Raw genomic sequence first — 57671 nt, 5'->3', positions numbered from 1 at the left:
TATCACCTACGGTTCTGGCCCTGATATCAGCAAGCCAATTCCCTTCATCTCCTGTCCATAAGGTGCCTGGCGATTGTGGTTGCGGAGCCTTTACTACAGGTGCTTCCAGTGGTTCGGGAATGGAAACTACTTCAGGATTAGGATTACTGCAGCCTGAAAGAAAAAGGGCCAACACCGCACACAGCAGGAACAGGTTGGATAATGGGAATGAATAGTTCGTCTTGTGTATATATTTCATCTTAAAACTCCACGGAAACCATTCCCGGGCCTTCGACCCGTGCATAAATAAGCTTGTTTGAGCGCATGTTTTTTACCCGAATGGTGTCACCGATTATCCCGGCTGACCTGGCAACGCCCTTGGTGGAGATTCTGAGATGCCCTTTGCCGGCAATAACTTTTACCATGTCTCCGCTCGCGATCACAGGTGGGGCGGTAATATGATCTTGTTCGACCACTTTACCGGAGCCGATGGTTCTAACTGCCTGCATGCCGATAACATCTTCAGGTCTGTAAACAGGATGGTCTGCGGCAACAATATTTTTACGTTTCATGATTATTTGCTCGGCTTTGATGACCGTTCCCTTCCGTATGGTATCTGCGGCCACGGCAATATCAGTAAGGATCTCAATTCGACCACGTACCGTACAGTTATTGGCTGGTTTGCCGTCGACTTTAAAGAAAATGGAAAAGCTTGAACTGTCAACGATAGTGGGACGTGACGGTGTGACACGCCACGAGAGCTCTCCGTATGGCAGGAAGAATTCAGCAGGAGCACGCATGGAGGTGAAGCGTATATCACCGTTGGGCAATCTTTGTTTGTTGTCAGCCAGGAATTGGGCAATGATTTGGTAGAGTTGATCGGCGGTAATTTTTATTGTCCGGCGCTGCACTACAACTTCTCGTGTGCCAGTCCAGTGAACGTCTGCGGCCTGAGGATTATTGCGGAGCGAGGTGATGACCAAAGGGGTCTGCAGTGTTTTTTTTTGTCCAGGGGCCGGGGAGTTGGCAATTACCAGCCGGCCTAAGGCCTGTCCTGCTTGGTCGGTTGAGGAAATGTGTGCAATATCGCCAAGCAGTATCTTGTCACCGGTTACGGTTGCCTGTTCGGTAAAGGTAACTGTCAGTGTCGCCGACGCCGGTGCAACAAGGAGTAACAAAAGAAAAATGCTATGCGATAACCCGAGAATATACTTCATATGCGCCTTACATGTTGTTAACGGTTTGCATCATTTCATCGGAGGTAGAGACAACATTAGAGTTGATCTCAAATGCCCTCTGGGTTGTAATCATATGGGCCAATTCTTCGACCAGGTTGACGTTGGAGTTTTCGACAAAACCCTGGAGCAGCAGACCATAACCATCACTACCAGGGGTGCCGATGGCTGCAACGCCGGAACTGTCTGTTTCTCGAAAGAGATTACGGCCAATGGCAACCAGGCCGGCGTCATTGACAAAATTTGCCAAGTCAATATTGCCAAGCTCTGTAGATTCGGTATCATCCCCCAAAATGGCACTGACCACGCCTGTCTCTGAGATGGTTACCTCATTGGCATCTTCCGGGATAACGATCTCCGGTTGGATTGGATAACCGTCAGAGGTGGTCATCCGGCCGTCACCGTCAAGCTTAAAGTTACCTGCCCTGGTATAAGCGGTGTTGCCGTTGGGGAGATCGACCTGGAAAAAGCCTGTGCCTTCAATGGCCACGTCGAGTTGGTTGTCGGTCTGAATCAGATCGCCTGTGGTGAAAACTTTTGTTACTGCACCTGTTTTCACCCCCAGGCCGACCTGTATACCTGTTGGTGATTTTGTATCGTCTGAAGTGGGGCTCCCCGGTACTTTCATGATTTGGTAGAGCAGATCCTGGAAATCCGCACGGCTTTTTTTAAATCCTGTTGTCGAAACATTTGCCAGATTGTTGGCAATAACGTCCAGGTTCAGGTTCTGAGCCGACATGCCGGTGGTTGCTGTCCAGAGTGATCGCATAGTATGCCTCTTTGTGCAGTAATATCTGCATAAGTAGTATGTTTTTGCCTGTTAGCTTATAGAACCAAGTTCGTCCTGCTTGTCGCCAAGGGTTGAGTAACTTTCCATTATTTTGAGGTCTGCTTCAAATTTCCGCTGGGTATTTATCATCAGTGCCATTTCTTCCATCATGTTGACATTGGAGGTTTCAAGGCTACCCTGCACCACGCGAAAATTTTCAAGCCCCTGATCCGTTCCCCCCTGTTCAAGCTGGAACAAAGAGTTGCCGACCTGTTTCAACAGGTTTTCATCGTTGACGGAATACAGTTGAACCTGGTTGTCCGTGGCAACACCATTAACCGCTATATTGCCGTTGTCGTCGATGGAGATGATTTTGCCGGCAGCATCCTGAAGCTGCAAAGGCTGGTTGCCTCCGGCAAGGAGGTTGAACCCGTCTTCGGTTTTCACCATACCGTTTTCGTCCAGCATAAAGTGACCAGCCCTGGTGTAGAAAGTATCGTCTCCTTTTCTGATTTTGAAAAATCCCTCACCGGCAATGGCAAGGTCAAGTTCTCTGCCCGTCTCCCGCACCCCTCCCTGATCAAAATCAGTGCCTATTTTTCGAATGCGCGAGTAATTTATGCCTCCGGCGTCAGTGACTTGTTTGGCATCGTTGAGCACCGATTCAAAGCTGATGCGATTTTTCTTAAAGCCGGTGGTGCTTACATTAGCAAGGTTTGCAGCGATATTGCCCATAGCCTGTTCTCTTGCAAGGGCACCACTGAGCGCGCTGTATTTTCCGGAGACCATGATTTTACCTAGTGAATATTGATAGTCATGTAATTATATCGGCATGTAGGGCTGTTTCCTTAAGCGCACATGGCAGCAATTCTTTTCCTGGCAAAGAAAAACAGCACCACGAACGATCAGGTGGAAGAGTTGGGCTTTGTCATAGAATGCAGGTTCATCAGTTGGCTTGCTTCAACTGTTGAGATGCTAAGAACAGATGCAATCTCCTCTTTGCTTAGTCCCTGGGATATCAGTTTTTTAAAGATAGTGTATTTTTCCGGCGGTGGTTGGTGGATTCTTGCCTGATTGAGTAATTTTGGGACCTGAAACTCTGTGGTCAATGAGGCCTTGTCCAGCGATTGTCTAAACGTGGGAGTCGACGCAACTCGGTTGTCGGTCGCCAGTGCCTGGTTGAGCTTTCTTTCGAGGCGTTTGATCTGCTTTTTATCACGGGATGGAGATGCTGTATTTTTTTTCTTTTGTAAAAGAGCAATAACGATAAGACTGAGGCAGAAACCAAGAAGGGTGCTGCAGATAACTAAAGCTATACTATTATTCATGCCGGCTCCTCCGGAAGTAGAGTGCTTGAGTGACCTGAAAAAATAAATTTTTCAAAACGCCCATAGTACTTAATCCATTACGTCGGAATTAAGCAATTTAACCCTCAGTTTCAGCAGTGCCTGGCTATGGAGCTGAGAGACCCTGCCTTCGGAAACACTGATGACTTCGGCAATTTCCTTTTGGGTCAGTTCTTCATAATAATAAAGTGCTATGACCAGACGTTCCTTTTCTGAGAGTTCCTCTAGTATTTCTGCTAAAAGATAGGTTAATTCTTCTTGTTCAATAATATCGGTAGGGGTCGGGCCTCCGATATCTTCCAGGGCATCCAGAAAGTTTCTGCCTTCCTCACTGTGATCCAGGGTTTCGTGGAGGCTGACACATCCCAAATGGCTGACCTGGCTCAATATGGATTGGTATTCGTCCAGCGTTATGTTCATCGCCTGGGCCATTTCTTCCTCATTGGGGGATCGCCCAAGTCGGCGTTCAAGACCGAGCATTGTCTGGGTAAGTTGGTTTTGTTTCTCCCGCATGGTGCGCGAAAACCAGTCAAGCTTTCGCATTTCATCTAAAATGGCCCCACGCATACGGTATTCGGCAAAGGTCTTAAACTTAACGCCCTTGGAACTGTCAAATCTTTTGGCTGCATCTGTCAGGCCGATCATGGCTGCACTGGTCATGTCGTCCTTGGTCATAAACGACGGAACCTGCGAAACCATTCGCTGTACAACCAGTTCAATCAGAGGCAGGTTGTCCCGAATCATTTCGGATCGGTTATCAAGTGGGGGGACCGGTGGATACATATATATCAAATAAATATTTGTTGTTTTATTTGGCGCCAAAGTCCAGCAGTCGCTTCCAGAAAAACTGGATTGAACCTTTGGGTTCCAGGCTTTGTGGTTCCTGCATGATCGTACGTGCTAAGGCTTCAAATGCCATGCTGGTTTTTGATTCGGGGTACAATTCAACCAAAACCTGTTGTTTACGTATAGCGTCAATCATCATTTTGTCACGGGGGATTGAGCCGATATAATCAATGGATATGTCAAGATATCGATTGGCGACCATGGTCAGCTTTCGATACACATCCAGTGCTTCCTCTTCGTTTTTTATAAAATTAACAATCAGGTTAAAGTGCTTTTCGTGATACTGAGTGGAGAGCAGTTTCATCAGAGCATAGGCATCGGTAATTGCTGTTGGTTCAGGGGTGGTGACCACCAGGATTTCATGGGCAGCTGTATTGAAGTAGGTGACATTTTCCGATATGCCGGCTTCGGTGTCGATGAGCACAAAATCAAAGTCATTGTGCATTGCATCCAGTGCTTCTAAAAGCCGCATTTTTTCGTGAGCATCCAGCCTGGTGAAACGTTGCACTCCTGAACCGGCAGGTAGAATTTTAATCCCCTTGGGTCCTTCAACCAGGATTTCATCGAGCTCCTGTTCGCCGGAGAAGAAGTGGTTGAGGTTATGCCCCGGTGCAAGGCCAAAGACAACATCTATATTGGCCAGCCCTAGATCCGCATCAAGTATAAGAACGCGTTTTCCCATTTTCGCCAGCAATACTGCGGTGTTGGCAACCACTGCCGTCTTGCCGACACCGCCTTTGCCACTGGTGACGGCAAATACTCTTGTGGTTTGATGGGGGGGAGGTGTGTCGGAATTTTCCTGTGTATTCATAGCCCGCAGGGTATCAGCCTGGTCTAATGGGCGTATCGGGTGATCAGCCATTATGCAGGGTCCTGTGATCGTTCACGATAAAGTTTGCTATTGTTGCCGGATTGGGAGTGATTATATCTTCCGGTACCCGTTGACCATTGGTTAAAAACGAAAGTGGGGTACTGTTTTGGCTATGGATGTTGGCAATGACACCCAGCTGGTCACATTCATCAATTTTGCTGAAGATAAAAGTTTTGAGAGGGAGAATGCTGAACTTTTCTATGGTCTCTGCCAGTTCACGGTCTCTGGTTCCTGCAGAGAGCAGGAGATGGTTTTCAATGGCATGCCGTGGATCAAGAAAACTTGCCATTTCGGCAAGGTCATGTGTATTTTTAGGACTTCTTCCTGCGGTGTCGATTAAAATGAGATCATAGTCCTGGTATTTTCTTAACGCCTGGCCGACTTCTTGCGGTTTAATGATGACTTCCACCGGAAGTCGCATGATCTCTCCATACACTTTGAGCTGCTCCACAGCCGCAATCCGGTAGGTGTCGATGGTGATGAGTGCAATCTTGCCGCCGAACTTGTTCAGGTAATTGGCAGCCATTTTGGCAATGGTTGTGGTCTTGCCTACCCCTGTGGGACCAACCAGACTGATTCGCAGTTGCCTGTTCAGTTTCTGCTGCAACAGTTTTTCGGTGTTAAACATTTTTGTCATGGCTGCCTTGAGAGCGGATTCCGGGTCAATAGGCTCTCCGGTCACACTGGTACGCAGTATTTCTTTTGCCTGTTCAGCAACCGTTATGGCAGTTGTATGATTGATGCCGCAACAGGTTAATCTTTTATAAAGAAAGTCATTGTCAGGTTGAGTGTTGTTTGTAAATTCCGGTTCAATATAAGGCTTTTGATGAACCGTTGCCGCCTGGATGGTTGTTACCCGCTGGGTCAGCCCGGCAATGGTATTTTTTAAGTTTTCGATTTCATCTTTCAGCTCGCTGGATGCAGGGGCTGCTTCTACAGGGGCTGGAGCAGGATCTTGTCGAGGAGTATCCCACAGGTTTTCGTAGGTGAGATCATCCTCAGGAGGAGAAGGTTCTTTGTGTTGTCGTATTTTGTCGTGCTTTGGATAGGAACTATTCAGTTGAGCATCTTTTTCCGGCCAGTCATTATCAATGGCAGCTGTAATTTCCAGCAACGGCTTAGCCATTATTCCCAGTTTACCGCCACGCCTGATGGTACGAGTGGAGAGAATGAGCGCGTCCGGGCCAAAGGCATCCTTGACCTGCTTCAATCCACTTGTCATGTCTGTCGCTTCAAAGACCTTAACTTGCATCGATGTTTACCGTTCCAACGGATTGAATGTTAATATTTGTTGTAATTTCATTATGCGAGAGGACTGCCAAGCTGGGGAAGTAACGTTCCGTCAGGCGGCGAACATGTGGTCTTATTTGCGGGGTTACCAGGAGCGCTGGTTGCTGGCCCCCAGGGTAGTTGGCAATAAGTGAACCGAGGCTGTCGAGTATTTTCTGTGCAATGGCTGGGTCCAGGGCAAGGTATGAACCGTGCTCGCGGTGCTGAACGGCTGTTTGGATAGTATCTTCTACATTTCTATCCATGGTAAGGATCGACATCGTGCCGTCATCCCGTGTATAGGCAACGGAGATCGAACGTGACAGGGCATGGCGAACATATTCCGTCAAGGTATCCGTATCCTGGGTCATGGGTGTGTAGTCAGCCATGGTTTCAAGAATCGAGCGTAGGTCTCGGATGGATACATTCTCTCGAAGAAGGTTTTGCAGGACGCGCATGATGCTGCCCAGATTAAGGATGTTGGGCACTAATTCTTCAATCAATTTAGGATAAGTCCGAGCGAGATTGTCTATCAGGTTCTGGGTTTCCTGACGACCGAGTAGTTCATGGGCGTGTTGTTTTATAATTTCACTGATATGGGTGGTCATAACCGTGGTGCAGTCAACCACGGTATAACCTGCTATTTGCGCCTGCTCACGTTTATCGTCGGTTATCCAGATGGCCGGCAGCTGGAAAGCGGGTTCCTGGGTGGGGATACCTTTAATGGTTTCGGTTACCATGCCTGGATCCATGGCCATACAATAGCCCGGCATCATCTCCGCGGTGGCTATTTGCACCCCTTTTAAGCTAATCGTGTACTGGTTGGGATTGAGTTGCAGATTATCTTTAATATGCACAGGAGGAACAATAAATCCGCTGGTAATGGCAAATTGTTTACGAATGGATTGGATTCGTTGCAATAATTCCCCATCCTGTGCCGCATCGACAAAAGGGATCAAGCCGTAGCCGACTTCCAGCTCTATCAGGTCTACGTTGAGCATTTGCTCGTAGTCTTCGTCTGGCTGAACAGCCGGTGCAGGTTCTTCTATGAGTGGTTTGGCAGCGATTTCTTCTTTTTCCGCCTTGTCTATTTTGTAGGCAGTATAAGCAAGACCAGAAGCAATGACGAGAAAAGGGAAAAAAGGCATTCCAGGTATCAGGGCAAAGGCAAGCAATATGGCAGAGACAACCCACAGGGCTTTGGAGTATCTGGTAAACTGGGCTTTCATCTCCGCCCCAAAGTCGTCCTTTCCTGCGGAGCGCGTGACCAGCATGCCTGCTGCCGTAGATATAATAAGGGCCGGGACCTGACCGACAAGACCATCACCAATGGTCAGGATGGTGTAATTTTGGGCAGCTTCAGCCATGGGCATGCCTTTCTGGAGAATACCGATAATAAAACCGGCTCCAATATTTATCAAAGTTATGATAATCCCGGCAATGGCATCTCCACGCACAAACTTGGAGGCACCGTCCATGGCACCATGGAAGTTGGCTTCATTGGATATTTCTTCGCGTCGATCACGGGCGGTTTGTTCATCAATAAGGCCTGCATTGAGATCGGCATCGATGGCCATCTGCTTTCCCGGCATTGCATCAAGAGTAAAGCGCGCTGCTACTTCGGCAATACGGCCGGCACCCTTGGTGATGACCACAAAGTTAATGATGACCAAAATAATGAATATCACCAGGCCGACAACATATGAGCCGCCGACTACGAATTGACCAAAGGATTGAATGACCGATCCGGCAGCATCCATGCCTTCGTGTCCGCGGAGCAGAATGAGACGGGTAGAGGCAACGTTTAAAGACAGGCGAAAGAGAGTGGTGGCCAGCAGGACAGATGGAAATATTGAAAATTCTACAGCTTTTTGGGTATAGAGGCTGATTATCAGAATAAGAATTGCAATGGTGATGTTAAAGGATAGACAAAGATCCAGCATGATCGGTGGAACAGGAATGATCATCAGGGTCAAAATGCCCACCAACCCCAGCGAGGCAAGAATGTCGCTGCGTTTCAGTAAATCTTCGATTTTGAAACGGGTGATAATTGACTGGGTATTGACTGTTTCCATTATCTCTTATTGGCTTTTAATGAGTAGACATAAGCAAGGATCTCTGCAACTGTCTTGAACAGGTCTTCCGGTATGACTTGCCCTATGTCTACTTTTGAATGCAATAATCTTGCCACTGGAGGGTTTTCTACCAGGGGGATATCGTGTTCTCTGGCTAGTTCGCGGATCCTGGCCGCTACAAGTTGCTGACCTTTGGCTATTACCTCAGGCGCGTCCATTGTTTCGGCGTTGTATTTTATCGCGACAGCTATCCGAGTCGGGTTGGTAATGACTACATCTGCCTCTGGAACAGCCTCCATCATTCGGCTTCTGGCGAGTTGTTGCTGGATGGCACGTATTTTTGACTTGATATGCGGGTCACCATCACTTTCCTTCATTTCCTCCTTGAGTTCCTGCTTGGTCATCTTCATCTTTTCTTCCATCTCCCAACGGACAAAACCATAGTCAAGAGCAGCAAGAAAAATCATGATGGCAACTACTTTAGCAATAACCAATAACGACGTTTTACCAAGATAATCCAGAGTTGCGCTGACGTCCATCCCGCCGAGAAGGAGTGCTTCTTCAAATTTGCCTTCAACGGTTTTGTAGGCCACCCAGGCAATGAGTAAGACTTTGCTCAACGATTTGATCAGTTCAACCAGGGACTTTTTAGAGATAAAACGACCCATGCCCTTGATGGGATCGAGTTTGCTTAGGTCCGGTGTAAGCGGCTTTGCTGTCAGCAACCAACCGATCTGGAGATAGGTTGAAAAAAAACCGACCAGCAGGGCAACAGCAAAGAGGGGAGCAAGTAACATCCCAAGATGTTTGCCGAGAAAATAGGATAACTGCATAATAGAAGGCGGCGTAATGGCATACTCTCCGCTTTTATTTAAAATCATCATTATCAGGTCTTCAATGCCTCTAAAGAAAAGAGGAGCGTAGAAAAGCCAGAAAAGCAGTAAGATGGTAAAAAGAGCGGCGGTTTGTACTTCCTTACTTTGTGCGACTTGGCCTTTTTTTCTGAAATCTTCCCTACGTTTTGCCGACGGTTCTTCTGTGCGTTCTCCGCTGGGAGTATCTTCTGCCATTATTATAAATGATGGATTGAGTCATAGTTGAGTGTTTACGAGGTAAAATGCTTGCAAATCATGCACCTGAATGAAGCGATCATAGACTTGATAAGGCAGGGGAGCTTTGATTGTATTGATAAGCGGGAGGCAGAACAGTTATTGGAAAATAATGAGCAGCGAGGGAAGGAACTGGACTAGGCCGAATTTCGAGTCCATATTGTGTTTGATTGTTAAATTGAATATAATTGCCACATGTTAAGCAAGGTCACTTGGGTGCAAAAATATATAACGATATTCATTAGCTAAGAGGTATAGGGCACTATCGACGTCTTCGCTGATCTATTTATGAGCCCGCTGATTTACTGCCTTTTCGCCCAATCTCTCGGAGTCTAGCGCTTACATCGTTATATTAAAAAGAATCCTCAGAATATCAACTATATGCCTGCGGTTATTTTTAAGCATGCCTCGGAGTCTTCGCTTACCTGACCTTGAACGAAAATTCTAGTCAATCAACAGACTCATTTATAGCTAAAAAAATTGGATCTGACGTTGACTGAACTGATGAAAAATGCCTCCTAGGGAGTGTTGAAAAGGGTGAAAAATTCCATGATATTGTAGCCGAGAGTGTCAAATTCACGACGCAGTATCAAGAGCGCTGTGTTAAGTGTCAAACCAATGACAAAGAAGGCGATGCCTATGTTCATTGGAAAGGAGAGCATGAACACGTTGAGCTGGGGAAAGACACGGGAAAGGATACCAAGGACCAGATTGGAGATGAGCAACAGGGCCAATACCGGGGCACTGAATTTAACACCGAGGATAAACATCTGGCTCCCGAGGTGAGTCAGCTTCGGTACGACTTCTCCAGAGAAATCGAGATAACCTGGAGGCAGGGTAATGTATGATTCTATGATGGCCTGAAAAAAAAAGTGATGTCCATTGAGAGCGAGAAATACAAGGATGGCGAAAATGTTGATGAACTGGCTCATTAACGAGAGTTGCTGGGTTGTCTGTGGATCAAAAATGTTGGCCGCGGCAAACCCCATTTGATAGCCGATGATAGTGCCGCCAAAGCTGACCCCGGTGAAAATAAGTTGTGCGGTCAAACCAATGAGAGCGCCAAGAATGACTTCATTAATAAAGAGAATGCCGAGTTCGGTTATTGAACTGATATTTTGGGGTGTGTGGGAAGCCATTGATGGAAAAAGGAGCAGAGCGGTGGTAACAGCAAGGCCGATTTTCATTCGAATGGCGATCTGTGAACCTGCAAAGACAGGAATGGCAGCAATCAGGGCGATAACTCTTGCGAGGCAGATGAGAAAATTTTGAAATTGATCGATCGGTATAAGCTGAATATCCATAGTAGTCTGCCATCTAGCCTGGATTTCTCATAAATTGAGTGCGACATGGTTGTTGGAAAATTTTGTCGGTTCGCCCCGACATGAAGGCTCTGCTGCTTACCTGCCAACGGTGGCAATGTCTGCTATAATACCAGTGGTAAAAGTGATAAGCAGGTTCATTATCCAAGGGCCAAATATCAGTAGAGTTATAAAAACAGCGACAATTTTAGGAATAAAGGTCATTGTCTGCTCGTTGATTTGGGTCGCTGCCTGAAAAATACTTATTACCAGGCCCACCACCATTGCAACCAGCAGCATGGGGGCTGAGGTCAGTAAAACTGTTTCCACCGCCTTTCGTCCTATATGGACCACGGTCTCAGGGGTCAGCATTCTCTTTTCCTTGTACGAGTTAAAGTTCGGTGTAGATTGTCGGTTTTCAGCTCTTCGCTGAAAAGGTACAAATATTTAACCAAAGCTTTGCATTAACGATCCCACAACAAGCTGCCAGCCGTCAACCAGGACAAAAAGTAATAATTTAAAAGGCAGGGAGATGACAATAGGGGGCAGCATCATCATACCCATGGACATCAGCACCGAGGCGACCAGCATGTCAATCACCAGGAAAGGAACGTAAATCATAAATCCCATCTGAAAAGCAGTTTTTAACTCAGAGAGCATGAAAGCGGGAATGAGCACCATGGTTGAAATATCTTTTTTCTCTTCAGGTTGCTCCTCTTGCGTAATTTCTATAAATAGCTGCAGCTCACTCTCCTGAACCTGGGAAAACATGAAGTCTCGCATAACGTCAACTGCTTCAGTCATTGCCTGCTGTTGAGTGATCTGTTTGTCCATGTATGGCTGGAGTGCTTTGTTATTAATGGAGTTTATCGCTGGAGCCATCACGAAAAACGTAAGAAACATGGCCATGCCGGTAATAATCTGGTTTGGCGGTGTATTTTGGGTGCCCATTGCCTGGCGAACAAAACCAAGCACAATGACGATCCGGGTAAACGATGTGGTCATCAGCAGAATGCCAGGCGCAACCGAAAGGATAGTGAGCAGAAAGAGTATCTGCAGCCCGGTGGAGACTTCCTCCGGGGTTGCAGCATTGTTTACTCCGATGCTTAATGTAGGCAGATTTACAGCGGCAGCTATTTGTGCAAACAACAGCAACCAAGGAAGAAGGAAAATTACTTTATACCGCATTGCTTTTCCTTGAGTACTTCTTGAAATTGTCGATCCTTTGCAGGTGAGGAGAGGTCGGCGAGTAAATGCATACCGTTACTGCTGATACCGATGAGCAGTTCTTTCCCCTGTACTTCAATCAAGGCAAGCGTGTTTTTAGGTACTATCGGCTTGATTTCAATAACTCTTATGTTGTTTGAGCCTGTGGTGCCATACCCGATTTTTTTCCGAACCAGTGCATACAAAATCAATATTAATCCGATGACGATAAAGAGCGCCCAGAGTGTTTTGCCAAGCATTGAGCCCATGGAATGTATTTCAGCAGCATGGGCAATAACGGGAGTCTGGAGCAGGCCGAAAGGTAAAAGTACGTACTTGCGCGGCATATTTTTAACCAAGCTGCTCCAGTCGATCACTTTGGCTGACAACCTCGGTCAGTTTAATACCGAACTTGTCGCCAACCTTAACGGCTTCTCCACGGGCGATAAGACGAGAATTGACATAAAGATCTAAAGGATCACCGGCCAGTTTATCCAACTCAACCACATAGCCTTCTCCCATCTGGAGCAGGTCTTTTAGAAGGATTTTGGTCCTGCCGACTTCCACTGAGACCTGAAGCGGCACATCAAAAAGAAACTCCAGGTCGCGGGTACTGTTTTTCTTTTTAGCTGCGGGTGGCGCGGTCTGTGGATCCTCCAGCAGTTCTGCCGTTTCTTCCGGTTTAAGTGTGTTGTCCGGTGCGGGAGGGTTGGGGTTTTCAGTCGTTTCCATGCATATCTCCAAGTCTGCTGCTATTGTATCTTTTCGTTATGTGAAAGGCCTTCCTACCGTTTCTTTCACCGGGGATGGCGAAAAATTTTGGCTGGTCCTCTACCACTATATGGAGCGGACGGTCCGGATCATATCCAAGGTCCAGAATATCACCTGGTTTTAACTGTAGAATGTTGCGGATGGTCATTTCCAGTAAGCCTGACCGGGCGATTACCGAACATTTCATCTCTGCAGCTTCACGGGCAAAGGAATTGGTCCAGCCATAAGCCGCCTGCGTGACTGTAACCATTTGTTTAAAGGCTTCTCTGAACGGCTCGACGGTGAGATAGGGGATGATAAAACGCATTTGTCCAGCACTCTCACCGCTTACGCTGACATTGAATGAGGCAACCAGAACTTCGGTATCTGCCTCAACTATGTTTACCAGGCGGAAGTTGTTTTCAATTTTTGTGAGACTGGGGTTGAGCTCTGTTATCGGGTTGAAGGCCTTTTTTAAATCTTTGGTTATTCCCATCATCGTGCTCTTGAGAATGCTTATTTCAATGGGAGTAAGGGTTCTATTGGGAGTGATCGAGTCGCTGTCCACCGACGAACCAAGCATAATCTCAAGCAGGGCAAAGGCCATGGAGATATCAAAATGAAAGAGGCAACCGTATTTTAGGGGATCAGTGCTGAAAATGCCGACTGCGCCTTGATTGTTCAGATCAAGCAGGCTTTGTTGAAAGGTATTGGTGGTTATTTCAGTACGCTCTACCATAAAAGAGCGTTGCAGGGTGTTGGTCAGGCTGGTCCCAAAGTTTCTGGCAAACATGTCTATGATGATGTCAAAATTGGGAATACGGGACTCCCCGTCAGATGTGGCGCGGTGTTGATAGACTTGACAGAGATCCACCTCTTTAGCATGCAAAAAACGCGGAGCCTGATGGGGGGCGCTGTCAACCGAGTCGGTGGTAATGTCGCCGGACTTGATCGCAACGAGCAGGTCAGCAATTTCTTCTTTGCTTAAAATCGGTTCCATGATGCTACTGGACGACGAAGTCCGTCATGTAAATGGACTTTACCTTTCCCGTTTTGAGGAAGGTGTTAATCCTGTTTTTCAGCTCAGCTTTTACTTGTTTTTTTCCCTGCAGGTCTTGTAATTCTTCAAAGGTTTTGTTGCCTATGAGCAACAAAACGGCATCTCGAATCTGCGGCATTCTTTTGGTTGCCTCTTCAAGGACCTTTTCATTGGTCAGCTCAAGGGTAAGAGATGCTTTAACATAATGTGCCGTGTCTTCACTGATGATGTTAACAATAAATTCCTCAATGTTAATCATTGGCCCAATTTCAGCGTCATCGACTTCAGGTTGGATCATTTCCACTTGCTTGTTGGCGTCCTCTTCGGGCAGTGGGTCTTTTTTCAGGAACAGAAAATAGGCCGCTGCTCCCGCCCCCAAGAGAACAACAAGGGCTGCTGCAATGATAATGATAAGCTTTTTTTTGCCGCCACCTTCTTCTTCAGTGGTTTTGGCTTCCTGTTCTGCCATAAGATACGTTCCTTTACCTCAGTGATTAAAAGGGAATTTTACTGGTAGGGCGATTATACTGATCAACCTTACGATTACTATTTAAAATAAACTCCACTCTTCGATTTTTACTTTTGTTTTCATCGGTGGTATTGGGAACCAGTGGGTTTGTGGCGCCATAACCGACAGCAGCCATTCGGTCGATGGAAAAAATTTGTCCCCGGTTGTAAAAACGCATTACAGATACGGCTCTGGCCACAGATATATCCCAGTTGGTGGTTGCAGCCAGGGACGTTGGCGTGTTGTCGGTATGCCCTTCGATGCGCATGGTCATGGGGAGGGGACGAACGATATCGGCTATTTTTCGCAGCAGCGGATACGAAGACGGATTCAGGCTGGTTTTTCCCTTGTCAAAGAGGACAGAGTCATTGATACGGAGAACGATGGAATCGTCATCCCTTTGTACTGCTTCTACCTCGTCCATGAGTTTTGTCAATTCCAGGTCATTTTTGATCTTTTTGAAATAGGTTATTTTGGTTTCTCTGGGAATGGGGGTGAACTTTGATTCAGGTGGTGACTGAATGACAGGGATAGAGAACTTTTTAGGCGCTGCTGTGGTTCTCCAGCCAAAGGAATCTTTTATCGATGATTTGGCCTGGACAAATTTAATCGGATCCATGCTGGCCATGGAGAGCAGAAGTACGAAAAAGGTAAGGAGCAGGGTAACGAGGTCACTGAAGGTCACCATCCACTCTGGAACACCTTGTGGACATTCCTGTTTTTTTGCCATGATTCGTCCCGTATTTTACTGGAAGACAGATTCACGCATTTTGGGGGCAATGTAAGCGTGTAGTTTTTGTTCCATTACCCTTGGATTCTCCCCGGAAAGGATGGATTCCATCCCTTCGACAATAACAGTCTTCTGCAGTAATTCTGTTTTCGATCTGGTTTTAAGTTTACCAGCCATGGGATTGAAAAGAATGTTTGCCAGAACTGCGCCGTAAAAAGTTGTCAAAAGAGCTACTGCCATGGCCGGGCCGATAGAAGATGGATCACTCATGTTCTGCAGCATCTGCACCAGACCAATTAATGTTCCTACCATACCCATGGCAGGGGAAATAGTGCCAAGCGAAGTGAATATTTCCGCACCTCCACTATGCCGCTCCTGGATATAATCAATTTCGGTGTTGAGCATCGCTTTCAGATCGTCTGGTTCCTGTCCGTCAACAGCCATCTGCAGGGCCTTGACCAAGAATTGATCTTCAACGGTATCGATGGATCCCTGTAGAGAAAGGATGCCTTCCTTACGGGCTTTGTTGGCAAATTCCATGAGCTGGGCAATCAGTTCGTTGGTGTTTGCCTCTTTGATTAAAATAGTTTTTTTGGCAACCCCGATGGCGCTGATAACATCTCCCAAGGGAAAGTTAATCAGGGCAACCCCTGCAGTCCCTCCAAAAACGATAAGTATGGAGGCCACATCGATGAACATACCAACGCCGCCACCCTGGAGGATGGCCATCAGCATTAAACCAAATGCAGCTACGATTCCTATTATGGTTGCAATATCCACGTGTTGATTCCTGGTACGTGAGAGTTACTATGGATTGTAATGGGTATAGAAAAGTGTACCTAAAACTATGGTCAAATACAAGTTGCAAAAAGGAAGCCAACAGGAAAGGTTGATAAAAATGGTGGAACAAAAGGAGGTTGCTTTGTGAACGCTTACAAATGCAAGGGGAACTGCACTGTCAAGAGGTGACAGTGCAGTTGTGAGCCAGAAATTTGACAGGGAATTTTATCGTTTAAGATTGATCAATTCGCTGAGCATTTCATCAACAGTGGAGATGATTTTTGAATTAGCCTGAAAGCCACGCTGGGTGGTAATCATTTTAACAAATTCCTGACCCATATCCACAGTGGATTGCTCAAGAGAGTTGGTAAAGATGTTTCCAAGCTCAGCACCGGCCAACCCAATACGAATGGTCCCTACGTCGTCTGTGGCCGAAAGGAGATTTGATCCGGCCAGTTCAAGTCCTCCTGTATTTTGAAATTTAGCCAGGACCAGTTGGGCAACATTTACCTGCTCACCGTTAGAATAGGAGGCAATAACTATTCCATCATTTCCAATTCCCACCTTGGTCAGTTCCCCTGCTCCGTAGCCGTCCTGGTTCTGACCGATTACCACAGAGTCGCTGTCAAACTGGGTGCAATCAAAAACCAGGTCAATTTCCTGGCCTGCTTCTGCACCGTTATCCCAGTCGCCATCAGCGGGAACGGGAATAGCAACGGTCAGCGGGTCGTCTGCCACACCATCAGGGTTGCCGTCCAAGTCGGCATCATATAATCCATTGCCGTCAAAGGTTAATTGATCACCAATGGCTGTGATGTCAGCTCCGTCAACGGTATAGGCCATGTTCCACGTGTTGGTAGCCGTTTCTTCCAGCTGCCAGTAGGCTGTGACAAGGTGCTGTTCTCCGAGGGAGTCATAGACAGTGCTGGATGCGGAGTAGTTGTAGGTGGCATTGTCGTCAGGGTTTATGGCAACACCTACTCCTATTTCATCGGCGTTGGCATCCAGGTTGGTCTCAAAGGTCAGTTCGGTGGTGGCATTGGCTTCAATAAGACCGGTACTTGCGACCTGTATATCGCTTGGATCACCGCCATCGAGAGTGCCGTCGGCAAGGAATTGCTTGCCTTGAACAACATACCCTTCAGGGTTAACCAGGTATCCTTCATCATCAAATCGAAATGCGCCGGCTCTGGTATACAGTTGGGTTTCGACGCCAAGCTCGCTGACCACAAAAAAACCTTCTCCTTCGATTGCCACGTCCGTATCGGAAGAGGTGGTTTCAAAAGTTCCCTGGCTGTATATGTTGTCGACGGTAGAAAGGCCTACACCACGCCCGACCTGGGAACTTCCGCCGGATCCGAACACACTGCTGGATAAAAGATCGGAAAAAACGGTCCGCGAGCCCTTAAATCCGAGAGTATTGGTGTTGGCCAGGTTGTTACCGATAACGGTCATGGCTTGGGAGTTGGTATTGAGACCACTTACTCCGCTGAACATTGCACTTTGAATGCCCATTGCATCCTCCTGCGTGGCTTATAGGTTGGATAATTGTTGTATTTTTACCAGTTGAATGTGCTTTCCATGCTTATACTACTGCGGACACATCCTCAATTATCCCCGAGCCATCCGTTGCTGCAGAGATTGTTTGTTGTTCTTGACTTGGTGGAACATCTGAACTGCTTACCTAGCCATCCGTTGGTTCGGCATTTTCAGGTTGCTGTGTGCTTTGGTCGTAGGCACCGTGTATTTCATCAATGGCGTAGTAACCGGAACTGGTTTCCAGTTTAGGGGTGCCTCCATCCATTTTTACGCCGGTCACTTCAGAGCGAATGAGCGTCGTAACTGCCGCGGCTGATAAATCGTTAGCACCCGTAGCCTGGATATCGATAGTGTAGGTGCCTGAAGAAAAAAAGTCGCCTTCTTCATTTTTTCCATCCCAAGTGATGGTGTGATTCCCTTGGTCAAGATCGGTAAGTTCAATGGTAGCAACAGTTGCGCCGGTGGAATCCTCTATACGGAGCGTTCCCTCGGTAACAGTGTCATCAATCCTGTACCCTATTTCAACCGGCTGCTGATCAAAGCTGAAGGTATCTCCAGAAACCAGCACCTCTTTACCTATAAGAGAGAGCGCTGAAATGCGTTGAGAGTTGTTTTGGGCCAAGGTCATTTCGTCCATGGCCGTGTTCAGGTTAAAGAGCTGCTCTAGTTGACTGTATTGTGCCAATTGGGCGGTAAATTCAGTCGCATCCGTTGGGTTTAGCGGATCCTGGTTTTCTAACTGGGCAACCAACAGTGTCAGGAATTCTTCCTGTCCAAGAGAGTTTTTTTCCGTTGTACTCGTCCCGCTGGTTGCTGAGGATATATTTTGTTGAGTAATGGATCCGATATCGGCCATGGTGGTTCTCCTCTGTCTAGACTGTAACGCTTAAGCTCTGTTGGCTCTCATTAACAAGGCTGGGCTCTTCGTCTGTACTGGCGGCCATGCCTGTGGTTGAAACATTGCCGAGCCGGTAACTTTTGCCCAATTGGTGTCGGGCATTGTTCTGTTGGAAATGGTTTCCATCGTATTGTTCGCCGGCTGCTACGGAAATTTCAACGTTATTGAGGTGCAGCCCTTGTTGTGCCAGTGTTTCGCGGAGTCGCGGCAAGTGGCGTTCCAGTGCTTCTTGAGCCTGAGGGTTTTGTGCGGTTATATGAGCTTTGACATTATCTTGCTTTACCTCTATCTCCATTCGTAGCTCCCCCAGTTCCTGTGGATGCAGTTGGAGACGGATAGAGCCTGACTCAAGCTTTTGGGCACCGGAAAAGTGATTAATGACCTGGTCAACCACCACACTCTGCTGAAAGGTTGCACCTGAAGGCAGTTTCATAAGACCTGTTCCGGGAGAAGTTGTGGGTGAGGTCGGTGCTGACGCTGCGGCAACCACGCTGTCAAGCGTAAACGGTACAGGAGCGGTATCTTTGCTGAGACGAGTTTCTGCCGTAAGTTCGGTGGAGGTGGACATATTCTTGGGATCAGGCTGTTGTTCTCCGCCGCTTTTTGCCTGTTGCTCACCTCCTGCCCCCAGAGCCGTCTTCCCCGAATTGCTGGGCAGGTTGGAATGAATGTAATTACTGTTGGCGTCCTGACGTTGACCACTTTGGTCGACAGTCGATGGGCGGCCGGCCAATGGATTTGTTACGGCCATCTCTTCGTTGTCACTGGATTGATAGATAGTGATGGTCTGCCCGTTTTCAGTTTTTATAACATTTTCACCAACCGGCGTCGCTGATACTGCGGTTGTGTTCTCAGGGTTGGTCGGTTGCGTTTGGATGGGCTTATAGGTTGCACTCCATTGTTCCACCACCACTGATGAAGAAGATTCGTTACCCGGCAAAGAAGGGGTGGCGATTGGCGACAGTGTAGACCGAGGTTGTGTTAATTCCGAAGCAGTATAGATCACTGCCTGCGACATGGATTGAGGGGTGTCGTTATTAGCACTGGTTGCAGCAGGTTGCGCCGGTGTCAATATTTCGGAAAGTGCTGCCAGTTGTTGTTGGAGAGCCGATGCTTTCTGGGGCTGAGCGTTGACACCCTCAGGCTGGCTGGCATTTTTTTGGGGTGCACTGATGGGTGAAGTGGATTGGGCATCACCTGCAAGTGGACCAGTTACACTTTTTTGGGTCGAAAGTTTATCCAGCAAAACCATAAGAGGCGATGCCGCTTTGTTGTTTTCTCCAGATAAAATTTGAGCATCGAGTGGTTGTAGCTCAACCTGAGTATCGAGTAGTAGTGATTGAGCCTGAGTGTTGAGTAACGTTGATTGCTGAGGTTCCAATACCTGGTTGGTTGGATTCACGTTATTCCCGGCCATTAGCAATTGCGCCTCAGTCTCCAGCACTCTCTGATTTAACAGCGGGACATTACCAGCCATTTCTCTTCCCTCTGCAAGAGCAGTTTCAAGCGAGTCAGTTGACTCTCGTGCCGTTTCATTGGCCAAGTGCTGTGAGAAGCTTTCCTCTCCGATAGAGAGCGAACCCGTTGGCTGGTTTCCCAATGGCGTCGGTGCGAGAAATTCGCCTGGGGTTGAAAGGAGGGGCTGCATGATTCTTATGGTGTCTCCAGAGTTGAAAAAGCAGTCGTCAGAGCAGCAGCCTTATCACGATCCATGTTATTGAGGATTTTTGCTGCAGATTTCGTCTTCATTTTAGCTAGTATCGCAACAGCAAGGTCTTGCTCCAGGCTGCCGAAAACACGGGCTGCTTTTTCAGCACCCATTTTTCCGTACATCTTGCTTAATTCCTGGATTCTTTGCAGCTCCTGAGCATCCTTCTCAGCAAGCAGTTTTTCCAGTTCGATGCGTTGTTGCTTCAATTCTTCTAATTTCTTATCGACCTCTTGCTGCAATCTCTTTAGTGTATTTTTTTTCTTTGCGAGTTCTTCTCTTTCATTCTTGAGGTTAATCCGCTCCTCCTCCAAAGCGACAAGCAGTCGTCTTTCCTCAACTGATCTATAGTTGTTTCCGTTATCCACAGATGACGGTTCATCCTGGTCCGCTCCGATGCCGGTTGTGGCAATGCCGGCAAAGAAGAGAGAAAAGAACGCATAAAAAATAATGAGTTGTATCTGCTTCATATCTTTGAGTTCTCCTTACCCGGTTTCATTTTTTGTGAAAAAGGACTGCCAGTTCATCGAGCATGGCGAGTTCTTTTTTATTGAGATGCTCTTGGTAGGCATTGTTTTGTTTTTCTTTCATTTTTTCGATTACTTTCCTGTCTTGACTTGCCTTGAGAAGGGCTTTTCTTTTACTCTCTACTTCTCTTTCGGCTTTTTGTACTCCTTGGTCGGCGGCAGAGACCTGTTCCTTGACAAGAGCTATTCGATTTTCCAGCATGATGAGTCGAGGGGCGGTGGTCCCCTGTTCTTTTTCCTGCTGCAGCCTTAGATACAGGTGATCACGGTCTTGTTGGTGGCGGGTGCGAACAGCCTGCGCTTCGGTCTCTTTTTCAAGTGCTGTAAAAAGATTTTGCCTGGCAGTATCCTCAAGCTGTTTACGAAATTTGATAACGGCATCAAGTTTAAAAGGCTGCATCTTTTGTAACTATTAACAGGGTTGATAACATCTTTGATGTATTTTTGAAGTGCCGGGTATTACTCCGTAACTTTTTTTCTTCTCTCTTTGCCTCTCCGTCCGGGACGCCGTCGTTCTTTTCCCTCACGGTCACTAACCAGGGATCCCATGCTTGCAATGGATGCTTCCAGAGGAGATGATTCGTTAATACCCTGGGTAAGAAATTGATTAATGCCATCAATGCGGGAAATGGCATAGTCAATTTTTGGGTTACTGCCTGCTGCATAGGCACCAATGTTTATCAGGTCCTCAGACTCTCGGTACGTTGCCATCACGTTTCTTGTTTTTCCTGCCAATTCCATGTGTCTGGGACTTACTATGTCACGCATCACACGGCTGGTGGACATCATTATGTCAATCGCCGGGTAATGATTTTTAGCAGCAATGCTGCGTGAAAGGACGATGTGGCCGTCGAGGATGGAGCGAACAGCGTCTGCTACCGGTTCAGTGAGATCGTCACCATCTACAAGTACAGTGTAAAGCCCGGTTATTGAGCCTTGATCTTTAAATTTTCCTGCTCGCTCAAGCAGTTTGGGGAGGGTGGCAAAAACTGAAGGGGTATACCCTTTTGTTGTGGGAGGTTCTCCAATTGATAAGCCGATTTCTCTCATTGCCATGGCAAAACGGGTCACCGAGTCCATCATCAGAAGGACATCTTTTCCTTGCTTACAGAAAAATTCGGCAATGGCAGTAGCAAGATAGGCTCCTCGCATTCGCAGGAGAGGAGAGTGGTCAGAGGTCACGGCAATAATCACAGATCTGCTGAGTCCCTCTTTGCCGAGATCGCGTTCAATGAATTCACGTACTTCCCGGCCCCTCTCGCCAATAAGGGCAATGATGTTGACATCGGCCTTGGCATACTTTGCCATCATGCCGAGGAGGACACTTTTTCCCACACCTGAACCAGCCATGATGCCCATTCGTTGCCCAACTCCACAGGTGAGCATACCATTGATGGCTCGAATACCAAGATCCAACGGTTGATTAATAGTATCACGCATCATGGGGCCGGGGGGAAGAGCGTACAGTGGTTGTTCGTGTGACAGGTGCATGGGCGGGCCATCATCAACCGGATTCTCCATACCGTCAATAACCCGGCCAAGCAGATCGTTCCCGACCCTGACCGTGGCCTGCTCTTTTTTGACCCTGATCAGGCATCCGGGACGTAGCCCTCTGAGTTCTCCCAGCGCCATCAGTTGAGCCTGGTCACTATTGTAACCGACAATTTCTGCAGCTACCGGTGCCCCTCCCTGCATGGGTAAAATTTCGCAAAGAGAGCCGATGGAGGAATGGGGACAGGAGCCTTCTACGACCAGGCCGACGATGCGTTGTACTTTACCGTACACTCTGATTGGTGAAAAGCTGTCAAACAAGGTGTTGTCTGGAAAAAGCATTGCCTGGAATGTCTCCTTTTCAGGGGTAGCCGGCGCTACCCTTCATATACACGGCTACAAGTGTTGAAAATAGAAGGGCAGGGTCAGGGAACTTCTGTTTGCGCAACCGGCGGCGGGTCAGGCATATCACCATTTTCATCAAGAGATAAGGTGTTTTCTTCAAGAAATTCCCGTGCACTTTCAAGTTGGGTTGCAATCGTGGCATCTACAGAACAGGTTTTCGATTCGACAAGACATCCGCCCCGGGACACCTCTTGATCGGTTTGAATGATAATATTTTTCAGGCCACGGATTTTGGTCTTGAGTTCATTTTTGGTATGTTCAACTGCATTCAGGTCATCGGGATGAATGGTGACTATGAACTCATCGCCGGCAATGGCCTGTTGCAATGCGTTTTCCAGCGTCTTGGCAATAACATCTCTGTTGGTTATTAGTTCTTGGCCAATTATTTTTTGGGAGAGACCGATAACGGTATTGATAATATCACTACGGTATCGTTCGAGCAGGGAGTGATGCATGATGCCAATTTTTTGACAAGCCTGGTGAAAAGCACTAACCGCCAATTCCACTTCCTGCTGCAGGCCGGCAGTACAATCCGCTACTCCCTGGTCATAGGCTTCCTGCTTGAGCGCCTGGATATCGATCTCAGGCTTAGGTTGAGGAGGGGGTGGTGAGGACGGTTCAGGTTTCGGCGCAACCTCTGGTTGCGGCACCTTTGCCTGTTCCTCCTCTATGTTTGGCCGGTCTGTTTTGTTTTGGTTTTCAAAAGGTTGCTTTGTATCCCCTGGGCGAGGTGCCGTCTCGGTAATGACTTCCTGAATAAGGGTCTTCGGCACAAAGGATGGATCCTCCTTGAAAATCTTAGACGAGCTCATCTCCGCCTCCTCTACCGAGGACAAGCTTGCCTTCCTCCTCGAGCTTCAACGCTATCTTGACGATAGTCTGCTGCATGGCTTCAACTTCTGAGAGGCGGACAGGGCCAAGCGCTTCGAGGTCGTCTTTAATCATATCTGCCGCGCGTGCTGACATGTTGGAAAAGATTTTCTCCTTGATTTCATCGGAAGCAGTCTTCAGAGCCAGGGTCAGTGAGTCATTGTTGACTTCCCTGAGGATCATTTGCATGGAGCGGCCATCGAGTACACTGAGATCCTCAAAAGTAAACATCAGTTTCCTGATATCTTCCACCATTTCCGGGTCTACTTCTTCCAGATTGTCTAAAATATCGGCATCCATGTTGTCGGTCAGGTTGTCGAGTATTTCCACAACTTTGGGGATGCCTCCAACCTGGCGCTGGTCCTGTTGGCTGACCACAACTCCGATCTCCTTGTTGAGGGCCTCCTCTATCTGGTTGATAACACTTGGTGAAACGCTGTCGAGGGTGGCAATCCGGTAGATCACATCCGCCCGTTTATCCTCGGGCAGGTTGGCAATGATGGCGCTGGAATGTTCAGGGGTCTGCGTTGACAACACCAACGCAACGGTCTGTGGGTGTTCTCTTTCCAGTAGTCCCGCGACCATTGGTGGTTGCATTTTGGAAATGGTTTCAAGCGGTCGCCCCTCGGTGCCGGAGATAAACTGGCGCATAAGATTGGAAACCCTGTCCTGGTCACCGGCACCGGCAATGGTTTTTTTTGCAAATTCCTGACCGCGAACAACGACACCGGCCTGGCTTTCCAAAGCTAATTCAAAATCTTCCAAAACCCGCTGTTTTACCTTTTGCGGTATATGTTCAACCGTGGCCATGTATCTGGAAATTTTAAATATTTCCTCATCGGTGAGCTCACGCATGAGTTTGGCGGCAGTTTCTTCACCAAGGCACATGAGTAAAATTGCTGATTTGCCTACACCGTCAAGTTGTTTATCAGCTGCTGCCATACAATCTCAGGGAGGGGGTTATATTATACATCAAAAAAATATACCTTCAGAAAAGGGATGTAAAGAGGGTCTGGTGAATGCTTTTGAACAGGTTGCAACAACGGATCAGGACCCTTCCATCCAGTTTTTAAGAATATGCGCACTAAAAACAGGGTTGGCATCAATACTTTTACGGATACGCATTACCGGATCTTGCATTATTAATGCTTCTTTTTCTTTTTGTTCAGCTTCTTTCCGACCTATTACTGTTTCCGCTTCCATCTCTTCTACGGTTTTATTGTACTGGGTGACTTCACCTTTCAAGGTTTTAATTATCGGCCGCACCAGCAGAAAGTAAACCAGCAGGCCGCCAATGAGCAGCAACCCATAGCGGACTAAAGGCATGTATTGGTAAATATCAGCAGCAGCAATCGCTTCAGCTTCATCAATTTTAGGTGGATCGGTAAAGGGCATGGATGTTACTTCAATTTTGTCACCTCTTGCCTTATCCAAGCCTAGGGCTGAAGCAATCATTTTTTCCAGGGTCAGCAGCTCTTTTTCCGTTCGCGGCTCCGATTGTTCGGGTTGATCTTGTGTAGCTGGAATAACCCTGTCCGCGACAAGCACCGCCACAGATATCCTTTTTACCGTTCCCACCGGATTGATGGTTTTAGACACAACTTTGCTGATCTCATAGTTGGTGGTTTTTTGAGAACGTGACGATGGAGGCGTTGCCCCTGCAGCCTGGTTGGTGTTGCCTTGCAGGTTTGACTGTACTCCGGGAATGCCGCCAACAATTTCAGAGCCTGATTTTTCTTCGTTAAGCTGTTCGCTTCGAATAACAGGCTCTTCCGGGTCAAAGAGTTCTTCAGTCTTTTCTGTATGGGCGAAATCCAGTGCTGCTGTGACTCTAACCATACCGTTTTTGGCTCCAAGGGCCTTGTCGAGCAGAGCTTGAGCTCTTTCTTCCAGGTGCTGCTCCACCTGAAGTTGAAATTGGAGCATATCCGGTGAAAGATTCCCGACCATATTACGATCGCTGGTTTTGGTCAACACATTGCCGTTTTGGTCGATGACGGTTACGTTGTCCTGGCCAAGGCCTTCGATAGCACTGGAAACAAGGTGGGTAACGCCTTCGACTTGAGATTCCTTTAATCTTCTCCCTGATGCCAGGGTCAAAATTACAGAAGCCGTGGCTGGTTGTTGCTGGTTTTTAAAAAGGCGTTTTTCCGGGAGCACCAAATGGACACGGGCTGTTTCCACTGGACCGAGAGTGGCAATTGTACGAGCAAGTTCCCCTTGTAGCGCCCTTGAGTAATTAACCTTTTGGACGAAATCCGTCAGGGCAAAAGACTGTTTGTCAAAAATTTCAAATCCAACGCCTCCACCTTGAGGGAGGCCGGCTGAGGCAAGGCTCAACCTGGTTTCATGCACATTGGTACTGGGGATGAGGATATTGCGACCGTTGTTACCGAGTTGGTAGGGAATGTTCTGCGCATTCAGCCATTCCACCATGGAAGCAGCGTCCTGTTGGTCCAGGTTGCCGTAAAGCAGTTGATAGTCCGCTGTTCTTGCCTGGATGATTATCATCGCAAACAGGGCCAAGGTCACTGCCCCTGCAGCTACCAGAGCAATTTTTCGTGATAATGGCCAACCCTTAAGGGTGGAGACGAGAGCTCGCCATCCACTTTGAGGGGTTGCCGGACTAGTGCTTTCTTCTGCCATAAAACTTCCTTAACGTTTTCTCAGGTTGGACATAGTGTTGGTGAAAGGTGCTGATCCGTTATCTAATAAATGTGTTGTTTATACCTGGAGTCTCGATATTTCCTGGTACGCTTCAAGAGCCTTGTTTCTCACCTGTACCATGTATCGCAGGGCAATGTCAGCCTGTTCCATGGAAATCATGGCTTCATGAAGATTTTTTTCTCCTCCTGCATGCAACTGCTGGATGGCTCTGTCTGCCTGTTGTTCCTGATTATGGACATTGGAAACCATGCCGCTGAGCATATCTTGAAAAGACGTGGTTGCCTCACTCATTTCAGAGGCCTTGTTCTGGGGCGGATTCAAGCTTAGCGGAGGCAGGTTTTGAATGGGCAGCATATGCTTATCCTCCTATCTCAAGGGCTTTCATAGCCATTCGTTTAGCAGATTTAATGACAGTGGTATTGGCCTCATAGGAGCGTGTGGCCGACATCATGTCAACCATTTCCTTGAGTATGCTGACATTGGGCATGCCGACATAACCGTCTTCATCGGCATCTGGGTGCGAAGGGTTGTATATTTGTTGTGGTGGTTCATTATCTTCTATAATTTTGGCCACTTTTACGCCCTCAGCCTGGTTGTTAAGCGATTGGCGGAGTTGGTTTTTAAAAGAAACCGGTTCTGATTGAAAAACAACCGATTTTTTCTTATACGGACCTCCCTCAGGCGTGGATGTAGTTTCCGCATTGGCCATATTGGAACTGATTGTATTAAGACGGGTTCGCTGTGCTTTAAGCCCGGAAGCTGCGATGTCAAAAGTGGTGAATATATCCATACGTCTTTCCTCGGAGTAATGTTTGTTAAAAGTTATGCAAATTACGCACCACCGTTAATGGTGTATTTGAGTAGAGACAACTTTTTCTTGAGCATAGTTACTGCTGTTTCGTAAAGGATTTGATTTTCAGAGAGTTTCACCATCTCCTGGTCCACACTCACACTGTTTTCATCACCGATCCCGGTATTATCCGTTGTAGTCGTCATCGTTCCCTCTATTTGTGCCAAATTTGTGGATTGAAGAGGAATGTGATTCGGGTGAGTAGTTACAGGTCCGTTCTGTGCGCCTGACATGGCACTCTTGAGTTGGTCTTCAAATTCCAGCGATTTTGCCTTGTAACCAGGTGTTTCTGCATTGGCTATATTAGAGCCGATAACCTGCTGATTTTTTGCACGTAAATCCAGTACTTTTTGCAGCATTTGCGAGGTGGAGTCGAGCTGTTGTAAAAGGGGCATTCATTGTCTCCCTGGGTTTATTTGGTTTGTTGCAGTTGGAGGATGGCAATTTCTTCACCGGCAAGCTTTTTCCACAAAGGGTCTACTCCTTTTTCGGCTACTTGCTTGAACCTGTTAAGTGCTTGTTGGATGTTGTTGTTCCCCTGTGCAATCTGGGCAAGTCGGAACCAGGCCTGGTCGTTGCCGGTCTCTTTTTCTGTTACCTGTTCAAACAGCGGTTCCGCCTTTATCGACTGATCAGTTTGGAAATAAGATTCCGCAAGCATCATGATTTTCTGCGTAGTATCACCATTGCCTTGGGTAATACTAACGGTCTCGAAGTGTTGTATAATATTCTCCCATTGTTCCAGATCGTAGTAGATACTCAGGGCTAGTTGATCAATCTCATTTGAGAGCGGCCTGTCTGGATCTCTAAGAAGGGATGCAGCTTTATCCATATCACCATTCATGAGTAAAGCTTTAAGGCGGAGATAAAAAATTTCCGGGGCAAGGGAGCTTTCAGGATATCTGAAGCTGAACCGGTCTGCATAATCTTCGATGATAGTGTATTGCCCATCCTGAAAAAGTGATTGGATGAGCGGCAGGTATATTTTTTCCTGTTCATCCCCGGTGGTAGTTTCAAACAAATACTGATAGGTACGGGCTGACCGATCAAAAAAACCGAGGTTACTATAGGCGGTTGCGAGATTGTAGAGCATGGTGTTGGGGATCCAGCCGCGAGTGAAAAGTCCTCTGTTTTGCTGGGCAAGCACCAGTGCTTCAACATATCGTTTTTCTTGAACAAGCCTTGCTGTCATATCTGGTAGTTGCTGGATAATAAGTGCCCTGGCTTCAACCCGCAGTGCTCCTGATTGAAATTCGCGCAACAACAGTCTTGCTTTTTGCAGTGCTGATTCCGGGTCGCCGCTGAGTAAATGGACAAGGGCCTGCTTGAACGTGGCTTCTTCGCGCAGGGCAATAGTGTTTGCTGCGATCGCCAGCTGGGAATAGATGTCCAATGCCTTCTCAGGGGTGAGGTCGCCGGCGAGATAATCAATGTCGGCTTGTTTCATCTCGGCCCTGAAAGTGCCTTCAGTTCGGGTAAACGCTTCCATGACTTGAGAAAGCTTCTGTTCCGTCAGTCGTCGCGGAGCCCCATCATGCATGTTGCTCATGGCAATGCGAAACAAAACAAGATCGTATTGGCGCTGATCGGTTAATATTTCAGCAAGGGTTTCGTAGGATGCTTCTGCCTGTTTGTATCGTTTAAAGGTATAGAGAACGTCGCTAAACATTGCTAAAGATTCAGGGTATCGATCAATCACAGGTTGAAAATCTTGTAACTGGAGGTAGGCGACCAAGGATTTTATTTTTTTATCTTCCAGATAATAGGTGTCTGCCAGGCGCATAAGACGGATTGCATTTGCAGTTTCACTAAAACCTATATCATCGCGGGTCAAGTTTTGCCTGGCTTGATTAATGTTACGGTTTTTCAGTGCTATTTCTGCCGACAGAATGCTGAAAAAATCATTAAAGGGAGTCGACGACCCAATGCCTCTAATGGCTTCGCTTACCTCTTGATATCCAAGGAAGTCTGTTTCATGTTTGTTGCGAAGGTAAGCAAAAAGAAAATCAGCAACAGCAGCGGTCTGTGAATCGGGGTAGCGGAGGTGGATTTTTTGCAACAACGGGTAGGCTTCTTTGTATTGATCGGAACGAACCAGAGATTCTGCATAGGTTAACAACAGCAGGTCTCGACGATTTTCGTCTGTCTCATTTTCAAGCAGCTCTTGGACCTGTTGGTTAACCAGGCGCCATTCACCTGCTGATGCATTTTCCAGAATCGGTGTTGTCAGCCATTGAGTTTGGGATGAGCTTTTGGAGAGTATGCTGGTGAGTGGGAAAGGAGGCAGCGTATAGGTCGTAGGGAGGTCAATAGTCAACGGAGTTTCGTAATCATTGAAAAAAGAACGCCATTTGTCGGCATAGGGAGAGAGGTATATGGGGTTGGTGTAATCTATGGTTTCTCTAGTGAGCAGGGTAAGCCCTTTAAATTGGGTGGACAGATCAGGGTACAGGGAAGTGAATTGGTTGCCAAGCAGGATATCGAGCATGAGCGAGGCCGGATCATCTCGTTTTTTCTCAGTAATTTTTTGCGGAGGATACCGGAAAAAGACAGAAACGAGTGTGTCTTCCTTTTGTTGTTGGTTGAGTATTCTGATGATCCTGTCGTCGCTACCAGGTAGTTCTATGTCAACGTCAAGGGTTGTATTTTTAAGAAGCAGGTCAACCCGTTTTTGACGCTGATTCACCTCGTATTGAGGCAACTCCGTAAAGCGGAGATAGAGTTGCAGGCTCGAGGTTTCGTCAGTTCTGTTTATTGCTTTCAGCCGTGATGAAGCCTCTGCATTCAAAGGGAAGGTTGCAGGTAGACATGTGACAAGGATAGAAAAGAGAATGAATAAATATCGCATAAAAATAAGTCAGTTGATTTTAGAAGGTTTCAAGCAATAAACATTCCATTATTTTTAGTAGGAAAAAGAGTCTTTTTATTTTACCGACTAGCTTCACTAACTTTTACTCCTGTGGCTTTTTTTACCGCCATGCTGTATCGATGTATTCTTTTAAGGGGAACCAAAGAGAAGCGAGTCAAAGAGTGGCATTTTTTTGACTTTTGTTTTTTTTAAGGTAACGTCAAGAGGAAACAGTTTTTTAGATAGTCCGCCCGCAAATGAGGGTTTTGGTCTGAGAGTGTTCAAGCGTGAGCCCAGAGGCCGGATAATCAAATGAATAACAGGTGTCAAAAGCGTGAAAATTCAGGAAGAAGATTACGGTGTGTTTAAGCAGTTTTTACAGGAAATATATGCAATGGCCAGCGAGGTAGAACCATTTTTGCTGGCATTTGGAGAAGATTCCGAACGACGAGAGATTGAAGAAAAGGTTATTCATGGCAGCTATCGTCTGTATCACTCAATAAAAGGGACCGGCAGTTTTCTTCATTTAAATAACATCGTTTCTCTGGCCCAAACGTATGAGTATATGCTCGATCTGGTGCGCTCAGAGAGGCTCATCCTTCAACCATCATTGACTAGACTCCTTGTCGAGGGGGGTAATTTTCTGAAACAGAGTGTAGGTATAATGTGGAAGGATAAGAGCGATGCGCGGTTGTCCGGCGAAACAAAAAAACTTTCCGCTGCTGTGATGCAAGCTACCGGTGTGGGCCATAATTCGATAAAGTTCACCCCGGCAGGTTCCACCCCATCACCACAGCAGGAATTGCTGGAAACTTTTGTGGAAGAAACGCGTGGCCTGCTGGAAACCGCTGAGCAAGAGTTTGTTCTCTGGGATTATGTAGCCATTGATACCGAGCGAGTAACTGACCTCTGCAAAATTATAGGTCTTCTGAAAAATAATTACACAATGTTTGACCTCGAAGACTTGGAAAGCATTTGCCGGGCCATGGAGGCAACTTTGCTTCGTTTTGTTGACGGAGATTTTTTCCAGGGACCTTATCCGGAACAAGTATTTATTCGTATCATAGACACGCTACGTGAGACAACGGATCGTTTTTTTGTTTCAGGAGAGGCCGTTGTCCCGAATGCCGACAAACATCTGCTCGCTCTGCAGGGGTTGATTCGCCGCCCCATAGGTGAATTGTTGGTTCAGGCTGGATTGGTTGCTTCTCATACAATCGATGAAGCACTGGAAAAACAGAAAGTCATGGAATCTCAAACTCCTCCTCGCTTGGGTGAGGTGCTGGTCGAAATGGGTGAAATTTCCGAAATTGACATTCATCACATTCTAGACGTACAGCACCAGCAACGTGAAAAAACGGCTAAGCTCAATGAGCAGCTAGCCGGGGAACAAAGAAAAAGAGTAAGGGGAGAATGGGCAGATTTGTTGCCTGCAGAGCTCACTGTTGAAAGGAGCACCATAAACAAAATATGTGAATTGGTGCGCACATTGGCGATAGAGTATCGTAGTGGAGAGAAAAAATCTGAGCCACTGGTTGAATTGGAGAAGTTGTGCCGTACGATACAACGTGTTTCTGCAAATATAATAGTGCCCAGGCTCAAAAGAGTGGTGCATGATCTTGCCATCAAGACCAACAAGAAAGTTTCTTTTTCTGTGAAAGGTGCAGGTGGTAAGGTGGATGGTGATGTCATTACTGCTCTTTACGAACCATTGGTCGAATTGCTGACAAACAGCATTGAGCACGGGCTGGAAACTGCAAGCATTAGAGAGGAGCAGGCCAAGAAGGCGAAGGGCAACCTGAGGTTACTTTTTTTGAAAAAAGCCGATGAATTGTGGGTGAGTGTAGAGGATGATGGTTGTGGGTTTGACATTGGTCAGCTTACTGAAATTGCCGCCCGGAGAGGTCTGCTGTCGGCTGAAAAGAAGCATCTTGTAAGCAATCGTGATATAGCAAAACTTGTGATACAAGAGAAGCTCAGCACGAAAAAGCAGACCGGCGGAAGTTCCGAGGGAGAGTTGGGGCTGGAGATTGTCCAGCAAGCACTGGAAAGATTGCAGGGAAAAGTAGATATACTCTCTTTACCGGGTAAAGGGACCAGGGTTACCCTGCACATACCACATCAGCATTAAAAGCAGGCCTGCAGACCTTATGGCACTTTTTTTATGTGATTATGAAATGTTGTTCCGTCATAAGCCGATTTTCGGCACAATATATAAATAAATACGTTTTGCCAAGTGCAGGTTAAAGAAGGAAAAAACAATATTTCCAGTGAGGTTGTGAAGAAAACTTGATTTCCTTGATTTCGACTTGATATGATAAGAGGATATTTAAATTGATTTTATTTACCCAGCTGCAGGAAGCTCGGCTGGATTTATTATTATGTACTTTTTGTGGAGAAACAAAAGATGGCCAAAAATATATTACTTGTAGATGACTCAAGCACCATGCGAAAAATTATCTCTCGTTCTTTGCGTCAAGCCGGACTTGACTTCGGTGAGATATTCGAGGCCGGCGACGGGTTAGAAGCTCTGGAGATGCTGGAAAAAGAAAGTGTTGATATTGTACTTAGCGACATCAACATGCCTAACATGAACGGGATTGAGTTTTTAAGAGAAAAAGCCAATCGTGACGCCATAAAAGATATCCCCGTGTTTATGATTTCCACTGAAACAGGTGAAGATATTATCGGAGAGGCTAAGAGCTTAGGAGCATCCGGGGCGCTGAAGAAACCTTTTACACCTGACAAGGTAAAGGAAGTGCTCGGACCTCTAGTTTAAACAAGCTGTAACTATTCAGCGAAGATCTAAAAACTGACAATCTACCCCGAACTGTAACTGATCAGTAGTGCTCCAAATATTCACAAGCTGACCGATTAGCTATACATCGGTATGCTGGGCGGGCAGATCGTGGAGAGCTGGAGTGCTGCTGAATAGTTGCAACAAGCTTTTGCTTTTTGCAGAGGAAAAAGTGAGCCTGCTCTGGCTTTGGTTGAATAAACAGGAGGATTATTGGTGTTGTTTTCCGGTGAAGTAGCAGATAAAATTGTTGAATCGACAAACGAAATTTTTACAGGAATGGTAATGATGCAGATTGAAGCCATCGACCCTCCTGCTGAACCTCTAGGGCAGTTTAAAAATTCAATAACAGGCCTGATAGGCCTGGCTGGCACCTTTAAGGGGGTTTTGGCTGTACATTTTACCAACGATATAGCCATGGCGGTTACAGGCAGCTTCCTCGGGCTTGAAGTTGAAGAGGTTAACGAAGATGTACATGATGCAGTCGGTGAGATTGCCAATATGCTGGGAGGCGACTTAAAGGCGATACTTTCTGATAAAGGAAAAGATATTCAACTTTCACTTCCTTCTACCATTGGTGGTGAAGAATATGTTTTCAATTCCAGAGATGTGGGAGAACAGCTACTCCTTGCTTTTAAAGTTCCTGCAGGAGTATTTTATGTTGAAGCAGAACTGGAAAAATAATCAATGGTTGCTTACCTCTTCGGGCGAGCACGGTGTCTAGTATGGTTATACTCTTTGGGCAAACCGTGCCTGTTCAAATATAGCGCACCAGAGAGCAGGTACACTTCACAGGTAAGTGAAATCATAGCGTTACAAACTCTATGTATGTAGTTACGATTGCGTTTAACTTTTGCCATAGGGGAGAGATTGGAGCCTGATTTAGAGAAATATATAATCGAGTCGACCACGGAAATTTTTGAAACCATGGTCTTTATGGAGTTGCAGCCTGGAAAAAGACACATGGGCAGTGACATTGACATGGATGCTGATATCGCCAGTTGTATCGGATTTGGTGGAGATATCAGGGGGTTAATTGGAGTGCACTGTCCCCTTGATGTGGCAACCGGTATAACTGGAGCCATGCTTGGTATGGAGTTTGATGAAATAACCGATGATGTCAAGGATGCCATTGGTGAGATTGCCAATATGATAGCTGGAGGGGTCAAAACCGGCCTTACCGGCAATAACAAGGATATCCAGTTGGCAGTACCCTCAACCGTCTGTGGCAAATCCCTTCGTATCGGTGGGCCGGCTCGCGGTTCGAGCTTGGTGATCCCTTTTACTGTGGATGGGGGCACTTTTTATGTTGAAATGCGCTATATGCTGTCGTGACGACTCGTCAATCGTATTTATTTACCTATGATTGCTCGTTTTTTGTAAATTATCAGCAATGATCCGTCGAAATAAATAAAAGCCGGCGTGTTGTACCTGTCGTCCAGTAAATGATGACGCGCACACACTTTTGTTTTTTAGTTGCATTATTTTTATAATTTTCCTCCAGCCTGTTTGTTGCAGGTAATTTTTTACTCAAGGTTGTAAAACCGGTACTGTCGTATTCATGAAAGCCAGAGAACGCATAGATAAAATAATGATATCCTGCCGTGAGAAAATGCAGGAAGAAGTCTCAGCATTATTGGGGAAAAATCTCCGGCTTGGCGATGTGCAGGCAGATGTGAAAACAAAAGAAGAGTTTTTTGAGGAGCCTTCCGGCAAGACTGTACTTGCCCATATGCAACTCCAAGGTGACGTGGAGGGAACCGGTGCCGTCCTTGTCTCGCTGAAGGATGCAATCCGAATCGGTGGTTCACTTATCATGTTGCCCGATGCCGAGTTGCAAAGTGTTATTGCCGATGAAAATTACACCGAGGAGTTAGAGGATTCTTACGGTGAAATCGCCAATATTATATGTGGTTCCATTACTTCAACTCTTGATGAGCAGTATCCTAAGAATCTAAGGGTAGTCCGAACAGAACAGGAGGTTATTCAGCCTGTTAAGGTGGACATTGCATCAGATCAGCCTTTTCCAGACGGTCACTATTATTCATGCTCCATTCCCATGGAGATGGATAATACGAAAATGGGACAGCTGTATCTCGTTTTTCCTGCTGTTTCGCTTGGGTTAATAGAGGAAAATGCTTCTGCTGCTGTAAAAGAGAGTGGAGCTGAGGCACCTGAAACTACTCCCCAACAAAGGCGTGCCCCCGACAGCCCTCAGGAGCAAGTATCTGCTGCGTCAGGAGAGCATATCGCTGCAGATCCTGTCAAAGCAAGAAAAGATGCTGTTAAACGACAGAAAAATATCAGTAGATTACTGAAGGAGTGTTTCGATAAAATAGGGGAAGAAGTAGGCGCACTTATCGGTAATAAGCTTACTGTTGGTAAGCCTGAGGAGAACCTTTTCACTAAAGAAGATCTACTGGATCAACTTGGTGGAAAGCAGATGATGGCCCGTATGGATGTCAGAGGTGAAGGCTCGGGGGAAGCCTTTATGTTTGCTAAAGTTTCTGCTGCTGCATACCTTGGCGGCAGCCTTATCATGCTTCCGGAAAGCGAACTCAAGGAGACTGCCGCAAACGAAGAGCTGGGAGAAGATGCCCAGGATGCATACGAAGAAATCACCAACATCATTGCCGGGGTCTTCACCGCTGTTTTTGAAGAGCAGCACAAAAAGAAAATCGGTTTTGTCAAGACCGCTGCAGAAATCGTAATCCCGATTAAGGTCGATTCGGAAAGTGATGAAACGCTGCCCAACCAGATGTATTACCTCGCCTCGGGGGGGATGGAGTTTGAAGGTCAGGACCTGGGACTCCTACATGTTGCCTTTCCTGCGTCCGTGCTGGAGTTGGAGGCGTTAGCTGCAAAAGAATCCTCACCTGATGGTACGGATAATGTTTTTCCGGCCGGCCAAGATGGTGCTGCTGCCGAGGTAGCTGAGCACGAACGGACTCAAGGAAAAGCAGGGCCGCAAAATTTAGAACAGGCAGGTGTTCATCCCGAAGGTGGCAGTACGGCTGATGCCGTTGATATATTAATTTTCAGTGATAACGATGCCGAGAGTACCAACGTAGGCGAAGCCCTGCAGCAGTTGGGCTATACATACAAAACGCTTCATTTTAAAAGTTCGGTGAATGACAATCTAACAGGCTCTGTGCGGCTGGTGTTTCTTATTATGAAAGAAATCAGTGAACAGGGGTTTGGAGTTGCCATTAAGATCAGCAGTGCAGGTCGTCCGCTCCCGCTCATTGCCGCTGGACCGGCTTGGACAAGGACTTTGGTGATCAAAGCCGTAAAGTATGGAGCAGATGATATTTTAATTACTCCTTCTGCCCCGGAAGATATCAGGGAAAAAGTAGAAATGAATCTGAGTAAAATCGCCGCCTGAGTTCTTTCAGGGCTCTGTCTTCAGTTCTTTCTTTTTAATTTTTTCAAGCAGGGTTGTTCTTTTAAGGTTGAGGATACGAGCCGCTTCCTTTTTGTTCCCTTCGGTCATCTTTAACGCCTGCACTATAAGCTGGGTCTCAAAGTCATTGACCAGCGCGTTAAAGTCTATCCCTTCCTCCGGCCAGTTCTCTTCGGGCATCATCTGTGGGGAAGTGGAAAAAAGCGGCAACTGTTCAGGTCCTGGTGTCTCTGAATACGCTGCATTGCCATTTTGTGCCTGCACCGTCTGTTGCGTTACATCATTACTACCGTTTCTGTATTTTTCGGGAAGATCACTGTGGCTGACATTGCTGCCGCTGTGAAGGATGGTCATATGTTGGACCAGGTTTTCCAGTTCCCGTACATTTCCCCGCCAGGCCAGGTTGGATAACGTCTGCATGGCCGCCAGATCAAAGCCTAGTACGCTTTTTTTTCTGGTTTTTGCGTAGTTTTTGATGAAATGTTCAATCAGTACCGGTATGTCTTCCCTTCTTTCTCTGAGTGGCGGGATTGCAACTGGAATGACGCTGAGACGGTAATAGAGGTCTTCCCGAAACTTGCCTTCATTGACCAGTTCTTCTAGGTTTCGGTGGGTGGCGGCTATTACGCGAACGTCAACAGGAATTGGTTTTAAACCACCAACCGGTTCAAACTCCCTTTCTTGGAGAACTCGAAGAAGCTTTGCCTGTAAAACAGGTTTCATATCGCCTATTTCGTCGAGAAAGAGCGACCCTCCATTGGCATATTCTATTCTCCCTACTTTGGTACCGGTCGCACCCGTGAATGCGCCTTTGGTGTATCCGAATAACTCACTTTCGAGTAAATCTTCGGGAATGGCAGCGCAATTGACAGGGACAAAATTGTTATCTTTTCTCGGGCTGTGCTTGTGGATAGCTTTGGCAACCAATTCTTTGCCTGTTCCTGATTCCCCTTGGATGAGAACAGTACTCAGGTCGTCCTCGGCTAACATGGCTATCAGTTTGAAGAGCTCCTGCATGCAGCTGCTTCTCCCGATGATACCATAAAAATGATTTTTAGCCATGGCTGTTAGAGGGGCATTTTGTCTGCAAGTTTACTGGTTGTACGGCGCATATTAAGGCTCAGCAGTCGCATGATTTTTTTCAACAGGGTGACTCCAAGTACGGGGTACTTTTGGGTGAGAATATCAAAACCTTTTTTTGTCAAGATAATGACAACTGTTGGTTGTCTGGCTATAACACTGGCAGAACGAGGTGATTTGTCGATAATAGCCATCTCGCCAATGGTATTGCCTTTACCAAGCCTGGCGATAACCCGATAATCACCGTTTGATGTTTTTTTCAGCACATCCAGCAACCCTCTGACAACAAAGCACATATAGTCACCTTTGTCTCCTTCGGAAAAGAGGTAGTCACCGCGGAGTATTTCCGTGTAGTTCATGTGCCTCGAAATTATATCGAGCTCATCCATTTTAAAAGCATCAAACAGCGGGAGGCTGAGAATGAGATCTCGGGTTTTTTCCTCATTATTCGTTAGGTTATGCTCGGCCATATAGTCGGTGGTCCTGCTCTGTATTTGATGTAAAGTTGTAGTCGAGCCATTTACTAGTGTTAAGAGGAATTCTATACATTTTCAAGAATACCATAGGAATGAGTGGAATGACAAGCTGCAACAATAAAAAGTGTCATTTTATTGACAAAGGAGAGCGGCAAGAGGTAAGCAGAGACATGCTGAGGTACTCCGCGCAGGTAAGAGCTGCGCTGTCCAAGTGCGTTGTAATAATGGAATTAAACTTTTCAACCGTTATGACATGATATCGTTTGTGCTCATGGAGAGAGGGGTTATTTAAACATGGCAACGAAAAGGAATTTTTTTCTGTTGGCGATTGTAATGACAATCACGATAATTTCGCCTCGGTGTGGGTGGTGCTGGCACGGTTATGTTTTTAAGGTGCTTGACGGCGATTCTCTTCGGGTGAAAAAAGGAGGGAAAGTTTACGAAGTACGCCTTTATGGGATTGATTCGCCTGAATATGGACAGCGCTATGGGGATCAGGCAAAAAGATTTACCAAAGCTCGGGCCTATAAAAAAACAGTCTCCATAGAGCAAAAAGATATCGATAGCTATGGGCGGATAGTTGCCTTAGTAAAAAGTGAAGGCCGCTTGATTAATCGTGAGCTTGTCAAAAACGGACTGGCCTGGGTTTACCCTCAATATTGTCGCGATCAAAAAATCTGCAACCCGATGGAAAAAGACGAAAAAAAAGCCAGGAAAGCAAAGCGAGGCCTGTGGAAGGATAAAGATCCTTTGCCTCCCTGGAAATGGCGACAGTCTAAGAGAGAAGGCTCACCCCTGCGGTTCCACAGGGAGTATCGTTTCCCGTATTGGCGGTAAGGTGATGGGGGCAGTCTCTTCTGGTTGTACCTGGGGCACCTTTATTTTGGCTGGAGCTTCACGGTCGAGCCATGGGTCCATGGCATACCCGAGAGCAGGCCACTGTATTCTGCCCTTTTTCCCATGGCAATCCATACAGTCAAGTGCCTGCTCAGCCGGCACTACTCCATGGTTTAGCCGGCGGTAGGTGACCGTGGAGGTAAAATCCGCATCTCCGCTAAATGGCAGGCGGAGCTTCTGCATACCTTCCTGTGCCGCATCATCAAGGCTGTTATTGCGCATTCCAAGAGTGCCGTCATCTGCAAGGGTGGGGGCTATAAGGTAACGGTATTTACCATCAATCATTTGTGTGCCCAGCGAAACTGAAAACGGGACAATTTTAGACTGTGCCGTACGGACCGAAGGTTTTTGCAGAGGGGTTGTTTCGTACTTTTCTGTTTTTGCGCCGCGGGTATAGATTGAATCGTTGCCGTTATCCCAAAAATAGACCGGTTGGATATACTGCGCCTGAATAATGCCGAATTTTTTGACCAGAGCAGGAGCGTCCGTTTCTATATTTTGATGAATGGATGGAGTTTGAGGAGCAAGCCAGTTCCAGCTTATAATTGCCGGATTTTCTGTCGCATATTGCGGAATGTGGCACGTCTTGCAGCTAATGAGCTCGGCGTGGTCGTTGAGTTGTTGCTGATGGTGTGGAGAGTCGGTGTGGCAGACTGCGCAGGCTTTGGTCTGGCGAAGTCCGGGCGCGGAAGTGATTTCTCGGGTAAAGGCGTGTCGGTCACCTGAAGGATGGCAATTCTGGCAAGTGAGCCCTGCACCATCATTTTGCAGGTGAATGTCCTTATCGATTCCGTTATGGATTTTCCGCCCAGCCAATTCTGTGCCCGTTCCGTGGCAGGAAAAACAGTTTTCCGACGAAGGTTTACCTACACTCCTGGCTATATAAACAAGGTTTAAGTCCTTTTTTGGTGCTCCTTCAGCACGTTCGTAGGTGCCTGTTTTGTCATGACAAACCAAGCAGTCAATATTGACCGCTGCTGTAGGGTCAAAGCGCTCATCCAGTAGGTTGGTGCTGATGTGACAGGTAAGGCATTGTGATGGGTTGGCTCCGGCAGCAATTGTAAAGGTGGTTAACCCGTTTTTTTTGCTGAAAAGGGTTTTGCTGCCATTCATCATTCGTTGCCGCTTCCATGTCCAATGGCTTGAGCGAAGGATGTCTTCACCTTGTTGGGGGTGGCACGTCAAACATTGGGCGGTAACGTCACTTACCTTTGAAAACGGGCCGTTGAGGAGTGCATGCTCCTGAGGTGCGGCGTTGACGGCAGCTATGTTGTGAATACAAAGGGTGGCGGCTAGTAAAGAGATGGGCAGTACTTTATTCATCGTTATTTCCTGAATTTTGAGCAACCAGTGTTTGTATTTCCTGGTGAGAGATTGTTTCACGTTCGAGGAGGGCGTTTGTAATATCTTCAAGAAGAGATCTGTTTTCAAGGAGGATTCTCTTGCTGGTTGCATATGCATTTTGAACAAGGGCGTTCACTTCACTGTCAATAAGATTAGCGGTCTTTTCACTCATAATTTGTCCGGGTTGGCCATTGAGTGGGTCGGTTGGTTTAAAGGTTAAAGGGCCGACAGCTGAACTCATGCCCCAATCACACACCATTTTACGAGCAATGTCAGAGACCCGTTCAATATCGTTTCCGGCACCAGTGGTAATTTCATCAAAAACGATTTCTTCTGCTACGCGGCCTCCCAAAAGAATACATAGTGTATTGAAAAGGTAGGTACGGTCTTGGGAATTGCGCTCTTCGTCGGGGAGTTGCATGGTCACGCCAAGTGCCCGTCCGCGGGGAATAATGGTCACCTTGTGTACAGGGTCTGTGCCTGGAAGCATCCAGGCGACCAGGGCGTGGCCGGCTTCGTGGTAGGCAGTGATTTTTTTTTCGCGGTCCGTAATTATAAGGCTGCGTCGCTCGGCTCCCATCAGCACTTTATCCTTGGCTGATTCTAGAATATCCATGGTGATCTGGTGCCCTTGCTGCCGAGTCATGAGCAGTGCCGCCTCGTTGATCATATTGGCTAGCTGCGCCCCTGAAAATCCAGGAGTTGCCTTGGCTACAACCTTCCAGTCCACACCTTCTGCCACAGAGGTTCGCTGGGCGTGTACTTTCAGTATTTTTTCGCGACCTCCAACGTCGGGAAGCGGAACCATTACCTGGCGATCAAATCGGCCCGGCCGTAACAAGGCAGGGTCAAGAATGTCCTGGCGGTTGGTGGCAGCAATGACGATGACGTGATCATTGGCTTCGAAGCCGTCCATTTCCACTAGCAGCTGATTCAGGGTTTGTTCTCTTTCGTCATTGCCTCCGCCTCCACTGGCACTGCGATGGCGACCAACAGCGTCTATCTCGTCGATGAAAATAATGCAGGGGGCTTTTTTCTTTCCTTCTGTGAAAAGATCACGAACCCTTGAAGCGCCGATGCCGACATACATTTCAACAAAATTTGACCCGCTTATGGAAAAGAATGGGACTCCGGCTTCACCTGCAATGGCTTTTGCTAAGAGGGTTTTACCTGTACCTGGTTCGCCGTAGAGAAGTACTCCTGTTGGGATACGTGCTCCAGCATCAGTGAAAATTGCCGGATTCTTGAGGAAATCGACAATTTCCTTCACCTCTTCTTTTGCTTCTTCGATACCGGCAACATCATCCAAGGTGACTTTGGACTGTTCGGGGTCAACAAGTTTTGCGCGACTTTTACCAAATGCCATGGCTTTTCCGCCTGGTTGTCCTCCTCCTTTACGCATATAAAAAAACCAAATGAGGATGATGAGCAGGAACGGCACCCAATTGAGAAAAGTTTGGAAAAACCAGTGTGGTTTTGCTTCTTTCTTAACGTGGATGGTTACCTTGCCTGCAATAAGTTTGCTGGTTGCATCGTTAGCAGGGGGGGCGATGCTTTTAAATTTATTACCATCAGGGGTCTGCCAGGTAATTATGTCTTCTGTAACGGTGACTTCAGGGAGTAACCCCTTTTCAGCTTTTTGCAGAAAAACATTGTATGGGACAGTGTGGTAGATGTCGGGTTGCTTGCTGAAATAGTTGAACAAAAAAAGCGCGGCCAGGGCAATGACAAGCCATATAGACAGATTTTTGTAAAAATGTCGCACTGAGATCTCCGAATAGCAAAAATTATGAACATTAGATGGAGGCTAAAAGCTGCCAGGCGCATACTGAAGCGGATGTGGGTCATAATATTACCGAAGTACATTGGTATACTGTGACAAGCTGGTAGTCTACTTTAGCTGTCAGTGCCTGGGTGCGGAAAAAACCGCTGCAAAATGAGCTAACACAAAACGGAAAAAAGGTAAAGGAGGAGGGGAGGGTGGGAAAAAAAATCCCTCCTGAGCCGCCACTCAGGAGGGAACACGCTTTCTCGTATCTGGTTAAATTCGAGTAGCTGTACATTAAACAAGCACAATATGTTCCAGAATAAACTTTTTTAGGAATATATCTCATTTTTAATATAATTAATTGATAATATTATATATTATTATTTCAGAAAAGGCTTTATGTGGTTGCTTGAAGTGAAGGGAGAAAAAATAAGGAATCATAATGAGTCTTGTATTTTCAGGAAGGGATTATTTTGATCTATTTCTTTAATTTTTGTTTGCTCTGCTAAAATGTTGTCTGTTGTGCCTAAGATATTGTAAATAAAAAATGTTTTGCTGGTGCAAAAAGCGAATTTGTAATTTCCTGTTTTTGAGAGGTTTAAATTTTAGGCGCATTTTGCTCCTTCTATTTACATAAAACTTATCAATAATGATGATTTTCGCTTGACACTTTTCTTTCGTGACGATATGAGTAACAGAAATTGTCAGATAGGATTTTTCAGAGAAACAGGTTGCCTGGAAAGTTATTTTTTCCACGATGACCGTAAACTCAAGGAGGGGGAAAAGTAGATTTGGGTTGGGAATTTATCCGCCAATAAAGTCCAGCTCTATTACGTGTATTATTTAGGGAGGAGTTAATGGAAGCAATTATTTTTCTCGTTGTCTGGTTAGGTGGTTCAGCTCTCCATACTCTGTTTGATGTCAAGGTTAAGCCTGTCCTGCAGTCTCTCAGAGAAGAAAGCGATATGCCGTAACCGCTGGTAAGCTTGTTGCGGTAGAGGTATCGCTACCAGCTTTGAATGAATCTAATCGTGCAAACAAGTTTGGAGGGTTTATAAGCATGGAAAAAATTATTGCCGCAGTACTGCCTCAAGAAGGCGGTCTTGCTGGAAACGAATCAAGTGTTTACAACGGTGCAATTGCCATATTTGGTCTCTTTACGCTGGTAGGGGTCGCTTTTGGTGTGCATGCAATGTTTATCGGGCATGAACACGCCTATGGCGTCACCAGAGAGGTGCCGTGGGGGTTGTTATTGGCCGCCTATGTATTTTTTGTTGTTACTTCTACAGGTCTTTGCCTTGTCTCGTCCATTGGCCATGTCTTTGGTTTTAAGGCTTTTCAGCCGATAGCAAAACGATCTGTTTTTCTCGCTATCGCCACCATTATTTCTGGTTTTTTGGTCATCGCCTTTGAAATTGAAAACCCTTGGCGGATGGCTGTCTACAATATTATTTCACCGAACTTAACTTCAAGTATCTGGTGGATGGGTACCCTTTATGGTGCATATCTTTTCTTTATGCTGGCTGAATTTGCCTTACTGCAGGCCAATAAGCATAAAATAGCTGGTACGTTAGGCCTGTTAGGCGTTGTTGCCGGTGTTGCAGCTCACTCTAACCTTGGTGCGGTTTTTGGTCTCTTGAACGGCCGTGAATTCTGGCATGGACCTTATATGCCGATTTACTTCATTACTTCAGCTATGATGTCTGGTTGTGCAACGGTCATTTTTTTCCATTGGCTTGGTTATAAAATAAACGGCTGGAAGATGAGCAGCGAGCTTGAGAATTCTCTTTTTGCAGTTGCTAAGCTAGGAGCCTTGCTCTATGTGGTTATTATGTTCTTTACCACCTGGAAATTTATAACTGGTATTTCCGGGCATCCGCCAGGAAAGTATGAAGCCATTATGTCACTCATCAGCGGACCGTACGCCAAGAATTTTTGGATCGGTGAGGTGGCCATGGGGCTGGTTATTCCGTTTGTTATCATCTTAGCGGTCAAGGCTCGCAATGTCACAGCGTTAGCTATCGGATCGGCATCCAGTATTATCGGTATCTTTTTCATGCGGTACGATTTGGTTATTGTGGGCCAAGTGGTTCCGGGATTTCATGAGATGAATATCGTGGATATGCCACACCTGTTGCCGTACACTCCAACACTGCATGAGTGGGTTATTACTCTGTCTGGTTTCACCTTCTGTGCCGTGCTGTTTATGCTGGGTGAGCGAATGTTTCGAGGCCATCTCTCGGAAGATCACTGAGGTAGTGCCGAAAAGAAAGGTGCCTGTGCGTACCTTTCTTTTAACAGCCAGTAAGAGGAGGTAAGGGAAATAATGGCAAGAAAAAAAACTGAAATACAGGCTGTGCGCCCGGATGTTGCCGTCTACCCGATCGGGGTTGCTGCCAAATTGCTGAATGTACATCCCAGGACCTTGCGTATTTATGAAAAGGAAGGGCTGATCAGGCCTACCCATGTTGGAAATAGGCGTATGTTCTCGGCTGATGACATTCAGTGGATCAACTGTATTCGCCGGTTTATTCATGAAGAGGGAATCAGTATTCCAGGGCTTAAAAAATTACTTGAATTTGTGCCTTGCTGGGAAATTGCAGATTGCCCGGCAGATGTTCATGAGTGTTGCGGCGCTAAGGTGGACCGTTCTGTTCCAAGAATCCCGCATAGAGTGGGTGACGTCGCAGCTCGCAAGGTCGCCAAGGCAAAAGATGTCGAAAAAAGAAAGACAGCAGCCCAAAAAAAAAAGCACCAGTCTATTGGCTAAAACCTGTGGGGCCGGCAGAGAGGCGATTATTCTGGAGAATATCAAATGGATAGTGCCTTGTCGGCTTACTCCGCTCAGGCAAAAGGCGGTTGGTGATGCTATCTACGATTGAATGAAGGTAGAGGGTATTGGAAGTAAAGATGTGAAGGGCAAATGGCTATACTGGGTTGATCACAGTATAGCCATTTTTTTATAGCCTTGGCAGGCAGCAGTTTAAATCTCTCCCCCCTCTAATAGTTCGGGGGTGATAATTGGCTGAGTGTTATATAATCAGGCCTTGTTAAGGCTCTGGTTTGATGGTTTGGACGAGATATGGTTTTGCCTAAAAAGTGTCTAGCGTTTTTTTCTGCTTTTTGAGCTTGTCGTCAACGGGGTTGGTGAGCCCGTATTTTTTTATTTTTCTTCGCAGGGTATCCTTGGATATTTTGAGCTCATCACAAGTGCGCATTTTGCGCCATTTGTTTCGGTCTAAAGCGATAATGATCGCTTGCTTTTCGATTTCCTCCAGTGATTGTGCGTTGCTATTGCTTGCCGTCCCTGTTGTTTGTGCCTCCGGCGCGGTAGAAAACGGCTCCGGCAGGTGATGTGATTGAATATAGCCACCCTCGCAGAGGATGAACGAATATTCAACAATGTTTTCAAGCTCTCGGATGTTGCCGGGGTAATCGTAGCGCATAAGGATGGATAAGGCGCCGCTGGACATGCCAACTATATCCTTGCCCTGCTCTGCGCTGTATTTTCTGATAAAATGATCAATGAGTAAGGGGATATCTTCCTTGCGATCGCGTAGTGGCGGTAAATTGATCTTGACTACGTTGAGTCGGTAAAAAAGGTCGTCACGAAAGAGCCCCTCTCTCACCAGGCTCTGTAAGTCGCGATTGGTTGCGGTGATGATTCGTACGTCGGCCTTGACCGGAGTATTAGAACCAAGGGGTTCGTATATCTTTTCTTGGAGCACTCTAAGCAATTTTACCTGGACGCTTGTTGGAATATCTCCTATTTCGTCCAGAAAAAGAGTGCCGCCCTCAGCTGCTGCAAATCTTCCCGCCTTATCTTTGCGCGCGTCGGTGAAGGCCCCGGCTTTATATCCGAACAGTTCTGATTCAAGCAGTGTTTCCGGCAGTGCTCCGCAGTTTACAACGATAAAAGGTTTTTCTCTTCGTGAGCTTGCATTGAACAGGGCTCTGGCTATAAGTTCTTTGCCTGTCCCGCTTTCCCCCAGGATGAGCACGGTGCTTGGGCTGCGGGCGATGTCCGGCATGATGTTGAAAAGCCGTTGCATCGCCTTGGATTTGGAGATAATTTCGTCAAAGGTATATTTCTGTTTGAGCTGATTTCTCAGGGCAGTGATGGTGGTCAGGTCGCGAAATGTTTCAACTCCACCGATAATGTTGCCTTCATGGTCAGTGAGGGGGGCAGCGCTAATGCTTATCGGGATTTTTTCTCCAGCTTTGTTAAGGATGGTAATGGAGCGGTTAGAGGCGGCCTTGCCTGTGTAGAGGCTCTCCGCAATGGCACAGTTTTTACCACAGATGGATGAGTGGAATATGTCGGAGCAGGATTTCCCCATGGCATCTTCTTTATCCCAGCCGGTGATCTCCTCGGCTGCGTTATTAAATGAGGTGATTTTCCAGTTCCGGTCAACTGTAAAGACCCCGTCTGCGACAGAATCAAGGATGAGGCTTTCCCTTATGGACGAGGTGTTGTCGCGGAACGTTTCAATTCCACCTATAATATTACCAAAATCGTCAAGAAGAGGAGAGGAGCTGATGGTAACCGGGATAGAGTTACCTGCTTTGCCTTTGATGAAAATGGACCGGTCTATAAAAGAGTTGTTGAGGTCAATCGCCTTCTGTAGCAGGCAGGCTGAACCGCAAACACTGGAGTGGAAGATGGTATGGCAGGGTTTGCCGATTACCTCTTCTCTGGTCCATCCTGTAATTCCTTCCGCTGCAGCATTGAAGGACGTGATGAGGCGGTTTTTATCGATGGTAAAGACTCCATCGGCAACCGAAGACAGGATCAAGTCGCTGTATAGCTCGTCTGTGCAGTCGTGGAAGGTCTGTACTCCGCCAATGACCAACCCGTTTTGGTCAAACAGCGGGGAGGATTTAAGTGAAAGTGGAAAGGACTTGCCGTCTTTTCTGGGCATGGAAACCGTGTGTACTGCTATGGGGCGCTCTTCTGTAATTGATCGTTGAATCAGGCAGCTGTTGCCGCAGATTTCCGGCGGAAAGACCTGGTTACATTTTTTACCGATGACTTCTTCACGGCTCCAGCCTGTGAGCTTTTCTGCGCTGCTGTTGAATGTCGTAATTTCAAGTTGTTTGTTGACGGTTAACACGCCTTCTTCGACCGAGTTGAGAAGGAGCTGATGATGAACGGACTGATTGGTGATGTCCAAGGTGAGCAGGGTGTTGCCCGGCTTATTGGTTGCACCGTGCAGTGGTATGATAGAGGTAAGAACCGTTTGTGCCGGTGCGCCAAGTTCGGTGCCGGCAAGCAGTATCGAATGTTTTGAAATGGGGTGCCCGTTTTCTGTCTGTTGTATCAGGTTGTCCAGTGAGGATGTCTCTTTGTGTTGTGGAAATAGTTCATCGAGGTTTTTCCCCTGCATTTCAGCGATTTTTTTGCTGGTGAGCTGTTCGGCGTCCTTGTTGGCACTGATCACCCGGCGCTGTTTGTCGAGAATAAAAACAGCTAAAGGGGAATGTAGGTTTTCAAGTGATTGCGACATATTTTTTATGTGCCTCGCGTGCGACGTTCTGGGAGTGCTGAGTGGTTGTGAGTGGCTTGCTTGCAAATTGTGCGCTGCTGCAAAGTCCTTCAATAATATTCATCTTTCTTTTTGCGGTCAATGGGATTGCATCTCCGGGTGCGGAAAGCGTTGAAGCTTTTACAGGGTAGGACTACCACCTTGTTCGCTATGAGATCTCTTGCCTTTTTCGTGTTTTTAGGTATATTGGCCGTTTTATTTCTCTGCTTTTTGCGGAGGTTTAGACTTAAATATACTTTTTTAAGCGTTACACATTGTAGTATAGTGTATCTTGAAATGCGGTTCTTTCGTCAAGGTAAAGGCACATGGGTAATTTTATCACAGGCATGTAGTTAATATTCTGAGTGTAAAATTTTACTCGTAATGAGGAAAGCGAGCACCGTGATACCTCGCCAGGTTGGAAGAAAGGGTCAAATTATAAATGAGTTAGCCTACAGTGGCTTAACGTCTTTTCTCATATTTTTATTGGGGGCGTGTAATGAATGTCGATGAACTTGAAAAAATGGAAAATGAAGGGGTGGAGAAGCTGCCTTCATTGGAGCGTAGAACTTTTCTCCGTGCCGGTTTAGCGGTTACCGGGCTTTTTATGGGTGGCACTGTGCTGTCGCTAACCTCGGCGGAAAAAGTACTGGGAGCTATTGGAGGGCAGGAGACGGTCGCTAAATATCCATATAGCCCTCATTACAGTATGGTCATGCGTCAGAATCTTTGTGTTGACTGTCAGCTTTGTATGGAAGCCTGTGTGCGTACAAATCATGTCCCTTCCTATGGATACAGGACCACTATTCTCGAACGCTATCGCAAGACAGGGCCGTCCAGTCAAGAGCGCATATTTACACCGGTTCTTTGTAACCAGTGTAATCGTCCGCCCTGTGTGCGGGTTTGCCCCACTGTGGCGACCTACAAGGACAAAACAACCGGCATTATCATGATGGATGAAAAGAAATGTATTGGCTGTAAAACATGTATGGCGGCTTGTCCATACAATGCCCGTTATTTTAACGAGGAAACACGGGCTGTGGATAAATGTAATTTTTGTTATGATACCCGCCTCTCAAAAGGGTTGAAAGATACTGCCTGTGTGGAAGCCTGTCCGGCTGGGGTCAGGGTATTCGGGGATTTGAGCGATCCCGCCAGCGAAGTGTATAGCCTGGTGCATAAGCCTGGAACAGTTGTCTGGGTGCTCCGGCCTGAAACCGGTGCTTTGCCGAATGTATTTTATATGAACGCCTAACCCATAAAAGGAGGGATACGATGAAGATGGCATTAAAGTTGGCAGCAGTTCTGGGGGTAGCGATAGTGGCTGGTGGGTTTGTGTTGGACAGGGCTGCGCAAGCCACGGCCGAACCGGAAAAGCAACCTGCTGAAGATAAGGTGCTTCATGCATACGGCGACACACTGATCTTGAAAAAAGAACCAGTTGGAGGGATGTTTAGTCACAAGTCCCATGTCATAGAATATGAGTTTTCTTGCGATACCTGTCATCCTGATCTTTTTGAAAGAAAGCGCGGTGCAGCAAAGGCTAGTGGTGATTACAATCATCCCTCTATGGAAGAAGGGATGTATTGTGGCGCATGCCATGATGGTGATACGGCATTTGACACTGTGGAAGAAGGTAACTGTATTTCGTGCCATGGAAGCGATATGGTAGAACCGGAAACAATAGTTTTTGTTAAACCGGTAAAAGCGGTTATTTTCAACCATACGGAACATACGGAAATGGGCTTTGACTGCGCAAGTTGTCATGATGAACTTTTTGAGATGAGAGTCGGCGCCGCTGAAGAAAAGCCTGAGGAGTTTACCATGGCTGCCTTGTACGATGGAAAATATTGCGGTGCCTGTCACAATGGGGACGATGCCTTTGCCTCGGATACACTCTGTACCACCTGTCATATCGGGGTGCAGGGCTTTGAGCGGATGCATGGCGGCGAAGGAAAAGCAGCTGCCGAGGAGCATTGATAAGGCGCTGCAGTTATACGTATATGTCGGATTTGAAAAAGCTATACCGGAAGTATAATGCTTCCGGTATAGCTTTTTCTGTAAGTGCAAAATCTATTTTAATTTACCGCTATCGTTATCCTATAAGTTGTAAATAGTAAAAACAACGGTAGATCCTTTTCGAAATTTTTCATTTCTTCTGTTTTTTCCTTCTTTAAACGTGCTGGTGCCGTTCCGGTACCCTTTTTTCACCCTCCCTGGTGTTCCTTCCTTGCTGTAAATTTACCCCTTTTTCTAGAAATGTTACAGATTAATCAGGTGGTTATGCTTTAACGTGGCGTGGTTTTGTCAAGTGTTACCGTGGTAACCCTCAGTTGTTTGCTTAGGACCTATTTGTCCTCTGTAAAGAAAAAAACGGCTGTGAGGTAACGTGTTGTTGGTGAGAGAATTGGTTTTTTGGGCGTATAATGCGCTCTTTTGATGCGCAGTAGCTTTTAACACTTTGTAATATCGTTCTTTTTTTATGATTGTCGTGTGCCGGTGTTTACCACTGGTTCGGCTGTGAGCAAGTTAGTGGTTTTATGGATAGCTTTCTTTTTTTTGTTATTTTTTTAGATAGTTAACTGCTTATTGGTCGGTTTTAGAGCTAAGAGTGGTGCTAGGGTTTATTTTGAGCTATGGGTATTGTCTTAAGGGGCGCATTGTGCGCCATGAAAGTAATATATCTGTAAATTGTGACTGCCTGGAAAGTGTATAAGTTTTCATTTGTATGACTTTATAGTTACCTTTTTACAAGGAGTTAGTATTTTTTTTGGTCCTCTGTGCAGCAGAAGTGTGGTTTTGGCACAGCCCTTGCGATAGTAAGGGTAAAGATTCGCAACCACCTGCGAACAACGAGAAAGAGGAAGACGATGAATACTCTCCAGCAAAGCCCGATGAAAGAGATCAATAATGATGGCGGTCATTTTTTGATCACTTGGCTCAAAGCCCATAAGGGCCAAATTGGTGAATGGTTTTGGTTTAGCCTTTCTTTTCTGCTTTTTCTTGCTCTAGGACCTTTTTCCGCGATAGTTGCCTTGATCGGATTGAAGTCCCTGGCCAGTGAAGAACATCGGCAGAAAATGGTTGAACCGGCTCGGTTATAGAAAAAAATTGTACAAAAAGATGAGGAGGTACACAATGGTAAACAGTTTCCCTTTTGCAGCCACTGCAGAACCCGAAGTGGCGAGTCCGTCAGTAAATTATTTGTCCGGAGCTTTCGCTCTTTTGCTTTTTGTTGGCGTGCTAACCGGACTATATGGATTTTTTGTCGGTCACGAACATGTCTATAATGTAAGTCGCGAAGTGCCATGGGGCTTGCTTATATCCACATATGCCTTTTTTGCAATTACTTCTACCGGGCTCTGCCTGTTGGCAGCAATCAGCCATGTTTTTGGCGGTAATAAGCTGGCGCCATTGGCAAACAGGATGGTCTGGATTTCGCTCGTTACCATTGTGAGCGCCTTCGTTGTGATTGGCATGGAAATAGCCAACCCTTGGCGGATGGTGATTTATAATGTTATCTCTCCCAATATAACCTCTAATATTTGGTGGATGGGTACTCTTTATGGTATGGCTTTGGGGTTTATCCTTCTTGAGTTCTGGCTCATTCTTAATAAGCAGTATAAGTTAGCTTTATTCTTAGGAATTCTTGGGGGACTTGCAGAAGTTGCTGCCAATACCTGTCTTGGCGGTGTGTTTGCGACACTCGCTGCCCGTCCTTTCTGGTATGGAGCACAATTGCCTGTTTATTTTCTTGCCTGTGCGTTCCTCTCAGGTTCAGCTGCAGCCATTATCTTTACACATTTTGCTTATGCAATCCGGAATAAACGGATGGAAGACTGTGTTTTTGAAGGTGTACAGGCTGCCGGTAAAGTGCTGCTGCTTATGCTGATTTTAGTAAGTGTGTCCACCTTCTGGAAAATGGCCTCCTTTTATGTTGGTGGATCTTCAGCTGGTAGAACCGCTGCCGATGCCCTGTATACCGGGCCGTTGTCCACTAATTTTTGGATGCTTGAAGTTGGTGTTGGGCTGATTGCTCCGATCCTTTTGCTCAGTTTAACCAGAATGAAAAGCCTGATGGCGTTGACTGCATCCGGTCTGATGGCCCTTGTTGGAATGTTTATTGGGCGCTTGAATATGGTAACTGCAGGGCAGATAGTACCGCAGCTTGCAGAATTTGATGGCAACGCTCCTCTGTATATTGACTACGTTCCTTCCGGTCCTGAATGGATTGTAGCCATGGCTGGTATTGGTCTGACCGGCATGCTTTTTCTCCAGGGTGAACGGTTCTTCGGTAAGCGATTTTCCGGGCAGGACAGTCACTGATTTCTTAAGCAATATCAGAGAATGCGGTCATAGTCTTCAAGGCTCTGGCCGCATCATCAAAAGAGGCATGAGATGATTGACGAGAAAAAGGCAATCTTCACCATAGGCGTTGCAGCTCAGATGCTTTCTGTTCATCCTAGGACACTGAGGATATATGAGGAAGAGGGGCTGGTAACTCCGATGCGCAAGGGTAAGTGGCGTTACTACACAATGAATGACATAAAGTGGATAGAATGCCTGAGAGAAATGATCCACGAGCATGGTGTGTCTATTGCTGCTGTGAAAAAATTGCTGCAATATACACCCTGCTGGAATATTACTGATTGCCCTTTTGAAAAGCGGAAACAGTGCACGGCTTTTATGTCAAACGGCCTTATTCCGAAAAAGATTGATAAACAAAAGTCCAAAAAAGTACAAAATTTGCAGTAGATGAAAACTCTCACCGTCCTTAACGGTGCAGCTAGCCCGCTTTGAAGTCTATCTTCAGGGTGGGCTTTTTTTTTGTTCATCAGTCCTCAGGCGGCATACAGGTGCGGGGAGATGAGTTGTGTTTGATAGGCAGGCAGAAGCAGCCCGTTGCGAACTCAAAGACGGCTAAGCAAAATTCAGGTATGTAGGTAGCGAAGACTCCGGGTAGCGAAGACTCCGGGTAACGGAGACCGAGTGTGCCAAGTGTCATGAAGAACTCTATGACGTTGTGATCATAGGGTGGAATGCCGTCATATTTGGCGTCTATGAAAAATAGAATAGTACCGAAATGTAGCAGTGCCATGGGAAATGAGACCGGAGGCAAAGATAATCCACAGTACCGGCCATATCGGATTAATAGTTGAATGGTGCAGTATCCCTAGAATCAATATTTTGATTATGATCAGGAAACCACGATTTTGAAAAATCCATTTTCCGTTACTGTAAATGTCAGCGCCCATCATGAACAGTCCACTTGCTGCGGTTGCTATGTACCATGGAGTCAAAAGTGGTGCTGCCACGTCAAAATAAAGCCCCCCTGTATAGACCGCCATGCCACAGAGATGAAGGCTTCTGAAGATAACATTACCCCAGCGTTTACCGGGGAAACCTCTCGATTCTTCAGGGAAAAAAATATTGGACAGACGCATTGTTGAATAAGTGTATGGTGTGAATAGGAGGAACTGCAGCCTCGGAGTATAGAGGCATAAACAGCAATCGATATACCCGCATAGGTCGTTATGCGTCAACTGCTTTTTGCGTCATCGCTCAAGTTGATAGACGTGTAAAAGCTCCCCCTGTGTGAGGGCGGATAGGAGTAGCGTATATCCACCATTACCAGGTTTTGAATACCCAGTGAGTGTGCTTTTTTTAATTACCCTGCACGCTGGACGGATTAAAACTGAAAAGAGTAAAGGTGAACTGTTTGCGTATTGCAAATGGTGTAAAAACAATACCACGCTGGTAAATGTTGGGTGGCAATGATCTCAACCAGGATTTCTCATCAATAAAGTTTTTCGCAGGGCAAGGCACAAGCCGCGCAGCAGGTAAGCGTAGACTCCGATAGTAAACTACCGCAAGTGGTTTGTAACGTAGATCCTGCGGAAAAATCTATTGACCCGAAGGGGGAACTTTTTGATTTAAAAAGAAAAACAGACTGTTAATTGTACAGTTACTCTTTATAGAATAATATCAATTAATTGAGTTTAAAATCAAAAAGTTCATGAGCAATTCGGGCTAAGCTGCATTATATATTGTTGGCAATAAAAGAAAACAGCGAGAGAAGAACTCGCTGGTCACTGTTTTAGCGTGGTATCCGGTTTTTCCGCGGTGATTGAAGGTTGTGCCGATTACCGGGGCAGGGGGAGACTCGCTTTTTATAAATATCCTTATGGGTCGTCTTTATGAAACTTTTTTTAACGTCTGTTTCTTGCTTGGCGGTTAGCTGCTGCGTAGTGCTGTCAAGTGCTGCCTCGCCCCTTGGTTCTCCTCGTCCGGAAGCCCAGGCGAATTTTCAACAATTGCTCAAAACAAAAAGTTGTCCAGGCTGTGATCTCGCCGGTGCAACAATGATCCGTTTGGACCTGCACGGAGCAAATCTCGAGGGCGCCAACCTTGCCGGAGCTAAATTGTTTCTCGCGGATCTGTCCGGTGCAAATTTGAAAAATGCGAATTTGCAGGGCGCATCTCTTGGCGGGGCTGATTTGGCCGATGCCGATCTTCGAGGTGCCAATTTGACTGGCGCTGTTCTCGAAGGTGCCTTTCTTGAGACAGCAAAAATCAACGGCGACTTTATCACTCGGCCGCCTGTTGAGGAGGAAGCATTTTCAGGCTCAGGGGAAAAGGTATATGTGCCGACAGAAGATCAGTCTAAACAGGTGCCTTATACTCATGATGTGGCAGTCGGAGAAAGGCAGGATTTAGAGTCACCTCCTCCTGTTATTCAAAATGAGGATCCAGCGGTTAGTGAACAAACTGTGACGTCCAGCACGTCAACTCCTTCTTCTCAACCGATACAACGTTCCGAACCGTCTGTTACGCCAAAGGTCACATCCAAAAAGATGGTACCTATGGCTGAGGCAGTGGTTTCAGAGTCGGAAATTCAGTCAGTGGAAAGTGTTCCGCCTGTACAGGAACTGTCTGAGCAGAGCAAGAAAGTGGAATCGGCAAAAGAGTTACCGGTCATTGAGCCGGTGGCCGAAAGAGACGTGATTGAAAAACAGGCGGTGAAGCCATTAGAGGCGACAATTGTAGCCCAAGTAGAAAAAGAGAGTGTCGCTGACCAGGCCGATAATGCGTCGCTCCCACAAACCGTCAATGATTTTGCGGACAAAATTGAGGAAGCAGATGTCCGCGAGGGAGATATACAGGTAGATAAGCCCTCTGCAGTTGGAGAGGATATCGTGACAGGGTCGATAGCCGGTGCAGGGACACTCCAAGCTGTTGCAGTGCCAGAGGGTGCCCCGCCGGTAAAGCCTTCCGGAGAGCTTGACGGCAGCATACCCAAGGAAGCATCATTGGCTGAGGTCGCGACAGCATCTGCTCAAAAAACAGAAATCGCCCCTCCTGCTCTTCCGCAAGATGAACCTGTGCCCGTCAAGGAAGTCGTAACCGCGCAAAAGCCGGAGGAAGAGGTGGAGGCGGATCAGAATGTTTCGTCTATGATTGCCCAAATTGAAGATAATGCCCAGCAACAGACTGAAGCAATTACATCGCCAATGTACACTGTTGAAACGCCTGAGCAGGCTGTTGCCAGGCAGGAACTCATCCTTGAAAAACTGTTCGATAACCAGCGCTGCGTTGGTTGTGATTTGTCAGGGATGGACCTTGCCGGAGAAAATTTTAAAGAGATTGATCTTGAGCGGGTCAACTTTGAAGGGTGTAATTTACAAGGGGCTGATTTTGAAGAAGCTAATTTAAAGGGAGCTAATTTTCGCGGTGCTGATTTGCAAAACGCCGATTTTAGTGAAGCCGATATCTACCGTGCCGATTTTACCAACGCCAACTTAACCGGCGCACGCTTTGATCAGACACTCATGGATTCTGCAGATTTCACAGGAGCCAAGGGACTGGTGCTCGGAGATGAGAATACGGTAGAGTGAGACAAATCGTATTATCCCCTCTATTATTCTTGACAAAGAGCACGTGATTCGTTAAAAAGCGTGGTTTAAATTTAATTATTTCATCTGAGATGTACACTATAAAGAGTTAGGAGTAATTCATGGCCAATCATAAGTCCGCCCTCAAGAGAGACCGTCAGTCAAAAGTTCGTCGTCTGCGTAACCGCATGAACAAATCTACAATGAAAACTGCTATTCGCAAGGTAGAGGAAGCTCTTGTTGCCGGATCAGAAGAACAAGCCAAGGAAGCTCTGCAGGTTGCCATTCCGGTAATCCAGAAAACAGCGGCCAAAGGTACTATTCACAAAAACAATGCATCGAGAAAGGTTTCTCGTCTTACTAGACGAGTAAACAAAATGCAGCCACTTGGATAAGGTGGAAACTGTAAAACCCTCTGCATAGTTTTGAGATGATTTAAAGCCATGGAAGCAGTTTGCTTCCATGGCTTTTTTTTGTTGTATGCACTGTTCTTTACCGTCGGTTATACATTGTATAATTGGTGGTAGTTGCCTGCTCAATAAAGAACTGTTGTTTCCTTTTTTAGAAATCACGAGATACCTGTATCATGTATTTTCCAGAGCAAAAAGATTTTGTTCGCTTGATGGGGCAAGCCGGGCTTGTACCTGTATATAAAACCATTGTTGCCGACCTTGATACTCCTTTGACCATTTTTGCCAAAGTAGCCGGTAAAGATGAACATGCCTTTCTTTTTGAGTCGATGGAAGGAGGGGAAAAGTGGGGACGGTTTTCTTTTATCGGCATGGATCCGTTGGTGACCTTTGAAAGCCTTCGCGATTCAGTGAGCTATATCTATCCGGATAGCGCTGAGAAAAACAGCGTTAAAAAAGGGGTGAACCCACTTGACGAACTGCGGCAGTTAATTGGTTCTTTTGACGTGGTTGATGCTCCAGGACTTCCAAAGTTTTACGGTGGCGCGGTAGGTTTTCTTGGGTATGATATGGTTCGATTTGTGGAAGACATCCCGGATTGTCACCCGCCCTCAAACGTCCCAGACAGTTCGTTCCAGATACCTGGTATGGTGCTTATCCATGATGCTGTACAGCAAACCCTGACCATTGTGTGTAACTTGTGGAAGGGGAACGGGAAAACAGCAGAAGAGTTGTATCAGGATGGTTGTCGGCGAATCGATCAGATTATTAAAAAGATCAAAAATCCTGTGCCGGTTGATGTGGTTGACCAGAAGCAGCCGGTTGAGCCACATACGTTTGTCTCCAACATGGATGCTGTCACTTTCGGTGGTATGGTCGAGCAGGCCAAGGAATATATTCTTGCCGGTGACATTATTCAGGTTGTTTTGTCACAGCGATTTCATGCGCAGTCCAGCCTGAATCCATTTAATCTCTATCGAGCCTTACGCCATATCAACCCCAGTCCCTACCTCTTTTATTTACGAACCGGCAATATGGTGCTCATCGGATCTTCTCCGGAGATTCTTGTTCGTCTCGAAAATGATGATATAGAATTACGACCCATTGCAGGGACCAGGAAGCGAGGGGCAACCAAAGAGGAAGACCTGGCGCTGGAAAAAGAACTGCTTGCTGATCCCAAAGAGTGTGCCGAGCACCTCATGCTGGTTGATCTCGGCCGTAATGATGTCGGACGAGTGGCTGAATATGGGTCTGTGTCGGTCAAGGATTTGCTGGTTGTCGAGCGATACAGTCATGTGATGCATATTGTTTCCGGTGTGCACGGCAAACTTGCCCAAGGAAAAGACCAGTTTGATGTGCTTAAAGCCTGTTTTCCTGCCGGGACGGTGAGCGGTGCACCCAAGATAAGGGCAATGGAGATTATTGATGAGCTGGAAACCGAGCGCAGAGGTCCTTATGCGGGCGCTGTCGGTTATTTCGGTTTTTCCGGCAATATGGATTTTTGTATAACCATTCGCACCTTTGTTTTTCGAGATGATAATCTATGGATTCAGGCAGGTGCCGGTATTGTAGCTGATTCCGACCCGGTCAAGGAACATGAGGAAACCATTAACAAGTCCATGGGGCTGCGTCGGGCAGTAGAACTGGCTGAAAAGGGATTTTAACCGTGATTGTTATAATTGATAACTACGATTCTTTTACCTATAATATCGTTCAAACCTTGACGACCGCTCCGCCGGATGCATCTGCATCATGGCAGGCTCCGGAAATAAAAGTCTTTCGTAACGATAAGATCAGTGTCGACGAGATCAAAGCGCTGCAGCCCAAGCGCTTACTGGTCTCACCCGGCCCTAAAAATCCTAAGCAAGCTGGTATCTCCATGGAAGCTATCAAGGCCTTCTGCGGCAGGATACCCATCCTTGGCGTTTGTCTTGGGCACCAGTCTATTGGAGAGGCATTTGGCGGACAGGTGGTGCGTGCCCAGCGGCTGATGCATGGCAAAACAAGCCCTATGCATCACGATAATCGTGGAGTATTTACCGGGCTGGAAAATCCTTTTCAGGGCATGCGGTATCATTCCCTGATTGTTGACGAGCAAAGCCTGCCTGATTGCCTTATGGCTACCGCCCATAGCGATCAGGGAGAACTCATGGGCATCCGGCACAGAGAATTTGCCATCGAAGGGGTACAGTTTCATCCCGAATCCATAATGACTGGAGGGCAGGGGTTGCAGCTACTGCATACCTTTTTACGTCCAGACTATGAACAATTACTCAGGTAGATTAGGCGCATTCCAACAAAGTAACTAATGGTCAAGCTATGATAAAAAAGGCTATCAGCAAAATTGTTGATAAAATTGATCTCTCCGAACAGGAGATGATCATGGTTATGGAAGAAATTATGGGCGGAGAAGCAACTGAGGCCCAGATTGGCAGCTTTATCACCGCCCTGCGGATGAAAGGC

At 46.6% G+C, this 57671-nt stretch carries 56 protein-coding genes (2 of these 56 running past the window's edge); 19 read left to right on the top strand and 37 right to left on the bottom strand.

The features are described 5' to 3' along the window. The 10 genes from ACHZCY_RS05705 to flhB all read right to left on the bottom strand — a co-directional run. Positions 1 to 238 carry the beginning of a flagellar basal body L-ring protein FlgH gene (locus tag ACHZCY_RS05705; protein ID WP_205222908.1) on the bottom strand. The gene continues 485 nt to the left of window position 1, outside the view, so only the first 238 of its 723 coding nucleotides appear in the window; it begins with the start codon at positions 236 to 238; its stop codon lies beyond the left edge, outside the window. A gap of 1 nt (position 239) precedes the next feature. After that, complete coding sequence (flgA, locus tag ACHZCY_RS05700; protein ID WP_319548146.1) at positions 240 to 1196, bottom strand: flagellar basal body P-ring formation chaperone FlgA; 957 nt, start codon at positions 1194 to 1196, stop codon at positions 240 to 242. Positions 1197 to 1203: 7 nt separating this feature from the next. After that, the gene (gene flgG, locus ACHZCY_RS05695; RefSeq protein WP_205222910.1) at positions 1204 to 1983 is read right to left on the bottom strand and encodes a flagellar basal-body rod protein FlgG; all 780 of its coding nucleotides are present in this window, start codon (positions 1981 to 1983) and stop codon (positions 1204 to 1206) included. Positions 1984 to 2034: 51 nt separating this feature from the next. After that, complete coding sequence (gene flgF / locus ACHZCY_RS05690) at positions 2035 to 2772, bottom strand: flagellar basal-body rod protein FlgF (RefSeq protein WP_205222911.1); 738 nt, start codon at positions 2770 to 2772, stop codon at positions 2035 to 2037. Between the two features lie 116 nt (positions 2773 to 2888). Continuing rightward, positions 2889 to 3311, bottom strand: coding sequence for a hypothetical protein (locus ACHZCY_RS05685; RefSeq protein ID WP_319548145.1), 423 nt, complete (start codon positions 3309 to 3311; stop codon positions 2889 to 2891). Between the two features lie 69 nt (positions 3312 to 3380). Then, positions 3381 to 4073, bottom strand: a complete 693-nt coding sequence (locus ACHZCY_RS05680; RefSeq protein ID WP_319548144.1) for a FliA/WhiG family RNA polymerase sigma factor — start codon at positions 4071 to 4073, stop codon at positions 3381 to 3383. Positions 4074 to 4137: 64 nt separating this feature from the next. Further along, positions 4138 to 5037 carry a MinD/ParA family protein gene (locus ACHZCY_RS05675; RefSeq protein WP_205222913.1) on the bottom strand — a complete coding sequence of 300 codons (900 nt, stop codon included), beginning with the start codon at positions 5035 to 5037 and terminating at the stop codon, positions 4138 to 4140. Beyond that, positions 5030 to 6298, bottom strand: a complete 1269-nt coding sequence (gene flhF / locus ACHZCY_RS05670) for a flagellar biosynthesis protein FlhF (protein WP_319548143.1) — start codon at positions 6296 to 6298, stop codon at positions 5030 to 5032. Before flhF ends, ACHZCY_RS05675 begins: the two co-directional genes overlap by 8 nt. Then, positions 6288 to 8390 carry a flagellar biosynthesis protein FlhA gene (gene flhA / locus ACHZCY_RS05665; RefSeq protein WP_319548142.1) on the bottom strand — a complete coding sequence of 701 codons (2103 nt, stop codon included), beginning with the start codon at positions 8388 to 8390 and terminating at the stop codon, positions 6288 to 6290. Before flhA ends, flhF begins: the two co-directional genes overlap by 11 nt. Beyond that, positions 8390 to 9460 (bottom strand): flagellar biosynthesis protein FlhB, encoded by a 1071-nt coding sequence (gene flhB, locus ACHZCY_RS05660; RefSeq protein WP_319548141.1) that lies wholly within the window; start codon positions 9458 to 9460, stop codon positions 8390 to 8392. Before flhB ends, flhA begins: the two co-directional genes overlap by 1 nt. A gap of 51 nt (positions 9461 to 9511) precedes the next feature. Here flhB and ACHZCY_RS05655 point away from each other — a divergent pair, with 51 nt between their 5' ends. Then, positions 9512 to 9640 carry a hypothetical protein gene (locus ACHZCY_RS05655; protein WP_319548140.1) on the top strand — a complete coding sequence of 43 codons (129 nt, stop codon included), beginning with the start codon at positions 9512 to 9514 and terminating at the stop codon, positions 9638 to 9640. A 377-nt stretch (positions 9641 to 10017) separates the two neighbouring features. On the opposite strand, the gene fliR is transcribed toward ACHZCY_RS05655, so the two are convergent. The 22 genes from fliR to ACHZCY_RS05545 form a co-directional block, all read right to left on the bottom strand. Continuing rightward, entirely contained in the window at positions 10018 to 10803 is a 786-nt protein-coding gene (fliR, locus tag ACHZCY_RS05650) for a flagellar biosynthetic protein FliR (RefSeq protein ID WP_319548139.1), read from the bottom strand. A 96-nt stretch (positions 10804 to 10899) separates the two neighbouring features. Further along, positions 10900 to 11169, bottom strand: coding sequence for a flagellar biosynthesis protein FliQ (gene fliQ / locus ACHZCY_RS05645; RefSeq protein ID WP_205222954.1), 270 nt, complete (start codon positions 11167 to 11169; stop codon positions 10900 to 10902). A 78-nt stretch (positions 11170 to 11247) separates the two neighbouring features. Continuing rightward, complete coding sequence (gene fliP, locus ACHZCY_RS05640) at positions 11248 to 11988, bottom strand: flagellar type III secretion system pore protein FliP (RefSeq protein ID WP_319548137.1); 741 nt, start codon at positions 11986 to 11988, stop codon at positions 11248 to 11250. Then, positions 11973 to 12353, bottom strand: coding sequence for a FliO/MopB family protein (locus tag ACHZCY_RS05635; protein ID WP_319548136.1), 381 nt, complete (start codon positions 12351 to 12353; stop codon positions 11973 to 11975). Before ACHZCY_RS05635 ends, fliP begins: the two co-directional genes overlap by 16 nt. A gap of 4 nt (positions 12354 to 12357) precedes the next feature. Beyond that, the gene (gene fliN / locus ACHZCY_RS05630) at positions 12358 to 12738 is read right to left on the bottom strand and encodes a flagellar motor switch protein FliN (RefSeq protein ID WP_205222920.1); all 381 of its coding nucleotides are present in this window, start codon (positions 12736 to 12738) and stop codon (positions 12358 to 12360) included. Next, positions 12725 to 13756, bottom strand: coding sequence for a flagellar motor switch protein FliM (locus tag ACHZCY_RS05625; RefSeq protein ID WP_319548135.1), 1032 nt, complete (start codon positions 13754 to 13756; stop codon positions 12725 to 12727). Before ACHZCY_RS05625 ends, fliN begins: the two co-directional genes overlap by 14 nt. A gap of 4 nt (positions 13757 to 13760) precedes the next feature. Beyond that, positions 13761 to 14264 (bottom strand): flagellar basal body-associated FliL family protein, encoded by a 504-nt coding sequence (locus ACHZCY_RS05620; RefSeq protein WP_319548134.1) that lies wholly within the window; start codon positions 14262 to 14264, stop codon positions 13761 to 13763. A 25-nt stretch (positions 14265 to 14289) separates the two neighbouring features. Continuing rightward, positions 14290 to 15033 (bottom strand): OmpA/MotB family protein, encoded by a 744-nt coding sequence (locus ACHZCY_RS05615; RefSeq protein WP_205222923.1) that lies wholly within the window; start codon positions 15031 to 15033, stop codon positions 14290 to 14292. Between the two features lie 15 nt (positions 15034 to 15048). Continuing rightward, on the bottom strand, positions 15049 to 15813 hold the full coding sequence (locus ACHZCY_RS05610; RefSeq protein ID WP_319548133.1) for a motility protein A: 765 nt from the start codon (positions 15811 to 15813) through the stop codon (positions 15049 to 15051). Between the two features lie 225 nt (positions 15814 to 16038). Continuing rightward, positions 16039 to 17328, bottom strand: a complete 1290-nt coding sequence (locus tag ACHZCY_RS05605) for a flagellar hook protein FlgE (protein ID WP_319548132.1) — start codon at positions 17326 to 17328, stop codon at positions 16039 to 16041. A gap of 169 nt (positions 17329 to 17497) precedes the next feature. After that, positions 17498 to 18208: a flagellar hook assembly protein FlgD gene (locus ACHZCY_RS05600; protein ID WP_319548131.1), complete on the bottom strand. Its 711-nt coding sequence runs from the start codon at positions 18206 to 18208 to the stop codon at positions 17498 to 17500. A gap of 16 nt (positions 18209 to 18224) precedes the next feature. Then, a complete protein-coding gene (locus ACHZCY_RS05595; protein ID WP_319548130.1) occupies positions 18225 to 19898 on the bottom strand; it encodes a flagellar hook-length control protein FliK in 1674 nt (557 codons plus the stop codon). Between the two features lie 5 nt (positions 19899 to 19903). After that, positions 19904 to 20428, bottom strand: coding sequence for a MotE family protein (locus ACHZCY_RS05590; RefSeq protein WP_205222928.1), 525 nt, complete (start codon positions 20426 to 20428; stop codon positions 19904 to 19906). Positions 20429 to 20453: 25 nt separating this feature from the next. Then, positions 20454 to 20885 carry a flagellar export protein FliJ gene (fliJ, locus tag ACHZCY_RS05585; RefSeq protein WP_205222929.1) on the bottom strand — a complete coding sequence of 144 codons (432 nt, stop codon included), beginning with the start codon at positions 20883 to 20885 and terminating at the stop codon, positions 20454 to 20456. Between the two features lie 59 nt (positions 20886 to 20944). Next, entirely contained in the window at positions 20945 to 22318 is a 1374-nt protein-coding gene (locus ACHZCY_RS05580) for a FliI/YscN family ATPase (RefSeq protein ID WP_205222930.1), read from the bottom strand. A gap of 83 nt (positions 22319 to 22401) precedes the next feature. Further along, the gene (locus ACHZCY_RS05575; protein ID WP_319548129.1) at positions 22402 to 23193 is read right to left on the bottom strand and encodes a FliH/SctL family protein; all 792 of its coding nucleotides are present in this window, start codon (positions 23191 to 23193) and stop codon (positions 22402 to 22404) included. Next, the gene (gene fliG, locus ACHZCY_RS05570) at positions 23180 to 24193 is read right to left on the bottom strand and encodes a flagellar motor switch protein FliG (RefSeq protein WP_205222932.1); all 1014 of its coding nucleotides are present in this window, start codon (positions 24191 to 24193) and stop codon (positions 23180 to 23182) included. The genes ACHZCY_RS05575 and fliG overlap by 14 nt, the downstream gene beginning before the upstream one ends. 105 nt (positions 24194 to 24298) lie before the next feature. After that, entirely contained in the window at positions 24299 to 25897 is a 1599-nt protein-coding gene (gene fliF, locus ACHZCY_RS05565) for a flagellar basal-body MS-ring/collar protein FliF (protein WP_319548128.1), read from the bottom strand. Positions 25898 to 25975: 78 nt separating this feature from the next. Further along, entirely contained in the window at positions 25976 to 26272 is a 297-nt protein-coding gene (gene fliE, locus ACHZCY_RS05560; RefSeq protein WP_319548127.1) for a flagellar hook-basal body complex protein FliE, read from the bottom strand. Between the two features lie 4 nt (positions 26273 to 26276). Continuing rightward, a complete protein-coding gene (gene flgC / locus ACHZCY_RS05555) occupies positions 26277 to 26708 on the bottom strand; it encodes a flagellar basal body rod protein FlgC (RefSeq protein ID WP_205222935.1) in 432 nt (143 codons plus the stop codon). 41 nt (positions 26709 to 26749) lie between these two features. Next, positions 26750 to 27163 (bottom strand): flagellar basal body rod protein FlgB, encoded by a 414-nt coding sequence (gene flgB / locus ACHZCY_RS05550; RefSeq protein WP_319548126.1) that lies wholly within the window; start codon positions 27161 to 27163, stop codon positions 26750 to 26752. Between the two features lie 17 nt (positions 27164 to 27180). Next, a complete protein-coding gene (locus ACHZCY_RS05545; RefSeq protein WP_319548125.1) occupies positions 27181 to 29616 on the bottom strand; it encodes a tetratricopeptide repeat protein in 2436 nt (811 codons plus the stop codon). 334 nt (positions 29617 to 29950) lie between these two features. Here ACHZCY_RS05545 and ACHZCY_RS05540 point away from each other — a divergent pair, with 334 nt between their 5' ends. The 5 genes from ACHZCY_RS05540 to ACHZCY_RS05520 all read left to right on the top strand — a co-directional run bounded on the left by ACHZCY_RS05540 (position 29951) and on the right by ACHZCY_RS05520 (position 35798). Continuing rightward, positions 29951 to 31747: an ATP-binding protein gene (locus ACHZCY_RS05540; RefSeq protein WP_319548124.1), complete on the top strand. Its 1797-nt coding sequence runs from the start codon at positions 29951 to 29953 to the stop codon at positions 31745 to 31747. Positions 31748 to 32023: 276 nt separating this feature from the next. Beyond that, entirely contained in the window at positions 32024 to 32395 is a 372-nt protein-coding gene (locus tag ACHZCY_RS05535; RefSeq protein WP_319548123.1) for a response regulator, read from the top strand. Between the two features lie 234 nt (positions 32396 to 32629). Then, the gene (locus ACHZCY_RS05530) at positions 32630 to 33097 is read left to right on the top strand and encodes a chemotaxis protein CheX (RefSeq protein WP_319548122.1); all 468 of its coding nucleotides are present in this window, start codon (positions 32630 to 32632) and stop codon (positions 33095 to 33097) included. Positions 33098 to 33283: 186 nt separating this feature from the next. Continuing rightward, positions 33284 to 33748 carry a chemotaxis protein CheX gene (locus ACHZCY_RS05525; RefSeq protein WP_205222941.1) on the top strand — a complete coding sequence of 155 codons (465 nt, stop codon included), beginning with the start codon at positions 33284 to 33286 and terminating at the stop codon, positions 33746 to 33748. Between the two features lie 226 nt (positions 33749 to 33974). Then, on the top strand, positions 33975 to 35798 hold the full coding sequence (locus tag ACHZCY_RS05520; RefSeq protein WP_319548121.1) for a hypothetical protein: 1824 nt from the start codon (positions 33975 to 33977) through the stop codon (positions 35796 to 35798). A gap of 6 nt (positions 35799 to 35804) precedes the next feature. Here ACHZCY_RS05520 and ACHZCY_RS05515 read toward each other — a convergent pair whose 3' ends face one another. Then, positions 35805 to 36833, bottom strand: a complete 1029-nt coding sequence (locus ACHZCY_RS05515; RefSeq protein ID WP_232371063.1) for a sigma-54 interaction domain-containing protein — start codon at positions 36831 to 36833, stop codon at positions 35805 to 35807. 50 nt (positions 36834 to 36883) lie between these two features. Beyond that, a complete protein-coding gene (locus ACHZCY_RS05510) occupies positions 36884 to 37366 on the bottom strand; it encodes a cyclic nucleotide-binding domain-containing protein (protein WP_205222944.1) in 483 nt (160 codons plus the stop codon). Positions 37367 to 37705: 339 nt separating this feature from the next. Here ACHZCY_RS05510 and ACHZCY_RS05505 point away from each other — a divergent pair, with 339 nt between their 5' ends. After that, positions 37706 to 38209: a thermonuclease family protein gene (locus ACHZCY_RS05505; RefSeq protein ID WP_319548120.1), complete on the top strand. Its 504-nt coding sequence runs from the start codon at positions 37706 to 37708 to the stop codon at positions 38207 to 38209. Here ACHZCY_RS05505 and ACHZCY_RS05500 read toward each other — a convergent pair. Further along, positions 38162 to 39592, bottom strand: a complete 1431-nt coding sequence (locus tag ACHZCY_RS05500) for a multiheme c-type cytochrome (protein WP_319548119.1) — start codon at positions 39590 to 39592, stop codon at positions 38162 to 38164. The two genes, ACHZCY_RS05505 and ACHZCY_RS05500, sit on opposite strands and share 48 nt — an antisense overlap. After that, positions 39585 to 41378, bottom strand: a complete 1794-nt coding sequence (gene ftsH / locus ACHZCY_RS05495; protein ID WP_319548118.1) for an ATP-dependent zinc metalloprotease FtsH — start codon at positions 41376 to 41378, stop codon at positions 39585 to 39587. Before ftsH ends, ACHZCY_RS05500 begins: the two co-directional genes overlap by 8 nt. Before the next feature lie 1063 nt (positions 41379 to 42441). Between ftsH and nrfD (ACHZCY_RS05490) the strand changes: the two genes are divergently transcribed. Both nrfD (ACHZCY_RS05490) and ACHZCY_RS05485 read left to right on the top strand, forming a co-directional pair. Continuing rightward, positions 42442 to 43635, top strand: coding sequence for an NrfD/PsrC family molybdoenzyme membrane anchor subunit (gene nrfD / locus ACHZCY_RS05490; RefSeq protein ID WP_319548117.1), 1194 nt, complete (start codon positions 42442 to 42444; stop codon positions 43633 to 43635). A 72-nt stretch (positions 43636 to 43707) separates the two neighbouring features. Then, entirely contained in the window at positions 43708 to 44151 is a 444-nt protein-coding gene (locus tag ACHZCY_RS05485) for a MerR family transcriptional regulator (protein WP_319548116.1), read from the top strand. Positions 44152 to 44473: 322 nt separating this feature from the next. On the opposite strand, the gene ACHZCY_RS05480 is transcribed toward ACHZCY_RS05485, so the two are convergent. Continuing rightward, positions 44474 to 46888, bottom strand: coding sequence for a sigma 54-interacting transcriptional regulator (locus ACHZCY_RS05480; protein WP_319548115.1), 2415 nt, complete (start codon positions 46886 to 46888; stop codon positions 44474 to 44476). 517 nt (positions 46889 to 47405) lie between these two features. Here ACHZCY_RS05480 and ACHZCY_RS05475 point away from each other — a divergent pair. The 10 genes from ACHZCY_RS05475 to trpD all read left to right on the top strand — a co-directional run. Further along, complete coding sequence (locus ACHZCY_RS05475; protein WP_319548114.1) at positions 47406 to 48161, top strand: 4Fe-4S dicluster domain-containing protein; 756 nt, start codon at positions 47406 to 47408, stop codon at positions 48159 to 48161. Between the two features lie 20 nt (positions 48162 to 48181). Continuing rightward, complete coding sequence (locus ACHZCY_RS05470; RefSeq protein ID WP_319548113.1) at positions 48182 to 48886, top strand: c(7)-type cytochrome triheme domain-containing protein; 705 nt, start codon at positions 48182 to 48184, stop codon at positions 48884 to 48886. 890 nt (positions 48887 to 49776) lie between these two features. Then, a complete protein-coding gene (locus tag ACHZCY_RS05465; protein WP_205223994.1) occupies positions 49777 to 50010 on the top strand; it encodes a hypothetical protein in 234 nt (77 codons plus the stop codon). A gap of 34 nt (positions 50011 to 50044) precedes the next feature. Continuing rightward, positions 50045 to 51232, top strand: coding sequence for an NrfD/PsrC family molybdoenzyme membrane anchor subunit (nrfD, locus tag ACHZCY_RS05460; RefSeq protein ID WP_205223995.1), 1188 nt, complete (start codon positions 50045 to 50047; stop codon positions 51230 to 51232). A 72-nt stretch (positions 51233 to 51304) separates the two neighbouring features. Further along, complete coding sequence (locus ACHZCY_RS05455) at positions 51305 to 51661, top strand: MerR family transcriptional regulator (RefSeq protein WP_205223996.1); 357 nt, start codon at positions 51305 to 51307, stop codon at positions 51659 to 51661. A 1493-nt stretch (positions 51662 to 53154) separates the two neighbouring features. Further along, positions 53155 to 54801: a pentapeptide repeat-containing protein gene (locus ACHZCY_RS05450; RefSeq protein ID WP_319548112.1), complete on the top strand. Its 1647-nt coding sequence runs from the start codon at positions 53155 to 53157 to the stop codon at positions 54799 to 54801. Between the two features lie 119 nt (positions 54802 to 54920). Next, on the top strand, positions 54921 to 55193 hold the full coding sequence (rpsT, locus tag ACHZCY_RS05445) for a 30S ribosomal protein S20 (RefSeq protein WP_205223999.1): 273 nt from the start codon (positions 54921 to 54923) through the stop codon (positions 55191 to 55193). 191 nt (positions 55194 to 55384) lie between these two features. Further along, positions 55385 to 56872 carry an anthranilate synthase component I gene (gene trpE / locus ACHZCY_RS05440; RefSeq protein ID WP_319548111.1) on the top strand — a complete coding sequence of 496 codons (1488 nt, stop codon included), beginning with the start codon at positions 55385 to 55387 and terminating at the stop codon, positions 56870 to 56872. A gap of 2 nt (positions 56873 to 56874) precedes the next feature. Further along, entirely contained in the window at positions 56875 to 57489 is a 615-nt protein-coding gene (locus ACHZCY_RS05435; RefSeq protein ID WP_319548110.1) for an anthranilate synthase component II, read from the top strand. A gap of 38 nt (positions 57490 to 57527) precedes the next feature. Then, positions 57528 to 57671 carry the start of an anthranilate phosphoribosyltransferase gene (gene trpD, locus ACHZCY_RS05430; protein WP_319548109.1) on the top strand. Its footprint extends 885 nt past the window's final position, so the window shows 144 of its 1029 coding nt (coding positions 1-144); its start codon is at positions 57528 to 57530; its stop codon lies beyond the right edge, outside the window.

It is taken from the genome of Desulfogranum marinum (genome assembly GCF_963675105.2).
GTDB lineage: Bacteria > Desulfobacterota > Desulfobulbia > Desulfobulbales > Desulfobulbaceae > Desulfogranum > Desulfogranum marinum.
This window is presented reverse-complemented; position numbering and strand designations above follow the sequence as displayed.

Bases quoted from the DNA above. Each gene is read 5' to 3' on its own strand.
- flhB (WP_319548141.1), bottom strand. From the start codon at position 9,460: ATGGCAGAAGATACTCCCAGCGGAGAACGCACAGAAGAACCGTCGGCA.
- ACHZCY_RS05455 (WP_205223996.1), top strand. From the start codon at position 51,305: ATGATTGACGAGAAAAAGGCAATCTTCACCATAGGCGTTGCAGCTCAG.
- flgG (WP_205222910.1), bottom strand. From the start codon at position 1,983: ATGCGATCACTCTGGACAGCAACCACCGGCATGTCGGCTCAGAACCTG.
- flgA (WP_319548146.1), bottom strand. From the start codon at position 1,196: ATGAAGTATATTCTCGGGTTATCGCATAGCATTTTTCTTTTGTTACTC.
- flgF (WP_205222911.1), bottom strand. From the start codon at position 2,772: ATGGTCTCCGGAAAATACAGCGCGCTCAGTGGTGCCCTTGCAAGAGAA.
- ACHZCY_RS05675 (WP_205222913.1), bottom strand. From the start codon at position 5,037: ATGGCTGATCACCCGATACGCCCATTAGACCAGGCTGATACCCTGCGG.
- nrfD (WP_205223995.1), top strand. From the start codon at position 50,045: ATGGTAAACAGTTTCCCTTTTGCAGCCACTGCAGAACCCGAAGTGGCG.
- ACHZCY_RS05535 (WP_319548123.1), top strand. From the start codon at position 32,024: ATGGCCAAAAATATATTACTTGTAGATGACTCAAGCACCATGCGAAAA.
- flgC (WP_205222935.1), bottom strand. From the start codon at position 26,708: ATGGATATATTCACCACTTTTGACATCGCAGCTTCCGGGCTTAAAGCA.
- ACHZCY_RS05510 (WP_205222944.1), bottom strand. From the start codon at position 37,366: ATGGCCGAGCATAACCTAACGAATAATGAGGAAAAAACCCGAGATCTC.
- ACHZCY_RS05475 (WP_319548114.1), top strand. From the start codon at position 47,406: ATGAATGTCGATGAACTTGAAAAAATGGAAAATGAAGGGGTGGAGAAG.
- fliP (WP_319548137.1), bottom strand. From the start codon at position 11,988: ATGCGGTATAAAGTAATTTTCCTTCTTCCTTGGTTGCTGTTGTTTGCA.
- ACHZCY_RS05685 (WP_319548145.1), bottom strand. From the start codon at position 3,311: ATGAATAATAGTATAGCTTTAGTTATCTGCAGCACCCTTCTTGGTTTC.
- ACHZCY_RS05600 (WP_319548131.1), bottom strand. From the start codon at position 18,208: ATGGCCGATATCGGATCCATTACTCAACAAAATATATCCTCAGCAACC.
- ACHZCY_RS05465 (WP_205223994.1), top strand. From the start codon at position 49,777: ATGAATACTCTCCAGCAAAGCCCGATGAAAGAGATCAATAATGATGGC.
- ACHZCY_RS05595 (WP_319548130.1), bottom strand. From the start codon at position 19,898: ATGCAGCCCCTCCTTTCAACCCCAGGCGAATTTCTCGCACCGACGCCA.
- nrfD (WP_319548117.1), top strand. From the start codon at position 42,442: ATGGAAAAAATTATTGCCGCAGTACTGCCTCAAGAAGGCGGTCTTGCT.
- ACHZCY_RS05625 (WP_319548135.1), bottom strand. From the start codon at position 13,756: ATGGAACCGATTTTAAGCAAAGAAGAAATTGCTGACCTGCTCGTTGCG.
- trpE (WP_319548111.1), top strand. From the start codon at position 55,385: ATGTATTTTCCAGAGCAAAAAGATTTTGTTCGCTTGATGGGGCAAGCC.
- rpsT (WP_205223999.1), top strand. From the start codon at position 54,921: ATGGCCAATCATAAGTCCGCCCTCAAGAGAGACCGTCAGTCAAAAGTT.
- ACHZCY_RS05620 (WP_319548134.1), bottom strand. From the start codon at position 14,264: ATGGCAGAACAGGAAGCCAAAACCACTGAAGAAGAAGGTGGCGGCAAA.
- fliR (WP_319548139.1), bottom strand. From the start codon at position 10,803: ATGGATATTCAGCTTATACCGATCGATCAATTTCAAAATTTTCTCATC.
- ACHZCY_RS05680 (WP_319548144.1), bottom strand. From the start codon at position 4,073: ATGATTCGGGACAACCTGCCTCTGATTGAACTGGTTGTACAGCGAATG.
- ACHZCY_RS05575 (WP_319548129.1), bottom strand. From the start codon at position 23,193: ATGAGCTCGTCTAAGATTTTCAAGGAGGATCCATCCTTTGTGCCGAAG.
- ACHZCY_RS05580 (WP_205222930.1), bottom strand. From the start codon at position 22,318: ATGCTTTTTCCAGACAACACCTTGTTTGACAGCTTTTCACCAATCAGA.
- ACHZCY_RS05545 (WP_319548125.1), bottom strand. From the start codon at position 29,616: ATGCGATATTTATTCATTCTCTTTTCTATCCTTGTCACATGTCTACCT.
- ACHZCY_RS05615 (WP_205222923.1), bottom strand. From the start codon at position 15,033: ATGGCAAAAAAACAGGAATGTCCACAAGGTGTTCCAGAGTGGATGGTG.
- ACHZCY_RS05515 (WP_232371063.1), bottom strand. From the start codon at position 36,833: ATGCAGGAGCTCTTCAAACTGATAGCCATGTTAGCCGAGGACGACCTG.
- flhA (WP_319548142.1), bottom strand. From the start codon at position 8,390: ATGGAAACAGTCAATACCCAGTCAATTATCACCCGTTTCAAAATCGAA.
- ACHZCY_RS05480 (WP_319548115.1), bottom strand. From the start codon at position 46,888: ATGTCGCAATCACTTGAAAACCTACATTCCCCTTTAGCTGTTTTTATT.
- fliF (WP_319548128.1), bottom strand. From the start codon at position 25,897: ATGGCAGAAGAAAGCACTAGTCCGGCAACCCCTCAAAGTGGATGGCGA.
- fliG (WP_205222932.1), bottom strand. From the start codon at position 24,193: ATGGCAGCAGCTGATAAACAACTTGACGGTGTAGGCAAATCAGCAATT.
- fliE (WP_319548127.1), bottom strand. From the start codon at position 26,272: ATGCTGCCCATTCAAAACCTGCCTCCGCTAAGCTTGAATCCGCCCCAG.
- fliN (WP_205222920.1), bottom strand. From the start codon at position 12,738: ATGGAAACGACTGAAAACCCCAACCCTCCCGCACCGGACAACACACTT.
- ACHZCY_RS05590 (WP_205222928.1), bottom strand. From the start codon at position 20,428: ATGAAGCAGATACAACTCATTATTTTTTATGCGTTCTTTTCTCTCTTC.
- flhF (WP_319548143.1), bottom strand. From the start codon at position 6,298: ATGCAAGTTAAGGTCTTTGAAGCGACAGACATGACAAGTGGATTGAAG.
- ACHZCY_RS05505 (WP_319548120.1), top strand. From the start codon at position 37,706: ATGACAATCACGATAATTTCGCCTCGGTGTGGGTGGTGCTGGCACGGT.
- ACHZCY_RS05470 (WP_319548113.1), top strand. From the start codon at position 48,182: ATGAAGATGGCATTAAAGTTGGCAGCAGTTCTGGGGGTAGCGATAGTG.
- ACHZCY_RS05500 (WP_319548119.1), bottom strand. From the start codon at position 39,592: ATGAATAAAGTACTGCCCATCTCTTTACTAGCCGCCACCCTTTGTATT.
- ACHZCY_RS05485 (WP_319548116.1), top strand. From the start codon at position 43,708: ATGGCAAGAAAAAAAACTGAAATACAGGCTGTGCGCCCGGATGTTGCC.
- ACHZCY_RS05605 (WP_319548132.1), bottom strand. From the start codon at position 17,328: ATGGGCATTCAAAGTGCAATGTTCAGCGGAGTAAGTGGTCTCAATACC.
- flgB (WP_319548126.1), bottom strand. From the start codon at position 27,163: ATGCCCCTTTTACAACAGCTCGACTCCACCTCGCAAATGCTGCAAAAA.
- ACHZCY_RS05520 (WP_319548121.1), top strand. From the start codon at position 33,975: ATGAAAGCCAGAGAACGCATAGATAAAATAATGATATCCTGCCGTGAG.
- ACHZCY_RS05635 (WP_319548136.1), bottom strand. From the start codon at position 12,353: ATGCCGCGCAAGTACGTACTTTTACCTTTCGGCCTGCTCCAGACTCCC.
- fliJ (WP_205222929.1), bottom strand. From the start codon at position 20,885: ATGCAGCCTTTTAAACTTGATGCCGTTATCAAATTTCGTAAACAGCTT.